The organism is Emticicia aquatilis, from assembly GCF_014644295.1.
GTDB lineage: Bacteria > Bacteroidota > Bacteroidia > Cytophagales > Spirosomataceae > Emticicia > Emticicia aquatilis.
In genome coordinates this window covers 1-57671 of record NZ_BMKK01000014.1, presented here as the reverse complement: position 1 = coordinate 57671, position 57671 = coordinate 1, and the positions used below count along the sequence as shown (strand labels likewise).

The 57671-nt window shown below is 38.9% G+C and carries 55 protein-coding genes (1 of these 55 running past the window's edge); 35 read left to right on the top strand and 20 right to left on the bottom strand.

The window, feature by feature from the left end; all coding sequences use genetic code 11:
* From IEX65_RS24455 to IEX65_RS24435, 5 genes are all read left to right on the top strand, one after another.
* A protein-coding gene (locus tag IEX65_RS24455; RefSeq protein ID WP_188770362.1) for a carbohydrate binding family 9 domain-containing protein crosses the window boundary here: on the top strand, positions 1-486 show its final stretch. Its footprint begins 1710 nt before the window's first position; the window shows 486 of its 2196 coding nt (coding positions 1711-2196); its start codon lies beyond the left edge, outside the window; the stop codon is at positions 484-486.
* Positions 487-546: 60 nt separating this feature from the next.
* Positions 547-1428: a glycerophosphodiester phosphodiesterase gene (locus IEX65_RS24450; protein ID WP_188770360.1), complete on the top strand. Its 882-nt coding sequence runs from the start codon at positions 547-549 to the stop codon at positions 1426-1428.
* A 107-nt stretch (positions 1429-1535) separates the two neighbouring features.
* Complete coding sequence (locus IEX65_RS24445; protein WP_188770358.1) at positions 1536-3062, top strand: GH3 auxin-responsive promoter family protein; 1527 nt, start codon at positions 1536-1538, stop codon at positions 3060-3062.
* A 45-nt stretch (positions 3063-3107) separates the two neighbouring features.
* Positions 3108-3962: a fumarylacetoacetate hydrolase family protein gene (locus IEX65_RS24440; protein WP_188770356.1), complete on the top strand. Its 855-nt coding sequence runs from the start codon at positions 3108-3110 to the stop codon at positions 3960-3962.
* Between the two features lie 129 nt (positions 3963-4091).
* Positions 4092-5552: a S41 family peptidase gene (locus tag IEX65_RS24435; protein ID WP_188770354.1), complete on the top strand. Its 1461-nt coding sequence runs from the start codon at positions 4092-4094 to the stop codon at positions 5550-5552.
* A 146-nt stretch (positions 5553-5698) separates the two neighbouring features.
* Here the strand turns inward: IEX65_RS24435 and porV are convergent, their stop codons facing one another.
* The 7 genes from porV to IEX65_RS24400 all read right to left on the bottom strand — a co-directional run bounded on the left by porV (position 5699) and on the right by IEX65_RS24400 (position 13919).
* Positions 5699-6892: a type IX secretion system outer membrane channel protein PorV gene (porV, locus tag IEX65_RS24430; protein WP_188770352.1), complete on the bottom strand. Its 1194-nt coding sequence runs from the start codon at positions 6890-6892 to the stop codon at positions 5699-5701.
* A 101-nt stretch (positions 6893-6993) separates the two neighbouring features.
* On the bottom strand, positions 6994-10359 hold the full coding sequence (gene porU, locus IEX65_RS24425) for a type IX secretion system sortase PorU (RefSeq protein WP_188770350.1): 3366 nt from the start codon (positions 10357-10359) through the stop codon (positions 6994-6996).
* An 82-nt stretch (positions 10360-10441) separates the two neighbouring features.
* On the bottom strand, positions 10442-11131 hold the full coding sequence (locus IEX65_RS24420) for a SprT-like domain-containing protein (protein ID WP_188770348.1): 690 nt from the start codon (positions 11129-11131) through the stop codon (positions 10442-10444).
* A gap of 91 nt (positions 11132-11222) precedes the next feature.
* Positions 11223-11630 (bottom strand): Holliday junction resolvase RuvX, encoded by a 408-nt coding sequence (gene ruvX, locus IEX65_RS24415; protein ID WP_064197679.1) that lies wholly within the window; start codon positions 11628-11630, stop codon positions 11223-11225.
* Between the two features lie 72 nt (positions 11631-11702).
* Complete coding sequence (mazG, locus tag IEX65_RS24410; RefSeq protein ID WP_188770347.1) at positions 11703-12518, bottom strand: nucleoside triphosphate pyrophosphohydrolase; 816 nt, start codon at positions 12516-12518, stop codon at positions 11703-11705.
* A gap of 193 nt (positions 12519-12711) precedes the next feature.
* Positions 12712-13371 carry a thioredoxin family protein gene (locus IEX65_RS24405; RefSeq protein ID WP_188770345.1) on the bottom strand — a complete coding sequence of 220 codons (660 nt, stop codon included), beginning with the start codon at positions 13369-13371 and terminating at the stop codon, positions 12712-12714.
* Between the two features lie 71 nt (positions 13372-13442).
* Complete coding sequence (locus IEX65_RS24400; RefSeq protein WP_188770343.1) at positions 13443-13919, bottom strand: TlpA disulfide reductase family protein; 477 nt, start codon at positions 13917-13919, stop codon at positions 13443-13445.
* A 171-nt stretch (positions 13920-14090) separates the two neighbouring features.
* Between IEX65_RS24400 and purU the strand changes: the two genes are divergently transcribed.
* Positions 14091-14945, top strand: a complete 855-nt coding sequence (gene purU, locus IEX65_RS24395; RefSeq protein WP_188770341.1) for a formyltetrahydrofolate deformylase — start codon at positions 14091-14093, stop codon at positions 14943-14945.
* Between the two features lie 99 nt (positions 14946-15044).
* Here purU and IEX65_RS24390 read toward each other — a convergent pair whose 3' ends face one another.
* On the bottom strand, positions 15045-16691 hold the full coding sequence (locus IEX65_RS24390) for an OmpA family protein (protein ID WP_188770339.1): 1647 nt from the start codon (positions 16689-16691) through the stop codon (positions 15045-15047).
* 265 nt (positions 16692-16956) lie between these two features.
* On the opposite strand from IEX65_RS24390, the gene IEX65_RS24385 reads away from it, so the two are divergent.
* The 6 genes from IEX65_RS24385 (at position 16957) to nadD (ending at position 22146) form a co-directional block, all read left to right on the top strand.
* Complete coding sequence (locus IEX65_RS24385) at positions 16957-17934, top strand: bifunctional heptose 7-phosphate kinase/heptose 1-phosphate adenyltransferase (RefSeq protein WP_188770337.1); 978 nt, start codon at positions 16957-16959, stop codon at positions 17932-17934.
* Positions 17935-18491: 557 nt separating this feature from the next.
* Positions 18492-19400, top strand: a complete 909-nt coding sequence (gene rsgA, locus IEX65_RS24380) for a ribosome small subunit-dependent GTPase A (RefSeq protein WP_188770502.1) — start codon at positions 18492-18494, stop codon at positions 19398-19400.
* Positions 19401-19717: 317 nt separating this feature from the next.
* Complete coding sequence (locus tag IEX65_RS24375; RefSeq protein ID WP_188770335.1) at positions 19718-20344, top strand: sigma-70 family RNA polymerase sigma factor; 627 nt, start codon at positions 19718-19720, stop codon at positions 20342-20344.
* Positions 20345-20495: 151 nt separating this feature from the next.
* Positions 20496-20795, top strand: coding sequence for a hypothetical protein (locus IEX65_RS24370; protein ID WP_188770333.1), 300 nt, complete (start codon positions 20496-20498; stop codon positions 20793-20795).
* Between the two features lie 179 nt (positions 20796-20974).
* A complete protein-coding gene (gmk, locus tag IEX65_RS24365) occupies positions 20975-21577 on the top strand; it encodes a guanylate kinase (RefSeq protein ID WP_188770500.1) in 603 nt (200 codons plus the stop codon).
* Positions 21574-22146, top strand: coding sequence for a nicotinate (nicotinamide) nucleotide adenylyltransferase (gene nadD / locus IEX65_RS24360; RefSeq protein WP_188770331.1), 573 nt, complete (start codon positions 21574-21576; stop codon positions 22144-22146). The genes gmk and nadD overlap by 4 nt, the downstream gene beginning before the upstream one ends.
* A 69-nt stretch (positions 22147-22215) precedes the next feature.
* Here nadD and IEX65_RS24355 read toward each other — a convergent pair whose 3' ends face one another.
* The 5 genes from IEX65_RS24355 to IEX65_RS24335 all read right to left on the bottom strand — a co-directional run bounded on the left by IEX65_RS24355 (position 22216) and on the right by IEX65_RS24335 (position 26191).
* Positions 22216-22500: a hypothetical protein gene (locus IEX65_RS24355; RefSeq protein WP_188770329.1), complete on the bottom strand. Its 285-nt coding sequence runs from the start codon at positions 22498-22500 to the stop codon at positions 22216-22218.
* Between the two features lie 111 nt (positions 22501-22611).
* Positions 22612-23514 carry an SDR family oxidoreductase gene (locus IEX65_RS24350; RefSeq protein ID WP_188770327.1) on the bottom strand — a complete coding sequence of 301 codons (903 nt, stop codon included), beginning with the start codon at positions 23512-23514 and terminating at the stop codon, positions 22612-22614.
* A 42-nt stretch (positions 23515-23556) separates the two neighbouring features.
* Positions 23557-24255, bottom strand: a complete 699-nt coding sequence (locus tag IEX65_RS24345; RefSeq protein ID WP_188770325.1) for a peptidylprolyl isomerase — start codon at positions 24253-24255, stop codon at positions 23557-23559.
* Positions 24256-24354: 99 nt separating this feature from the next.
* Positions 24355-24888, bottom strand: coding sequence for an isopentenyl-diphosphate Delta-isomerase (idi, locus tag IEX65_RS24340; protein WP_188770323.1), 534 nt, complete (start codon positions 24886-24888; stop codon positions 24355-24357).
* 70 nt (positions 24889-24958) lie between these two features.
* Positions 24959-26191 carry a TlpA disulfide reductase family protein gene (locus tag IEX65_RS24335; protein WP_188770322.1) on the bottom strand — a complete coding sequence of 411 codons (1233 nt, stop codon included), beginning with the start codon at positions 26189-26191 and terminating at the stop codon, positions 24959-24961.
* A gap of 104 nt (positions 26192-26295) precedes the next feature.
* On the opposite strand from IEX65_RS24335, the gene rsmH reads away from it, so the two are divergent.
* The 4 genes from rsmH (at position 26296) to IEX65_RS24315 (ending at position 31352) form a co-directional block, all read left to right on the top strand.
* Positions 26296-27210, top strand: a complete 915-nt coding sequence (gene rsmH / locus IEX65_RS24330) for a 16S rRNA (cytosine(1402)-N(4))-methyltransferase RsmH (protein WP_188770320.1) — start codon at positions 26296-26298, stop codon at positions 27208-27210.
* 110 nt (positions 27211-27320) lie between these two features.
* Entirely contained in the window at positions 27321-27707 is a 387-nt protein-coding gene (locus IEX65_RS24325; protein ID WP_188770318.1) for an FtsL-like putative cell division protein, read from the top strand.
* Between the two features lie 95 nt (positions 27708-27802).
* Complete coding sequence (locus tag IEX65_RS24320; RefSeq protein ID WP_188770316.1) at positions 27803-29905, top strand: penicillin-binding transpeptidase domain-containing protein; 2103 nt, start codon at positions 27803-27805, stop codon at positions 29903-29905.
* A 235-nt stretch (positions 29906-30140) separates the two neighbouring features.
* Positions 30141-31352 carry an MptA/MptB family glycosyltransferase gene (locus tag IEX65_RS24315; RefSeq protein WP_188770314.1) on the top strand — a complete coding sequence of 404 codons (1212 nt, stop codon included), beginning with the start codon at positions 30141-30143 and terminating at the stop codon, positions 31350-31352.
* Between the two features lie 26 nt (positions 31353-31378).
* Here IEX65_RS24315 and IEX65_RS24310 read toward each other — a convergent pair whose 3' ends face one another.
* A complete protein-coding gene (locus tag IEX65_RS24310) occupies positions 31379-32353 on the bottom strand; it encodes a YpdA family putative bacillithiol disulfide reductase (RefSeq protein ID WP_188770312.1) in 975 nt (324 codons plus the stop codon).
* Positions 32354-32524: 171 nt separating this feature from the next.
* Between IEX65_RS24310 and IEX65_RS24305 the strand changes: the two genes are divergently transcribed.
* The 6 genes from IEX65_RS24305 (at position 32525) to IEX65_RS24280 (ending at position 37240) form a co-directional block, all read left to right on the top strand.
* Positions 32525-33568: a hypothetical protein gene (locus tag IEX65_RS24305; RefSeq protein ID WP_188770310.1), complete on the top strand. Its 1044-nt coding sequence runs from the start codon at positions 32525-32527 to the stop codon at positions 33566-33568.
* Positions 33569-33749: 181 nt separating this feature from the next.
* Positions 33750-35084: an RIP metalloprotease RseP gene (rseP, locus tag IEX65_RS24300; RefSeq protein ID WP_188770308.1), complete on the top strand. Its 1335-nt coding sequence runs from the start codon at positions 33750-33752 to the stop codon at positions 35082-35084.
* Between the two features lie 32 nt (positions 35085-35116).
* Positions 35117-35659, top strand: coding sequence for a DUF6702 family protein (locus IEX65_RS24295; protein WP_188770306.1), 543 nt, complete (start codon positions 35117-35119; stop codon positions 35657-35659).
* A 105-nt stretch (positions 35660-35764) separates the two neighbouring features.
* Positions 35765-36235 (top strand): MarR family winged helix-turn-helix transcriptional regulator, encoded by a 471-nt coding sequence (locus tag IEX65_RS24290; protein WP_188770304.1) that lies wholly within the window; start codon positions 35765-35767, stop codon positions 36233-36235.
* Positions 36236-36296: 61 nt separating this feature from the next.
* Entirely contained in the window at positions 36297-36758 is a 462-nt protein-coding gene (locus IEX65_RS24285; protein WP_229250875.1) for a hypothetical protein, read from the top strand.
* Positions 36759-36811: 53 nt separating this feature from the next.
* Positions 36812-37240 (top strand): hypothetical protein, encoded by a 429-nt coding sequence (locus IEX65_RS24280; RefSeq protein ID WP_188770301.1) that lies wholly within the window; start codon positions 36812-36814, stop codon positions 37238-37240.
* 41 nt (positions 37241-37281) lie between these two features.
* Here the strand turns inward: IEX65_RS24280 and IEX65_RS24275 are convergent, their stop codons facing one another.
* Complete coding sequence (locus IEX65_RS24275; RefSeq protein ID WP_188770299.1) at positions 37282-38949, bottom strand: S41 family peptidase; 1668 nt, start codon at positions 38947-38949, stop codon at positions 37282-37284.
* Positions 38950-39062: 113 nt separating this feature from the next.
* Here IEX65_RS24275 and IEX65_RS24270 point away from each other — a divergent pair, with 113 nt between their 5' ends.
* The 7 genes from IEX65_RS24270 to IEX65_RS24240 all read left to right on the top strand — a co-directional run bounded on the left by IEX65_RS24270 (position 39063) and on the right by IEX65_RS24240 (position 47986).
* Positions 39063-40187: a Gfo/Idh/MocA family protein gene (locus IEX65_RS24270; protein ID WP_188770296.1), complete on the top strand. Its 1125-nt coding sequence runs from the start codon at positions 39063-39065 to the stop codon at positions 40185-40187.
* A 153-nt stretch (positions 40188-40340) separates the two neighbouring features.
* Entirely contained in the window at positions 40341-41171 is an 831-nt protein-coding gene (locus tag IEX65_RS24265; RefSeq protein WP_188770294.1) for a DUF2911 domain-containing protein, read from the top strand.
* 154 nt (positions 41172-41325) lie between these two features.
* Positions 41326-41985, top strand: coding sequence for a hypothetical protein (locus tag IEX65_RS24260; protein ID WP_188770292.1), 660 nt, complete (start codon positions 41326-41328; stop codon positions 41983-41985).
* A 146-nt stretch (positions 41986-42131) separates the two neighbouring features.
* The gene (gene ahcY / locus IEX65_RS24255) at positions 42132-43448 is read left to right on the top strand and encodes an adenosylhomocysteinase (protein WP_188770290.1); all 1317 of its coding nucleotides are present in this window, start codon (positions 42132-42134) and stop codon (positions 43446-43448) included.
* Between the two features lie 205 nt (positions 43449-43653).
* On the top strand, positions 43654-45120 hold the full coding sequence (guaB, locus tag IEX65_RS24250; RefSeq protein ID WP_188770288.1) for an IMP dehydrogenase: 1467 nt from the start codon (positions 43654-43656) through the stop codon (positions 45118-45120).
* 158 nt (positions 45121-45278) lie between these two features.
* Positions 45279-46271: an SDR family NAD(P)-dependent oxidoreductase gene (locus IEX65_RS24245; RefSeq protein ID WP_188770286.1), complete on the top strand. Its 993-nt coding sequence runs from the start codon at positions 45279-45281 to the stop codon at positions 46269-46271.
* A 302-nt stretch (positions 46272-46573) separates the two neighbouring features.
* A complete protein-coding gene (locus IEX65_RS24240) occupies positions 46574-47986 on the top strand; it encodes a tetratricopeptide repeat protein (RefSeq protein WP_188770284.1) in 1413 nt (470 codons plus the stop codon).
* 64 nt (positions 47987-48050) lie between these two features.
* Here IEX65_RS24240 and IEX65_RS24235 read toward each other — a convergent pair whose 3' ends face one another.
* The 5 genes from IEX65_RS24235 to IEX65_RS24215 form a co-directional block, all read right to left on the bottom strand.
* The gene (locus tag IEX65_RS24235) at positions 48051-48467 is read right to left on the bottom strand and encodes a hypothetical protein (protein WP_188770282.1); all 417 of its coding nucleotides are present in this window, start codon (positions 48465-48467) and stop codon (positions 48051-48053) included.
* 12 nt (positions 48468-48479) lie between these two features.
* The gene (locus tag IEX65_RS24230; protein ID WP_188770280.1) at positions 48480-48833 is read right to left on the bottom strand and encodes a YciI family protein; all 354 of its coding nucleotides are present in this window, start codon (positions 48831-48833) and stop codon (positions 48480-48482) included.
* A 78-nt stretch (positions 48834-48911) separates the two neighbouring features.
* Positions 48912-49481 (bottom strand): Crp/Fnr family transcriptional regulator, encoded by a 570-nt coding sequence (locus IEX65_RS24225; RefSeq protein ID WP_188770278.1) that lies wholly within the window; start codon positions 49479-49481, stop codon positions 48912-48914.
* 41 nt (positions 49482-49522) lie between these two features.
* Positions 49523-50602, bottom strand: coding sequence for a phosphotransferase family protein (locus IEX65_RS24220; protein WP_188770276.1), 1080 nt, complete (start codon positions 50600-50602; stop codon positions 49523-49525).
* A gap of 96 nt (positions 50603-50698) precedes the next feature.
* Positions 50699-52177: a DUF4301 family protein gene (locus tag IEX65_RS24215; RefSeq protein ID WP_188770274.1), complete on the bottom strand. Its 1479-nt coding sequence runs from the start codon at positions 52175-52177 to the stop codon at positions 50699-50701.
* Between the two features lie 282 nt (positions 52178-52459).
* Between IEX65_RS24215 and IEX65_RS24210 the strand changes: the two genes are divergently transcribed.
* The 6 genes from IEX65_RS24210 to IEX65_RS24185 form a co-directional block, all read left to right on the top strand.
* Entirely contained in the window at positions 52460-53710 is a 1251-nt protein-coding gene (locus IEX65_RS24210; RefSeq protein ID WP_188770273.1) for a glutamate-5-semialdehyde dehydrogenase, read from the top strand.
* A gap of 204 nt (positions 53711-53914) precedes the next feature.
* Positions 53915-55561 carry an alpha-glucan family phosphorylase gene (glgP, locus tag IEX65_RS24205; protein WP_188770270.1) on the top strand — a complete coding sequence of 549 codons (1647 nt, stop codon included), beginning with the start codon at positions 53915-53917 and terminating at the stop codon, positions 55559-55561.
* A 94-nt stretch (positions 55562-55655) separates the two neighbouring features.
* Positions 55656-55967: a type II toxin-antitoxin system HigB family toxin gene (locus IEX65_RS24200; RefSeq protein ID WP_188770269.1), complete on the top strand. Its 312-nt coding sequence runs from the start codon at positions 55656-55658 to the stop codon at positions 55965-55967.
* Positions 55951-56310, top strand: a complete 360-nt coding sequence (locus IEX65_RS24195; protein ID WP_188770267.1) for a helix-turn-helix domain-containing protein — start codon at positions 55951-55953, stop codon at positions 56308-56310. The genes IEX65_RS24200 and IEX65_RS24195 overlap by 17 nt, the downstream gene beginning before the upstream one ends.
* A 54-nt stretch (positions 56311-56364) precedes the next feature.
* Positions 56365-57207, top strand: coding sequence for a helix-turn-helix domain-containing protein (locus IEX65_RS24190; protein ID WP_188770264.1), 843 nt, complete (start codon positions 56365-56367; stop codon positions 57205-57207).
* Positions 57208-57294: 87 nt separating this feature from the next.
* Positions 57295-57671 (top strand): transposase (locus tag IEX65_RS24185; protein ID WP_308424972.1); only part of this gene is annotated, 377 nt, incomplete at its 3' end.

The following is a 57671-nucleotide window of genomic DNA, read 5'->3' as shown; positions in this document are numbered from 1 at the left end:
CCAAAAGGAAGCGAACACAAATGGAATTCATTCGGGTTTGATTATACTTCAAAACCACAGGCTTTATTCACGTATTTGGTATCGAGCCGATATGGTGGGTATTATGCCAATGGCACACGTTTGCGTCTGAATGGTGAAGTTGGGTATCGTTTCCAACCTTATGTGGCCATGACAGTTGCGGCTAATTACAATCGCCTTGAGTTTAAAAATGAAGCTGTTTTGCCAAAAGAATTAACCAATAAACAATATAATTTTTGGTTGATAGGCCCTAAAATTGATGTAACTTTCACGAATAAACTGTTTTTTACCAATTTCTTGCAGTTTAATAACCAAACCAAAAACATGAACCTGAATACTCGCCTGCAATGGCGATACAGCCCAGCATCAGATTTGTTTTTGGTTTATACTGATAATTACATTTCGGATACATTTCAAGTACGAAATCGTGCTTTGGTCTTGAAGTTTACTTATTGGTGGAATGTTTAGAAAACAAAAACGTCGGCATGGCTCGAAGCCATGCCGACGTTAAATTATAATAAGCAAAACATGAAAACTTTACTATTTTTGATTTTTCCAATCTTAACTTTTGCTCAAACTATGGAATTTGAGATACAAGGTCATCGAGGTAGTAGAGGGCTAATGCCCGAAAATACAATTCCTGCTTTCAAGAAAGCCATTGATTTAGGCGTACACACTTTAGAGTTAGATGTTGTAATTTCTAAAGATAAGAAAGTGGTGGTTTCGCACGACCCTTTTTTCAATCCGAATTGCACCACTGACCCGAGTGGAAAATTTATCAAGAAAGAAAATCAAGGTAATTTGTACCAGCTTACATATGAGGAAATCAAAAAATATGATGTTGGGCTGAGAGGAAACAAAGATTATCCTGAACAGCAAAAAATGGCGGTTTACAAGCCATTGCTCGAAGATATGATTCGTGAAAGCGAAAAGTATGCGAAAGCCAAAGGAGTAAAACCTTTGAAATATAATATCGAAATCAAGAGTGAAGAAAAAGAATACGATATTTCTCAGCCAAAAGTTGAAGAGTTTTCGGATTTGGTCTATAAAGTTATCATCAAACAACTTCCGCCCAAAAGAGTAACTTTACAAAGTTTCGATTACAATGTTTTGAAATTTTGGCACAAACAAATCGAGCAGAAAAAATATAAGTCGATAGCCCTATCGGCTTTAATTGAGCCTTTCGATAATAACGAAGTACAATTTAATTTGGATAAATTGGGTTTTAAACCGCAAATTTGGAGTCCATATTTTGCCCAAGCTACCGAAAAACGGGTAAAAGAATTACACGAATTGGGCATAAAAGTGATTCCATGGACGGTAAATAAGCGTGAAGACATGGAAAAAGTAAAAGCTGTTGGCTGTGATGGCCTAATAACTGACTACCCAGATAGAGCGAAAGGTTTGTGAGATTCAGAAAAAAAGCCTAATTTTCCAAAGAATTTTGGAGTCACAAACTACTAAACTACAAACCCTAACTTGTGGTGTTAAAGAGTTTGGTGCTTTCAACCCACCAAATGAGCATGCTTAACGACATACTTAGTTTTTTTCTTAAACGTCGAATCGAACGCATTGAGCAATTTTTGCGTAACCCGATTGACACCCAACATCGTATTTTCCACGACCTTATCGAAAATGCTCGATATACTGAGTGGGGTTTAAAATACGATTACAGCAGCATAGATACTATCAAAGATTTTCAGGAGAGAGTGCCAATCTCGACCTACGAAGAACTATACCCTTATATCGAACGTGTGCTGAAGGGCGAACAAAACGTACTTTGGGCGTCAGAAATAAAGTGGTTTTCAAAATCTTCGGGAACAACTAATTCCCGCAGTAAATTTATTCCTGTTTCAGAAGAATCGCTCGAAGACTGCCATTATCGAGGAGGTAAAGATATGATGACGCTCTACCTCAATAACCGTCCAGAAGCAAAACTTTATGACGGAAAAGGCTTGTCAATTGGTGGCACGCTTCATCCAAATCCTTTCAATGCTACTACACAGGCGGGCGATATTTCGGCAGTAATCACCAAAAACCTTCCTGCTTGGGCTGATTTTATTCGCACGCCTCCGAGCGAAATCGCCTTACTTGATAATTGGGAAGAAAAAATGGAGCAGATGATTCAGATTTGCACCCAAGAAAACGTAACCAGTATTCTGGGCGTACCAACTTGGACGGTCGTTCTGCTCGAAAATATTCTCGAACGAACAGGTAAAAAAAATATACTCGAAGTTTGGCCAAACTTCGAGGTCTTCGTACACGGAGCAGTGGCTTTTCAGCCTTATAGAGACCTTTTCCGAACAAAACTTTTCCCATCTGACCAAGTTACTTATCTTGAAACATACAACGCCTCAGAAGGCTTTTTTGCGATTCAAGACGAACTCAGTAGGGTAGGAGAAATGCTACTCATGCTTGATTATGGTGTTTTCTACGAATTTATTCCGATGGAAGAATGGGACAAAGAACATCCAAAAACACTAACCCTCGAAGAAGTAGAATTGGATAAAAACTACGCCCTCGTAATCTCGACTAACGCAGGGCTTTGGCGATATAAAATTGGCGATACCGTAAAGTTTACGTCAATTGACCCATACCGAATAAAAGTAAGTGGCCGAACGAAGCACTTTATCAATGCTTTTGGCGAAGAAGTGGTTATCGAAAATGCAGATATGGCAATCACCGAAGCTTGTGCGGCTGCCAGTGCAACAATAGCCGACTACACAGCGGGGCCAGTTTACATGGGCGATGGAAGCAAGGGTTGCCACGAATGGATAATAGAGTGTTCTAAAAAACCAGAAAACGAAGCACTTTTTATAGAAACGCTCGATAATTCGCTCCGAAAAGTAAACTCAGATTACGACGCCAAACGCTACAAAGATATGGCTCTTTTGTTGCCAAAAGTACATTTTGTAGAAAACGGCACTTTCTACCAATGGATGTCAAAACGAGGAAAACTGGGCGGACAAAACAAAGTACCAAGACTAAGTAATTCGAGAGAATATCTCGATGATATATTGCTGATGGTCAGAGAATTAGCATGACATAAATATTCACTTATTCAATCAATCACTCATTCAAAATTATACATGAAACTATTCCGCTTTGGCGAACCAACCAACGAAAAAACAGGAGTGATTCTCTCCGATGGTAAAAAAATTGATGTATCAGCTTTTGGCGAAGATTACAACGAAAACTTCTTTACAACTGATGGTATTTCAAGACTCAGTACTTGGCTCGAAGCAAACGCCGATGCTTGTCCAGTTGTAGGCGATGACGTACGATTGGCTTCTTGTATCGCTCGTCCATCAAAAATCATTTGTATTGGCCTCAATTATGCCAAGCACGCTGCGGAGTCTGGCATGGCTGTGCCAACCGAACCAGTAGTGTTTTTTAAAGCTACAACTGCTCTTTGTGGGCCAAACGATGATGTGATTATCCCTAAAAACTCAGTAAAAACCGACTGGGAAGTTGAGTTGGCTTTTGTAATAGGCAAAAAGGCAAGTTATGTAGAAAAAGAGGATGCCATGAGCTATATAGCGGGCTACTGTTTGCACAATGATTACAGTGAGCGTGAGTTTCAGTTGGAGCGTGGCGGACAATGGGTAAAGGGTAAAAGTTGCGATACCTTTGCTCCACTTGGGCCATTTATGGCAACAGCCGACGAGATTCCGAACCCGCACGATTTGCGTTTGTGGCTTTCGCTCAATGGCGAAATGCTCCAAGACTCAAACACTGACGATATGATTTTTGATATTTCAACGATTTTGAGTTACCTAAGCCAATTCATGACGCTGCTTCCAGGCGATGTGATTTCAACTGGAACACCTGCAGGTGTTGGTCTTGGCTTGAAACCTCAGAGATATTTAGTGGCAGGCGATGTGGTTGAGCTGGGCATTGATAAACTCGGTACTCAAAAACAAACGGCTGTAGCCTATCAATAATTTTTTCAAGAAAAGTGCTTAAACGAGCCATATCTGCATCTAAAGATATGGCTCGTTTATTTTTTTACGAAGGAGACGAAGGATTAGGCATGAAATTTGGTTGTTTTTCGGGAAATCGTAAACCCAGAAATGAAAATATATTTTTTAGCTATCAGCTTGATGATTAGTCAGTTAGGCTTTTCTCAGCAAGAGTGTAAATGCTCGCAAAATTTTGATTTTGCCTACCAAAAAATCAAGGACAATTACGCAGGTTGGGACGATAAAATTACCACAAAAAATCAAGCAGAGTTTGATAAACTGACCCAAGAGATTAGAAATAAGGCTCAGGGAATCACTGACGAAAAAGAGTGTTATTTTCATATCAAAAAATGGTTCGATTTCTTTAAAGACGGACATCTTTTTGTAACTCCAATTACGCCGTATAGTATAGACGATGCTCCCGAAGTCGTTGCCGCCCGAGCTGCAAAGGTTACTCAGCTTTCGTTCAACGAAGCCAGTTTTTCAGAATATTTGAAACAAAATGTTGATAAACTGCAGTCGGTTGAAGGTATTTGGGAAAGCGATGATAAAGCTTACAAACTGGGAATTGTAAAAGACAAAAATAATCCGAAATTATTTATAGGTTTCCTTCTAAACGACCGAAATGCAGCTTGGAAAGCAGGGAAGGCAAAGTTTGAAATGCTTCAGGTTGCTCCCGAAAAGTATATTACTAACTATTATTATGCCGACTTTTCGAGCGAAAAGAATTTTACTCGTGAGGTAAAAAACTTTTTGATTATTGAAAATATCTACAAATTCAATAAACTATTCCCGATACCGAAGGAAGAAGTAAATAACGAAGATTTGCTGCATAAAATAGCCGATTACCGCATTGAAAAGTTAGATGCAGAAACAGCTCTCATTGTTTTACCTCCGTTTACCCTTCCGAATGCCACCGAATTTGTACAAGAATTGGTGCAGAAAAACGAAGAAATATTAAAGACTTCAACCAGTCTTATCATCGATATACGTAATAATCCAGGAGGAGATGATGCGGCTTTTACACCACTTTTTCCGTACATTGGCACTACTCCAATCGTTCGTAAAGGGGGAGTATTCAGAGCTACCGACGAAAATATTATCTCAATAAAACATGAGTTAGAGGCTATCGAAGAGTTTCCAATTTATAAAGAACGCCTTGGGACAAAATTACAGACGGTTTTACAGAAAATGGAAGCAAATAAAGGAAAGTTTGTAACAGGCCCCGATAAAGAATTTACGGCTACAAATCCAGCAATATCTACCAAAAAGGTAGCATTATTGGTCAATAGAAATACCGCCAGCACTGCTGAGCAGTTTATTTTTGAAGCAAAGCAAAGCCCTAAAACAATAGTTTTTGGTGAAAATACCAAAGGCTTGGCAGATTACATCGAAGTTCGTGATTGGGGATTGCCTTGTTATGGTTGGCGAGTAGCTTTCTCGTTAGCAAAAAGCCACCGTTTACCACAAAAACCAATTGATAATGTGGGTATCACGCCTGATGTAAAAATCACAGAAGCTGAAACCGATTGGGTAGAGTTTGTAAGAAATCATCTAAAGAAATCGCAATAAAAATAATAAACCTGCAAGTATTCAAACGGTGCGACGATTCGCAATCCTTGCAGGTTTTGACTCCAACAAAAAAGCTCAATGATTGATTTCATTGAGCTTTTTTGTTGGAGAAACCAGTTAACCAATAACTAATTTCAAATATCTAATTACTGATTCTCAGTAGGTACTTCCGTTGGATTACTCACTTTCTTAGCATCTAAATCAAAGATTAAAGTAATTCTCCAAGTATTTGAAAGTGGGCTACCTTGCGAAGTTGGCACTAAATAAGCTAAATCAAGGTTATAGTTATTAATCTTAAAGCCTAAACCAGTTGTTACGTATTTACTTCCACCTTTAGCGTTGCTTTCCATGAAATAACCACCACGAAGTGCAAAGAAATTATTGTACCAATATTCAACACCCGTCGATAAAGTAACTTCTCTTAGTTCTTCTTTAAAACCATCTGGAGCATCTGAAAACGAACCAAAAATACCTGCAATTACACCTGTAGTTTGTGGGTCTCTTCCTTTCACGATAGTTCCGTTATTATCTCTCAATGGTGGAGTTGGAATCAATAATTTATTGGCATCCAACAAAAAGTTAAATTGATTATGGGCATCAATTTTGAAATTAATCGCTCCGCCGATTTTTAAATTAGTTGGAATATAAAAAGCATCTCGACCATAATTGATTTTACCACCGATGTTAGAGATTACTGCACCAGCCGAATATCTCATGCCACGGTCTTTATTTTTTGTACTTGGTTTTTCGTTGGTGTAGAAAAACGATAAATCGCCTGCTACGTTACTGGCAGGTTTACTTGCAATACCGTTAACTACTTGAGCTCCAATCAGATTAGAGTGAATGTATTTGAGGTTGATACCCGTAGAGAAATCTCTGCCAATTTTACGAGTATAACCCGCCGTAATGTTTAAATCTCTTGATTGGAAAGTACCATTTGGCTGACCTGTGGCGGTTGTAAACTGAATCTCGCCTTGATTAAAATAGGTCATTGATGCCGCAAAAGCAGAGTTTTTGTCAATTTTTTTGAATAAACCTGCATTAATTAAGCCCATGTCATCTACTAAATCACGAAGCCAAGGGGTGTAAGAAACCGTAGTACCAAGATTTTTATCAATAAAAGCTAATTTGGCCGTGTTCCAATAGATAGAGTTAGCATCTGGCGAAGAAGCAACCCCAGCATCACCCAATGCTGCTCCTCTCGAATCCGGAGAAATAAGAAGAAATGGTACAGATGGAGAAAGAGTTCTTTGGACAGATTTATTATTTACTTGTGCTTGACTGGTCAAGGCATTCATTAAAGCTACACTTGCCAAAGCGGCTACTAATTTGCGTTTCATGTGAGATTTTTTAATATTCTACCCTCTCGAAGGGTACTTATCGGTTCAGAATATGTTTTAGTCTTTAGTTTTACAAGTTCAAATATAACTTATTTTCTTGATTACTTCCAAAAAACCATTTTGCCAGAAAATGATGAGGTGCTATTTTCGGAGACAGAATCAACAGAAATTCGATAGAAATAGGTGCCGATTGTCCAGTTTTTAGGCTCAATTTTCATGCCAAGGTTCAATGTTTTATCGCAAAGGTAGCAGGTCTCGGTTTTCTCAAAAACTTGCTTACCAGCACTATTAAAAACCGACAAAGTAAAGGTTAAATCTTGGTTTTCGGCATTGTGTTCGATATAAAAATTAGTAGAACTTTCGACAGGATTTGGGTAATTATACGCCCTTAGAATCTTTAATTTTTCTGTTTCTACTATAAACTTTAACGCTTCCTCGGCTGAATTATTATAGGTATCCCAAACTTTTAATTTAACGGTGTACTGCCCTGCTGGCAGCTTGCCAAAACTATATTTCAAGATACCTTTTGTATAGTCGTCGGTACTCGTAAAGTATTGATTTGCAGTGATTTGTAGTGTGTCATTTAACACTAAAATCATTTCATGCCCAACGCCAGCTTGCGAAATATTGATTCCGTTTTCATCCGATATTTGGGCCTCAAATAGATTATCTTTATCAATCGAAAGTTTGATTTCTGGTGCTTTTGAATCTGATAAAATGTTGGTTTCGCTGCCGCCAATCATTAGCTCATTGTAGCTTCCCGAAGCATCAAGCGTACTATCAGTCGAAATAGCATAGAAGTTGACACGCCCAGCACCTACCTGATAATTAATATCTTTCGGAACAACAAAGTTTACCTTAAATACTCCATTTTTTACTTCGGCCAGCCCTTCAAAGACTTGATTTCGGTAAGTTTTGTACTTAAATTTTTCTGTTTTCTGTCCAAGCGTACTTACTTCCGAAGGCTTATCAAAAACAGAGACGAGAATTTTTCCGTTGAAGTTGTTTTTTCTTAATCCATCAGCCGAATTAATGATTTCTCCCTCCAAACTTACTTTCGATAATGCTTTGATGGTTTGCTTTTCGGGTGAAGTACCATTGATTTTGCTCAAAACGATTTTATCGGTTGGGTAAGCAAGTTGCATGGACGGGTCGCCTAAGAGAGAAAAATTTCGATTGAAAACACCACTCAAAGAGTTATTCTTGGTTATTCTGAAAATATCTCCTAGTCGCAGATTCGGATTCGTATTTTTTTGTGCAAATGCCTGATAGAAAGCATTGTTTAACAAAAAGTTGGTGTTTGAATAAACAGGTCGAGTAGTAGTGAGCAGACCAATAGCAGCTCCTCTTGGACTCAACATTGCCATTTCAGCACCCGAAACGTTACCAGGGTCATCGAAACGCCCAAACGAACAAGTAGCTGTTAGAAACAATGGCATATTATTCAAATTTCGCCAAGACTGAATTTGGTCACGTGTCAGTACTTTCTCTTCTGTCCAACCATCAGTGCCACCGTGACCGCTGTAATTAATTATCAACGCACCTTCATTGACACTTTTATTCAAAGCTTTGTTCACTTCGGGCGAAATTGCTCCGTTGGCCGTAGCAATTTGTGGAAAAGCATCCAAATATATTTTATTGATAATCAGGTCTTTGGTTGTCTTTAAGGTTACTTCCGAAATATCATCAGCATCTTGTTGGTGAATATTAAAATCACCATCATCAGCCACGAAGCTAATTTTTCGTCGCCAACTGCCTGCTGTTCGTTGTGTTCGGGCATAATAAATGAGCTTATCAACCACATTTTTTGCTTCTTCTATACTCTTCACGGGCAAACGACCAACGCCGATTTCCATTGAATGATTTCCTGCATTGTTTTCCTGCCACTCGCCTTCGTTATCTTCAAAAAATCCAAAATAATCGTCTGATGCGTAGCTGTTTACAGGGTTCAAAGATTCTCGGCTTTCATAAGTTGGAATCTGTAATTTTGTATCAATTGAAGCGTATTGTATAATATTTTTATAATCAAAACTGGCATCGGCTAATAGTAGAAGGTACTTTAATTTTGTTGGATTTTTTTGCCATAAAAAACGCCCAAAATCTCTAATAGCGGTAGGGTCTGGGCTACCCGATGAAAACTCATTATAAACTTGCTCAATATCAACTACCGCAACTGATAAACCATCGTTTGTTCGGCGGAATGCGGCCAAACGCTCAGCTTGTTCATGCCAGTTTTTGATGGTAAGTATCAGCAAATCAGGTGTTTGGGTTTGCTGGATGTTCTGATTACTTACTTTCTGAATAGAGTTTGGTTCGAGTAGATTTGTGCTTGAAAACAGTACGAAAGTTTTGAGTTTATTCTGTGTTTCTGCCCCGAAACTGGCTTCTGAATTGTTTATTTGAAAAGGAATGTTTTCGGGTAAAAGAGGATTCGTTACATCCCAAATTTTGTGTGTATTGCTGGCTTGACTAATGATGAAGTTAGAAGTTTTATTTCCGAGACTTTCAATCGAACGAACGAGCGTTTGCAGCTCATAAAATTGTAATTTTCGTTTGGTTTGTACCTCAAAATAATTTAAATAAGCTACCGACGAATTTTGGTTGTTTTTATTAAAACTAAAAGTAAGTTTTTGCGTACTTTTTCCGTTGGAAATCGCAGTAAAAGTCTGAATATTTTCGTTGCCCTTAATGTCGTAAGTACCTGTGCCGATGGCTCGGAGGCTTTGCTCTCCGATGAGAGAGTCGGCATTAAGTTTTAGGATAACTTTTGTTGTAGTGAATGATGCTCCCAAAATTGCAGAAGTAAGTTTAATACTCGAATTTGGAATAATTCCTTCGGTTTTTAAATCAAAACTTATATCTGGACTTACGCCAAATGATTCACCGTACCACTCACGTCCCGAACCACCTAAATCTCGCCCACCCAAACTCACCACATTCTTTTGGTCGATTTCGTGGAAAGTAAAGTCATCAAAAGTTAGAATGCTGTTGGCTGAACCCACTAAAGTTTGGTTTTTAATGCGTAAACCTTTAGTATCGGAGATATTTAGAAAAACAAAAGAGGTGTCTGAATATGGATTGTTTTGGTGGGTAAATAGTTGATTATTAGTGCTATATAGTATTCTGTGCGAACTTTCTGAATAAAAGAGTATATAATCAGAGGCATCGAATTTTCCATCATTTTCGCCCACGACTTCAATGAAGTTTTCAGTTAAATCTTTTGCCCGAAGAGCGTTGTTTGCTTGCGGTAAAACTCCGCCACCATTTCCAAAAATTCTGATGTTTTGAGGATTTAGTTTAGCAATGTCAATTCCCGCATCTCTCAGAAATGAAGCATCAATTTTATGCACACCTGTGCGAGTTGTGGCAATTTTATACCATTCGCCAGTGGCTAAAACTGATGATTGGGCATGAGAAAAAAGAGAGAAGAGTAGCGAGTAGGCGAAGCTCAAAAATAACATAATCATTTTTCCCGTTCCCCGAGCAAAGTCGAGGGGTGGGGAAAATGGCTGTGTTTTTATATTTTTTAACATTTTATTCATTGAAAACTCACAATGGATTGACAAGTGCTGATGCCAAAATTGTATATCGGCGTTTCGATTGTTTCTCCAAACACAACACCCTTGTTCTACGTTTCTCGATTTTCTGGAAAACAGTCCCACGAAACTCAAACCATTGATTGTCAGTTAATTCTGATAGAGAAACACCAACTTGTTCACCCGCATCAAAACTTCTCAAAGCTTCGGCCAAAGGTGCATAACTCACCGAAGAAGCCGCTGGGTTTTGCATATAGGCACTCAAAGGTAAAAGCAGTTTTTTAGGCAAATGCTCTTCGCTGAGCAAAGGCTGCATTAAATCTTGAAAACTTTTTTTCCATTCTTTTCCGTGTGGTTCTATTCGTTTTCGACCTTTATTGAGCCAAGCTCGCTGATGGGCAATTTCGTGAATATATGTTACCAGAAAAGCATACTGATTTATGTCGTGATTGATAGTGATTTTGTGCTGACCATCACGAAAAATATAATTTCCAAAACAACTGCTTCGGGTGCGTGAAATCTTAAACGAAAAAGGTTGTTCTTTCCACAATTCAAAGCAATACATAACCGTGGTTGCAGGAAGATGTTTGAGTAAAATTTCCCCCATCTTCTTGGCAGTAATTGCATCAGGCTTGTTTATTGTGGGCAAAGTCGGGTTTTTATCCACAACTTTATTCACTTTTTTAAATAATTGTTGAAACATGTTTTGATAGTCCACGGTCTATGGTCGATAGTCCATAGAAAAATCCATTTTTATAAAAATGTAATTGATTAGTTCTGCCAGTTCGATATTTTTAATTCCCCATAAAACTCTGCAAAATAATTACCGCACTGATTTTGTCGATATTTCCCTTTATTTGTCGGTCTTTTTTCTTCATTCCACCTGCAATCATGGTTTGCATAGCCATTTTTGAAGTAAAACGTTCATCGTGCAAGTGTATGGGTGTTTCGGGGAAAATATTTTTTAATTCTATCACAAATCGCTCTACGTAAGCCGTTCCGTCGGTGGCTGTGCCATCAAGGTTTTTAGGCATTCCTACAACAAAAGCCTCAACGACTTCGGTTTGGGTATATTTCTTTAAATATTCCAACAATTTATCGGTCGGAACGGTTTCGAGTGCCGAAGCGATAATTTTTGATGGGTCAGTTACGGCCAAACCTGTTCGTTTTGCACCGTAGTCAATAGCAAGTATTCTGGGCATAATGGTAAGACAAGTTTGTAACTTGTCAGTTAATGGCTATTTGACAGGTTACAAACCTGTCCTACTTAAATGTTACAACTTCTTCGCTTCTTCCCAAAAAATATCCATTTCGGCAAGGGTCATATCTTTCAGATTTTTGTTGGCTTCTTTGGCTTTTTCTTCCACATACTGAAAACGCTTGATAAACTTCTTATTGGTGCGTTCGAGAGCAGTTTCTGGGTTAATGTCTATGAAACGGGCGTAATTGACTAACGAGAAAAGCAAATCACCAAATTCGCCTTCGGCTTTTTCTTTGTCAATGGCTTGGTCGGTTTCTACATCAAACATTTCCTTAAACTCGCCCATTTCTTCTTCTACTTTTGCCCAAACTTGGCTTTTTTCTTCCCAGTCGAAACCCACACCACGAGCTTTTTCTTGAATTCGCATTGATTTTACCAGAGCTGGCAAGGAACCTGGCACGCCACTCAAAACCGATTTATTTCCTTCTTTTAGCTTCAATTGTTCCCAATTTCGCTTTACATCATCTTCGTTTTCTACTTTCACATCGCCGTAGATATGCGGATGTCGAGAAACCAATTTATCGCAAATTCCATGAAGCACGTCAGCCACATCAAAATCACCTGTTTCAGAAGCAATTTTTGAATAAAATACCAAATGCAGCATTATATCGCCCAATTCTTTCTTGATTTCGGGTAAATCTTTCTCCAAAATCGCATCCGAAAGTTCGTAAGTTTCTTCAATCGTTAAATGGCGAAGGGTATCCATTGTTTGCTTTTTATCCCACGGACATTGTTCACGGAGTTCATCCATGATTGTCAGAAGTCTGTCAAAAGCCATGAGTTTCTCCATTCGTTGCGGAGGAAATATAGGGGGAAGTTTATTACTCATAAGTGGTTACTGGTAATTTGTTACTGGAAAACTGGTAATACTGCTCGGAATCTCGTTTTTCTGATAAATACAAAGTTCGTCAATAAAAAAGAAAAAGCCACCTGTTTTCGCAGATGGCAAATATATTTTTTGGAGTCAATGGTCAATAGCCCATAAGTCCACAGTATTTGCTGTTTAAATTAATGCAATCATTTCAACTTTTCCATTTAATGGCACAACCAACAGCTTTTGTGCTCGTTGTCACTACTGGTTTTCCTACTAAAAGGTTATTTACGGCATCTTCAACGTAGCGTTTTGTTACACCCGAAGGGTCTTGGGCGTTATCGTCGATGGCACCAATATAACTCACGATTATCTTTCCACCTTCTTTCTTTAAAATATACGCTTGCGGTGTACGCATCGCACCAAATGCCTTAGAAACTACCTGCGTGTCATCGGTCAGATACGGAAATGGATAGCCTTTTTCTTTGGCACGTACTTGCATATTAGCAAACGAATCTTCTTCATAAGCGTCGGGGTCGTTAGGATTAATTGTAATCACTGGAAAACCCTGCGAAGCATATTTACGGTCAAGAGCAATCACTCGGTCTTCGTAAGACTTCGAGAATGGACAGTGGTTTGAGGAAAAAACAATGATAAACCCCTTTGCTGATTTGAAATCAGCCAGTGACATCATCTTTCCATCAATATTTTTGAGTTTAAAATCTGATACAGCATCGCCTAAAGCGTAGCCAGTAGGTGCTGGTGCGGTAATTTCTGGCAAATCTGTCAATGGCGTAGCCATAGCCATTTGTGTTGCCCCGAAAATGCTGCTCAAAAACACTGCTCCGAAGATTAAAAACTGCTTTTTCATTTGCTTAAATATTAAAAAAGATGGTTGTGTCAATCTGTATTGTTCACTAACGTTAATAAAACAAAAGTATTTCAAAAAAAGTGCCGAATTTTATCGCTAAGGCTCTGATAGTCAAATGATTGTTCGTAAAACTCCTGCCGAGTGCCGTTGCTTATTAGCGTGGCGGGAATCGCTCCCGACCATTGCGGACTTACTTTATCAATCCAGCTATTATAATCGGGTTCGTCAATCAAATACACTTTCGATTTTATCTGATGTTCGGACACAAATTTTTCTACTGTTGCTAAGTCTCGTTTGAAATCAAGACTAATGAAAATCACAGAAACGTTGTTCAGACGAAAGTTATCGGCTAAAGTCTCAAAAACTGGCATTTCGCTCATACAAGGCTTACACCACGACGCCCAAAAATTTATTACACTAATTTTATTTTCAGTTTTTATGAGTTGCTCTAAGTCCGTAAACTTAATGACTTCAATGTTATTTTGAGCAAAAGAGCCATAAAATGTTGATAAAAGTGTGAATAAAAGGTATATTCTGAATATTTTCACAATTCTTTGCTTGAAGTTGTTCGTAAATTTATTTTAAAATCCGTAATTCGCAATCTTAAACTTTGATTAATGTGATTTTTGTGGTCGAAGTTTGGGATAGACCTGTTTATCAGCGATTATAAGGTGTGGCACAAACTCTCAATCTAAAAATCTTTTAAAGCGTGCTAAATAATGGCAAAACATATTCTTTTGATGGATGGCCCCGATGCCAAAGGTTTGATTTTTCATGTAACAAGCGTACTGTATCGAAATGAGTGTAATATTATTTCGCAAGATGAATACGTAAGTCCTGCCACTGATTTGGTTGAAAGTCAGTTTTTTATGCGAACCGAGTTTGAGTCGCCCGATAAGCTCGACCCACAAAAGGTTTTGAAAGATTTGCAGGAAACGATTGCTACGCCCGAAATTAGTTTACGCATAAGCCCTAAAAAGAAAAAAGACGTAGTGATTCTGGCCACCAAAGAGCATCATTGTCTTTCGGATTTATTGATACGCTACAATTTTGATGAACTCGATGCTAATGTTTTAGCCGTGGTGAGTAATTATAATACGCTTCAACCTTTTGTGAGTAAATTCGGCATACCGTTTCATTACATCACACACGAACACAAAACCCGTGAGGAACACGAAGAAGCAATTTTAAGAACGTTGGAGATTTACAAACCAGAATATTTGGTTTTGGCAAAATACATGAGAATTCTCTCACCTGAATTTGTATCGCACTACCCAAATAAGATTGTCAATATTCATCACTCATTTTTACCAGCTTTCATTGGAGCAAATCCGTATAGACAGGCTTATGAGCGAGGTGTGAAAATTATTGGAGCAACAGCTCACTTTGTGAATAATAATCTCGACGAAGGGCCAATTATCGCTCAAAACGTAAAAGACGTTGACCATAGCTATGCCGCAACCGATATGGCTCGTGAAGGAAAAGAAGTAGAAAAATCGGTGCTTACGCAGGCATTAAAGCTCGTTTTTAATGACCGAGTATTCATTTTCGGAAATCGAACGGTAATATTATAAATAAAAATCGAACGCTGATTTTTATGATTCTTATGGTTAGTGTATGATTTTTTATCATAAATAATTATAAAAATCCGCTAAATCAGCGTTCTAACTTTATTATTTCTTCACAATCACAAACTCTACACGGCGGTTTTTGGCTTTGCCTTCTTCGGTGTCGTTGCTTGCAATTGGGCGAGTTTCGCCAAAACCTACACTCGTAACTCTATTAGCAGGTAGTTTCTTCGATAACAAATAAGTACGAACCGATTCAGCACGGTCTTGTGAGAGTTTTAAGTTACTTTCGTTTGAGCCTACATTATCGGTGTGACCTTGAATCTCAATCGTCAGATTTACATTCGATTTCAAGGTTTCAGCAATACGGTCTAACTCAGGGAATGACTCCGAACGTAGCGTAGCTTTGGCATATTCAAAGAAAATGTTGTTGAGAGGCACTTTTTCACCTTCTTTGATTGCTACCAATTTAAGGTCATCACCATTGATTTCCTTAAATTCTTTTATTTCCGTGAGGTCAATGTTTTTTCCAATCGCAATAAAATCTTTGGCTATGGCGTGGTATGAATATTTCTTTCCGTAAGGCAATACAATTTTATATTCGCCAGTAGTTGGATTGGTGTAAGCTTCGCCGAGCTCTTCGCCATCAGCTAAGTCTTGATAAACAATCTTTGCTTCAATCGGGCGACCAGTTTTTTGGTCAACAACTCGGCCACTAATCATTACAACGGGCGTTGGATTTCTTGAACCTTCATCAACAGCACTTTTACCTTCCTTCTGATTTTTTTGTTCTTCAACTCTGGTGTTTGAAGTTTGTACACCAGCTACTGTTGGTTCAACTTTCTTTTCTTCACGCAGTTTGAAACGTACTAAATCGCCTTTGCCGACTGAGTTTTTCTTAGTACTCATATACGCATATTCGCCTGAAGCTGAAATCGTGTATGAAAGTTCGTTGGCATCGCTGTTTACTTTATCGCCCATATTGATGGGTTTTGACCACTTTCTCCAACTTCTATCTAAGCGTTTCGACACCCAAATATCAGTGCCACCCAAGCCGCCTTTGCGGTCGGTTGCAAAATAAAGCGTATAATTATCCGATGCCAAGAATGGAGTAGTTTCGGTATCGCCAGTGTTAATATTATCGCCAAGACTTTCTGGTTTTGTCCATTTTCCATCTTTCCCCAAAAAACACACGTACAAATCGTCTTCTTTGCTGTTACGTTTTTCGCTAAAAGCCAAAATCAGCGTTTTTCCATCGTTCGACAAACAGGCTGTCAAAAACTGACCTTTACACATATCATCAAACTTCGGAATTATCACTTTCTGTGGCTCACCCCAACCAGTTTTTGTTTTCTTGCAAGTAGAAAGTCCTACCTCGTTTTCACGACGCCCACCATTATAAACACCCGAAATCAAAATCGTATTTCCATCGGGAGTAATACTAAAAAGGTCGTTATATTGGTCTTTATTGATGCTATTGGGCATTCTTCGAGCAATTGTCCAAGAACCATCTCTGTTTTCAGAATACCACACATCTTGACTACCTTTTGCTCCATAATTGTTCGATGGGTGGCTCACTCGCACAAAATAGAGTGTTTTTCCATCGGGCGAAATCACAGGATTTAGTTCATTAAATTCGGTATTAACAGCCGAACCAAGTTGCTCCATTGATTGAGCAAAGAGTCTTCCGTTTTCAGAAGATGGAGAGAAATATAAATAAGAGGATAGTAAGAATAGGATAGCCTTACGCATAAAATCTATTTTTGTTTTTAGGAATAACCTTTAGAGTTGCTTTGCAAATAACGCAATCTCTGAGCCAAAATGTATTAATTCTTTAAAAAAATCATTCTAAAATCCGTAGTTTTGTGGTGGAATCTTTGTGAGAAAGTTTTTTTGAGAATAGATAAATCCGATTTTAATTAGGTTTCAAAGAATCATTCCGTGCGACGATTGCCCTTGTTCCCTTAGTTAGCGGTTCAAATCGCCGACTATTTAAAGTTTATAATTGAAGATTTTAATGCAAGCAAACCAAATTTTTGATGCCTTCGCTCAACTCCGAGTATTAATTGTGGGCGATGTGATGATAGATTCTTATATTTTCGGAAAAGTTGAGCGTATCTCGCCCGAAGCCCCGATTCCTGTTGTGAATGTAAAACGTAAGGAAATTCGTTTGGGCGGAGCAGGAAATGTGGCCATGAATATCAAATCTTTGGGTGGAACAGCTATTTTATGTACTGTTGTGGGTAATGACTCTGATGCAAATGATTTGGTTAAGTTGTTGATAGATAACGATTTACCAACCGAAGGTATCATCAGAAGCAACGACCGAATCACGACCGTGAAGCAACGAGTTTTGGCGGGTTCACAGCACGTTGTAAGGATTGATTCAGAAATGGACGGCCTTATCAATGCCGATGAGCGTTCGCAACTCATCGAAAAAGCTAAACTTTTGGCCGAATCGTGCGATGTGATTATCTTTGAAGACTACGACAAAGGAGCTTTAGATGCCGAAAGTATCCAAGCGATTGTGAGTTTTGCGAAGTCGAAAGGTATTCCGACAATCGTTGACCCTAAAAAACGTAATTTCTTGCATTATCAAGGAACAGATATTTTTAAACCAAACCTCAAGGAACTCAAAGAGGGTTTGAAAATTGATTTTGATGCCAAAAATTTAGACGAAATAAGAGAGGCAGTTGCATCAGCCAAACAAACTTTGGGTGTAAACGGCGTATTTTTGACATTATCCGAAAATGGTGTTTTTATAGATTTTGCGGGAGAAACACACCATATTGCGGCACATTTACGTAGTATTACTGATGTATCGGGAGCGGGAGATACGGTAGTGAGTATTGCGGCAATGTGTTTGGCTCTGAAACTTTCGCCAAAAGCGATTGCTGAAATGTCGAACCTTGGTGGTGGACTTGTGTGTGAGTATGTAGGTGTAGTACCGATTGAAAAAGAGAAGCTAAAAGCAGAATATCAGAAACATTTGTAGCACAAAAAAAGCACCCGACATTTTTTTCTCTTAGAAATAATGCGTGGTGCTAAAAATTCAGAATGTCGGCAAATTGGCGGCTTTGATGGCTACAATTCATTGTGACAGAATTATTTTGTGGTTGGCTTAAATGGTATTGTTAGTTTTCCTTTTTTGTTTAAAGAATAAACTACAACTCCCACAGCAACAGCGGCTAAACCGAATAATACTCCTTTTTTCATTGTCGTATATGTTTAAATTGTTTCTTTGGTGTTTCTATACAACTAAATAACGGAAAAATTCTAATATTTGTTGCAACAAACGCTTAAAAATTACTTAAAAATTTATTTTACGGTAAAAATTCATATTAGAAGCCATACCTAACAACAATATTAGATAAAACACAGAAATATTTATACCAATTTATTTCTCTGAAAAGAAAAAATATAATTATTCAAATAAATCTTATCTAACGGATAATTTTTCAACAGAAAATAACCTTTAAGTCTATTTTAAGATAAGAATAGTTTTTTACATTTTAACTCTATCAAATTTTGAGCCAAAACATTGGATTAGTGATGCGTTCGACGGGTTCTTGGTACGATGTTCGTTCCAACGAAGGAACTATTATGCAGTGTCGGCTAAAAGGGAAGTTCAAAATCAAGGGATTAAAAGTAACCAATCCGATTGCCGTTGGCGATAGGGTTGTCTATGAAATGGAAGATGAAGTTCGCAATGCGGGCATCATCAGCGATATTCTCCCTCGTGAAAATTATATCATCCGTCAGTCGGTACACAAAACTGCTCACGGGCATTTGCTGGCCACCAATCTCGACCAAGCAGTGCTGATTGCCACCCTCAATTTTCCTCGAACCTCACTGGGTTTTATCGACCGATTTTTGGTAGCGGCTGAGTCGTTTCGCATTCCTACTGTCTTGATTTTCAATAAGTTAGATTTACTGAATGAAGAGCAAATCGAATACCAAAAAGAATTAGCCGAACTCTACGAGGGTCTCAATTACAAATGTATTTTCACCTCAGCAACTGATGGTATCGGGGTTGATGAATTCTATGATGTACTAAAAGGAAAAGTTTCGCTTTTATCGGGTCACTCAGGTGTCGGAAAATCGACACTCGTTAATTCGATTGCTCCTGATTTAGATTTACGCACTTCGCAGGTTTCGGTGTTTGCCAACAAGGGAGTTCATACCACTACTTTTGCCGAAATGTTTGAGATTGCTCCCGAAACTTTCATCATTGACTCACCGGGTATCAAGGAACTGGGCTTGGCTGATATGGAGAAAGAAGAAATCAGTCATTATTTCCCAGAAATGCTTGAGTTGCTCAATCAATGTCGTTTCAATAATTGCCAACACCTCGACGAGCCTCATTGTGCCATCAAAGATGCCGTAGCCGAAGGTACAATCGCCCAAAGTCGCTATTTTAGTTATCTGAGCATGATGGATGGGGGAGATAATAGAAAGTAAAATACCTTTGTGCTTCGGGGCGAGTGGTTGTAATTGAGCTAAGATTATTAGTTAAGCTTTGTTGGCTGGTATTTGCAAACTTCCCTTTCATCCTCGAAAACCGCAGTTTTACATAAATATCATTTCAAAGAAAAAGCTATTCTGCTTTTCTTTGTCGTATATACTAAAAAAGAACATTCCTGCATTATAATAGTTTTGTACCGAGGTTAAAAAAGTGTTTTTTCAGAAACTTTAAAAATCAATCTTGGTAATCTTACAAATCGTTTTAATCTTGGTGTAAAAATCGTAATTTTGCCCGACTATAATTATTTAGGTCTATGGAAGAAGAAGACATCGTAGAAGTAGAAGTCCGGTATTCTGAGAAAGAAAAATACGCAGTTTTTGATAAAGAGTTTATGCCACACATAGACTCCATGTATAACTTTGCCTTTCGCCTCACAAACGACGAAGACGACGCCAACGATTTGGTGCAGGATACGTATTTGAAGGCGTTTCGCTTTATCAACTCATTTGAGCGAGGAACTAATGCGAAAGCATGGTTGTTCAGAATTCTGAAAAACAGCTTTATCAACGATTATCGTAAGAAAAGCAAAGAACCATCAAAGGTAGATTATCAAGACGTTGAGACAACCTATAATTCGACAGAAGATGCCGAAATGGATGCCACGACCGACTTGCGTACGGAAACTGTGCAGGATATGATTGGCGACGAGGTTGCCAATGCTTTAAATAGCCTGCCCGTTGATTTCAGAACCGTTATCATTCTGTGTGATATTGAAGGGTTTACGTATGAAGAAATGGCTAAAATCTTGGATATTCCAATCGGAACTGTCCGTTCGAGATTGCACCGTGCCAGAAATCTTTTGAAAGAGAAATTGAAAACTTATGCCAACTCAATGGGTTATAAAATCGATGAAGCGGCTGATGAGGAAGAAGATTTCTAATCAAAAAATGAGTAGAATGAACAAATTTTAAAACTTTACTGTTGTCCCTTTGTTCAAACGCATGATTATAAGGCCGATAAAGTTTGAAAATACTTTGAAGGCTGTCGAGCGTGGACATAAAATCACAGTTCCTATAATTTAAAAAAAATCAATGAAGTATCAGTGTGAAAATCATCAGAAGTGCATGAAGATGATACAGGCCGTTCTTGATGGCTCTGCATCTGCTGAGGAAGTCGAACACTTCAAGCAAAACATGGATGCGTGTATGCCGTGTATCGAGACTTATAAGCTCGAAAAAAGCGTGAAAGAAGCAATGCAGGTGAAAGTTGAGAAAAAATGCTGTCCAGAAAAATTGGTTCTTGATATAAAAGCTAAAATCGGACTGACACTTTTACTTTTAGGGTTTATAGCCATTGAAGTAAAACTCTATCACATATTTTTTAGTTGTTGATTGTAGGAGTCGATGGTCGATAGATGCCCGTCGATAGTTTTTTTAAACAGTAATAAATACTACATTTGTAAAAATATTCGGCCGTCAAATTTTAAAATTTGATGGCTTTTTTAATAAAATCAAACGTGGCACATCTCCGAAGATGTGCCACGTTTTTAAAGCGAAGCGAGAAACTTCCCATGAAAGGTAAAGCAATCATATTTTGTGCCCCATCTGGCTCGGGCAAAACCACCATTGTCAAACATCTACTTGGCAAATATTCTAATCTCGGATTTTCGATTTCGGCTTGCACACGTGACAAACGTGGACGCAATGAAGAAAACGGTAAAGACTATTATTTTCTCGATATTCATGATTTCAAAGAAAGAATCGACCGAGATGAATTCGTCGAATGGCAAGAAGTTTACCCAGGAGCATATTATGGAACGTTAAAAACCGAAATCGAACGACTTTGGGATGAAGGCAAAAATGTGATTTTTGATGTCGATGTAAAAGGTGGAATGAACCTAAAAAAGTATTTTGGAGATAATGCCTTAGCAATTTATGTAAAAGTGCCTTCGATGGAAGAATTGGAGCGACGCTTGCGTTCGAGAGGAACCGATGATGAGGATAGTATCTCTCGCCGAATCTATAAAATGAAGTTTGAAATGGAATTTCAGAATAAATTTGATGTGATTTTGCTGAATGATGATATCGAGCATTCGTGGCAAAAAGCAGAAGATTTGTACGAAAAATTTACGAAAGACGAATTAGTGATTACCCAAAAACCATTGGAAGTGTGAAAATAGGTTTGTTTTTTGGTTCGTTTAACCCCATCCACATTGGTCATTTGATTATTGCTAATACAATGGCCAATTGCACCGATTTGGAGCAGGTTTGGTTTATTGTTTCGCCGCAAAACCCATTCAAGAAAAATAAAAGTTTGCTGCATGAATTCGACCGACTGACTATGGTAGAAAAAGCCATTTCGGACAATTATAAACTAAAAGCCAGCGATGTTGAGTTTTCGATGCCGAAGCCGAGTTATACGATTGATACACTAACGAAATTATCCGAACGCCACCCAAACCATGAGTTTAAGCTCATCATGGGTGAAGATAATTTAGTGCAGTTTGAAAACTGGAAAAACTACGATAAGATTCTCGAATATTATGAGTTGTATGTGTATCCACGCCCCAATACGGCCGAGCATAATTTCAAAACTCATCCCAAAGTAAAGTTTGTAGAAGCACCATTGTTGGATATTTCGGCAACATTTATCCGAAATTCAATCAAGGCAGGAAAACCCATCCGTTACATGGTTTCAGATGTGGTTGATGAATATATTCGTTGGAAGAAATTTTATTTATAACTCTGTGGGGCGAACCGTGCGACGTCCGCATCCTGTTCGCCTTTATGACAGGATATTCGCTCCACAACCTTATAAATTTCTTCTTTTTACTTCTTCTTCAAATTCTTTTCGGTCTTTTTTACTCGTAAAATAGAGAAGTACAAGAAAAAAAAGAGGAAAAAGAAAAGGTGTACCATGGAATTTCCCTTGCCCATCCGTTGCGGCATCAGCTCCGATATAATATCCAAAAGAAAAGCATAGCAATATAAATAAAAGAATGAATAAGGATACAAATAAATTGAAACCCATTTTATTCTTACGTTGCTTTTCAAGAAGCTGTTCATCGGTGAATGATGCGTATTTATTGGTTTCCATAATAAATAGGGGTTGCTGTTGTGAGGTGCACTGTGCGACGTCCGCATCCTGTTCGGCTAGAAAATCAAGTTTATCCTATTTCAAGGCGAACAGGATGTTCGCCCCACAGGGTTATTTACTAATCTGTCCAGCCAATACCTCAATTCCTTCGTTAAAACTAACCGGCTCATAGCCAAGTACCTCACGAGACTTTGAAAGGTCGAAACCCGTTCTTGGTGGGCGTTTGGCTGGTTGAGTAAATGTTGTAGAATCAGCTTGTGAAATCAGCGATTTATCGAGTTTGAAATAATCAGCAGTCATGATTGCCATTTCGTAAGGAGTCAATAAATCCTTACCCGAAATATTGAAAATGCCTTCGGCTTCCTGTTCGGCAATCAAGGCACAACCTTTAGCTAAATCTTCGGCTAAAGTAGGTGTACGCCATTGGTCGGTTACAACTTTAATGTTTTTGCCATCTTCCAATGATTTTTTTACCCACAAAATAATATTTGTGCGGCTCATATCGTGAGCAATACCATATACCAAAACAGTGCGGGCAATTCCCCAACGAATATTACTATTAACTACGAGTTTTTCGGCGGCATATTTACTCCAACCATAAAAACTTATCGGATTTGCTTCGGCATCTTCTTTGTAAGGACCAGATTTTCCATCGAAAATAAAATCGGTAGAAACATGGAGTAAGAAACAGTCAATTTTTGAGCAAGCCTCAATTAAATACTCTACCGAGCTTACATTCTGAGCCCAACAGGCATCTTTTTCGCTCTCACATTGGTCAACATTAGTCATGGCAGCCGTGTGAATAATCACATTTGGCTTTACATTTGCCACAACTTCTTGAACTTGTTCTCGGCTTGTAATATCCATATATTGATATTCATAACCTTCAGAAAATGGCAGACGATTTTCGCCACGAGCAGTAGCGATTATATGAATATCTTTGGTATTTAGCAGTAATTCAACCAATTTTTGACCAAGTAAGCCGTTTGAGCCTGTAATTAAAATCTTTTTCATTTATATCTTAAAACTACCTCGCCACCTGAGCGAAGTCGAAGGTTAATATTTATATCCGAATTTCTTAGTAATCTTCTTTTTACGCATTTTCTTCACCGTCATACTCATCTTTATGTCTTCTTTCGGACGGTCGGCAGTGTCTTTTGGTTGCTTGGCAATGATATCAATCAAATCAAGATTGTCAATTGCTTCACCGAAAACAGTATAGCCGTTATCTAAGTGAGGTGCACCTCCCAAAATCATGTAATCGGCACGTTGCTGAGTTGTGTAGTTCATGCCATTACGTTGAGCGGCAGCGGTTACTTCTTCGTCAGTGCGTTTTTTGCCTTGTACAATATAAAACTGGCAAGCACTCGATTTTTTCTCAGGATTATTATCACGAGCGGCCGCTAAAGCTCCTTTTCGGTGAATATGATTAGGCTTGAATTCAAACGGAATACGCTCCATATTTCCGCCACCACCGCCGAGGCGTTGATTGGGTTTGGTTGTTTTAGACTCTGGGTCGCCGCCTTGAATCATAAACCCATCAATGATGCGGTGGAAAAGTAAACTATCGTAGAATTTTTGCTCGACTAATTTGACAAAATTAGCTTTATGAAGCGGAGCATCATCAAACAATACCAAGTGCATTGTGCCATATTTGGTATTGAGGGTAACTAAATAATCTTTCTTAGATTTCTTCTGAGCGAACGAAATAGTGCTGATTAGCAGTAAAGTATAAACAAAAAAGTGCTTCTTCATGCAGACAAAGGCTATGGATAAAGCACAAAAATACAATAAATATTTGAAGAGACTTCTGCGAAAGAAAATCTTTTGATTGTACGGTAAAAGAAATAGGACTTAAACCAATACTAAATTAGAAGCGACGAATGCCATGAATTCGTCGCTCTTTAATATTTCTTTGAACCAAAATGTATAATTCTGTGGGTTTTTCGATACATCATCGAGCAATTCATCGACCGTAATCCATTTATAATCAGCTACTTCCTCGGGGTTTACAACGAACGAATCATTGTATGTTCCAACAAATACATTATCAATTTCGTGTTCGACCAAGCCATTTTCAAACTCAGCACGGTACTGAAATTTATAGAGAAACTCCAAAGGCGTGTGAAAACCCATTTCTTCACCCAAACGACGGTGTGCTGCCGCACTGATTTCTTCGTTGGCGTTGGGGTGCCCGCAGCATGTATTCGTCCACAAATCACCTGAGTGGTATTTGTGCGAAGTTCGTTGATGAATCAGCAACTCATTATTTTCGTTGAATACCAAAATCGAGAAAGCACGGTGAAGTAAGCCTTGTTGGTGTACCCAAAGTTTTTCGCCAGTTCCGATTTCTTCGTCGTGTTCGTTTACTACAATGATTTTAGTCATAAGCCCCAAACCCCTAAAGGGGAGAAAAAGATTTGTTTACCTTTATAACTGCCTTAAAAATAAAATTGTTTTATTCGGCAGCCAATTTATCGACCAAGCGGTTGAAATCACTTACGAAATCATCATAATATTGGCCTGTTCCCGGACCAGAAAATCCTGTGTGAATTTCACGCACTTGTCCTTTTTTATCAATGAAAATCGTAGTCGGAAAGCCCAAAACATGGTTGAGCATTGGTAGTGTTTTTGAGGCTTCAGCTTTATCGTTTGTTCCAGCTAAAAGCACCTCATAATCAATGCCAAATCGTTCTTTTAAGCGTTTGATTTTTGGGTAAGCAAAAGCGGGGTCAGTGCTTTTTTCGTAGGCTAAACCTATGATTTCAACACCTTTTTGCTTGTTTTTTGCATACCACGGAGCTAAAAACTTGCTTTCATCCATACAATTCGGACACCACGAACCCATAATTTGAACTACCACAACTTTTTCTTTATAACGCTCATCAGTCAACGAAACTTTCTTGCCTTGCTCGTTTGAGAATGCAAACTCAATAGTTTTATAGCCATCTTTCAAGTAAGTTAATGTTTTTTCATCAGGTAGTTTGGCGTTATCATCTTTTACACCCTCCCATGATTCAAAGCTATTCAGACTCGACCAAAAACTTCCACCTGTAAGTTTTCCACCATCAATTTTTGCTTTGAATAAAAAGAGGTGTGTTCCATCAAAGCACGAAAGTTTCAATGAATCGCCGATAATATTGCCCGAAAGATAGCGATAATCGCCAGTTGTGGTTAAGAACGTTCCGCTTACTTCATTTCCTTTTGTTGAAAACAGACCAACCGAAACCGTTGAGTCCTTTTTATCTTCTGAGCGGAAAAGTACACTGTATTTTGGAGCTAAAAGTGTTTCTGGTTTATCGGTTTTGTCAGTAAAACGATAGGTTTTACCAAATTCTGCCGTAAAATCTCCTTGTAAAAAACTAAAATCAGAACGCATTTTTTTCCAGTAACCAGTCATTTTTTCGCCTTCGACTTTTGCTACAATTTCAGCATCGAACAATTCGATTGGAATATGCAGCGAGTCATTTTTGATGAATGATTTATCCATTTTTAGTTTTTCTTCACCGTTTAGAATCGTCACGGCGTAAGCATCGCCCTCTTTCTGAATCTCAAAATTAAAAGGTAATTCACCGCCCTTTGTCGGAATCACCGCTCGCCAAGTACCAATTTTAGGCTCGGAAGAGGTTTTGCAGGCATTCAATATAAAAATTAAGGATACGATGAAGGGTAATTTGGTTAATGTTTTCATAAGGTTTTCTTTGGTTCGATAAACGTTGGCTGCATGAAGAATCCTGCCAGCGTTGATTTTTTTAGTACTTTTGCATTTCAACATTGTAAATATATAAAAAGTTTATGTCAGTTTATCACACGCCCGTAATGCTCAAAGAATGTCTCGAAGGTCTGAATATCAAACCCGACGGCATTTATGTAGATGTCACTTTCGGTGGTGGCGGGCATTCGAGAGCGATTTTGGAGCAACTTACAACGGGTAAACTTTATGCCTTCGACCAAGATGCCGATGCCAAAGAACAAGCCAAACTGATAGACAACAAAAACTTGATTTTTATCGAAGCCAATTTTCGTAATATCAAGCAGTATTTACGTTTGTACGGTGTAAAGAAAGTAGATGGAATTTTGGCCGATTTAGGTATTTCGTCGCACCAAATAGACACGCCCGAGCGTGGCTTTTCGACTCGCTATGATGCCGAACTGGATATGCGAATGAATCAAAATGCACCATTTTCGGCCAAAAATATTGTCAATGAATATTCGATTGATGAATTACACAAGATTTTGGGAATGTATGGCGAAATAAAAAATGCCAAAACCGCCGCCCAAACTATTTATACGGCTCGCCTCAACCGAAAAATCGAAACAATTAATGATTTGAAAGGAATTTTGCAGAAACTCGCTCCTCGTGGCAAAGAAAATAAATATTTTGCTCAAGTTTTTCAGGCCTTGCGTATCGTTGTGAATGAAGAAATGGCAGTTTTGGAAGATTTCTTGAAGCAAACGCCCGAAGTGCTTGCTCCCGAAGGCCGTTTGGTGGTGATGTCGTATCATTCACTCGAAGACCGTTTGGTAAAAAACTTTATTCGTAGCGGAAAGTTTAGCGGAGAAGTAGAAAAAGATATTTTCGGGAATGATAAAAAACCACTCGAATCGGTTACGAGAAAAGCCGTAGAAGCCACACCTGAAGAAGTTGAGCGAAATCCACGTGCCAGAAGTGCCAAGCTCAGAATTGCCGAACCAATGCCCGTAAAATAAATTTCGATAAAATATCGGTTTTATTTCCACCTAATTTATAAATTTGTCTTGCTATTGAGCAAAAGCTCAATCAACGTGCTTTAATAATAAACCTATAACTCATTACTGGAATGGCAACGAATACTTTTCGGGACCGTCCTGAACCTGTTGCTGAGGCCGCACCAAAACGGCCACGCAAAACTGGTATCTTTGACCGCCTCAATACTTGGCTAACCAATCGCTTAGAACTTGGTGACGAACTTCCTACCGAAACCCTCCGACGAATTATCTGGCTGGGAATTTTGGGTATTTTCTACATTTATGTGCAGCATAGCTACGAAAGTTTTATCAAAAAAATTGATAGAGCTCGCAACGATATGGAAGAAAAACGTGCGGCCTATATCTCGCAAAAATCAAAGTATATGTTTGCCAGCAAGCAATCTGAAATAGCCAAAAAGCTGACTGACGATGGGCTGGAAGAAAACATTACTCCTCCTACAAAAATTGTTGTAAAATAATTAAAAGATTGACGAGTTATGATTTAAAAACGTCATTTGATGATGTGTTTTTTATTCAAATTATTCGTCATTCGTCAATCGTAAATCAAAAGCTCATGGCACCAAAACGCTCTATACGTGATGAAATCCAGTGGCGAGCCAAGGTCACTTTTGGAATAGTATTCTTGATTGGCTCACTGGTTGCTGCTCAAATATTTGTGATTCAGGTTTTTCAGAAGAAAAAATGGATGGCTAAAGTTGAGAAAGTACAACGCAAACCAATGAAAATCAGGGCTCAGCGAGGCAATATATTTGCTGCTGATGGTCGTAGTTTGCTGGCTACTTCGGTGCCTCGCTATCGTGTGGGTATTGATGTAACTCGTGCAAAACCCGCTTATTTCAAGGCAAAAATAGACTCTCTTAGTAACCTGATGTCGAGTTTTTTCCAAGACCGTTCGGCAGAAGAATATAAAGAACTCATCACGAGTGCTCGCAGAGAGAAGAAACTAATCTTTGTGGCTCTGGGTAATCGTTTGGTTGATTATCAAGAACGCCAGAAGATTAAGAGATTTCCGTTTTTTAGAGAAGGAGCAATGAAAGGCGGTGGTAAATTTGAGCAGTTGGAGCGTAGGGTTATGCCGTTTGATGATATGGCTTTGCGTTCGATTGGTAAACTTGACCGTGATACCCAAACCAAGGGAGATTTCGGTATTGAGTTTAGTTTCAATAATTATTTGGCTGGACGAGACGGTGTTGGATTTTTTCAACGCTTGGCTGGTGGTGTTTGGAAGCCCGTGAATGACTCTCCAGAGGTTCGTCCTGAGGCGGGTTTAGATGTGGTTACGACTATCGACGTCAACTTTCAAGATATTGTTGAAAGTGCTTTACGCAATCAAGTTATCAATACCAATGCCAAGTATGGTTCGGCTATCGTGATGGAAATTGCTACGGGCGAAATCAAGGCAATTACTAATCTTTCTCGTAGGGGTGGAGCCGATTCTACAAAAAAGTTTTACTTAGAAGATTTTAACTATGCTGTTCGTGGTGGAACTGACCCTGGCTCGACTTTCAAGTTGGCAACAATGGTGGCTTTGCTCGAAAAAGCCAAGATTGATTTAGATGACAATGCGGGTTTCTGTGGTGGTAGCATCATGCACAATAAAACCGAAATGACTTGCTCGGAAGAACATGGTAATCAGACGGTTAGACAAGTTTTTGAGCATTCGTGTAATATTGGTATCTATAATTTGGTCAAGAACCATTTCGGTTTTAATAATGCCGATAATTTTGTTTCGTACCTCACTCGTTTCAAACTCGACCAACCTGTTGGTTTTCAGTTAAAAGGAGAAACAGAACCAATTATAAAAAATCGTAAAAGTTCGACTTTCAGTAACACAACAATTCCGTGGATGTCAATTGGCTACGAAACTCGCCTTACGCCATTACAAATGCTTACTTTTTATAATGCCATTGCCAATAATGGACATTGGGTTCAGCCTTTAATTGTGAAAGAAGTACGTGAAGCCGACCGCATCATCGAAAAATTTGAAGCGAACCAAGACCCAACACCAATCTGCTCAGAACGCACAGCCAAGCTGGCTCAAGAAATGATGAAAGGGGTAGTGGCAAACGGTACGGCTCAGAATATCAACACGGGTTTTTGTAAAGTAGCAGGAAAAACGGGTACTTCACGCAAGCGTGAAAATGGCTACGTGAAAAATCAATATTATACAGCATTTATAGGGTTTTTTCCTGCCGATAATCCAAAATACAGTTGTGCAGTAATCATTGATGAACCACAAGGGGTGAACCTTTACGCACGTGATGTGGCTGCTCCTGTTTTCAGAACCATTGCAGATAAGATTTTTGCGTATGATGTAGCATTGCACCCTGCCAAAAACAAGCCTTCGAATATTCAGAAAATCGAAACGCAAGAACAAGCTGGTTATGCGGAAGATTTTCGTACAGTTGGCGAAGAACTGGGCTTGCAAAATACACCAAGTACAGCTGGCTGGGTTAAAGCTTCGAGAAATGGTAATGCTGTATCATGGAAACGAGTTGAAGACACGAAGGATTTACCAAACGTAGGTGGAATGACCCTGCGAGATGCCATGCACATTCTTGAAAATAAAGGGTTCAGAGTCCGTTATTCGGGACTTGGAAAAGTAGCCGAATTTGCGATTGTACAGCCAAAAGTAGTAGCTTTGGTTTTGAAATAAAATTTCTGCGAAAACAGGGAAGTCTTCGGACTGGGCGTCCCCTTGCGAAGACTTCCCTAAAAATAAGGTAATGAATTATTCTACCAATATTAAATCCCTACGGGATAGTTTCAAAAAACTAATTTTAATATTTGCCTTTTCATGCCTTTTAATTTGGCTGGGATATTTCACGCCACGCCAATCGTTTGGGCAACTAATTAGCCTATATTCAGCACTTTTTGTTGTATATTTTTTCTTGATAAAAACATTTAAAAACGCTCGTGAAGTAATCTTCTTGGGCGTTTTTTTTCGTTTGCTTTTGTTGTTTGCAGTTCCTGCTTTATCCGATGATTTTTACCGCTTCGTGTGGGATGGCCGTTTGCTATTTAATGGCATAAATCCTTACACGATTTTACCTACTGATTTTGTTCAAACATTTGATTTTCAAAGAATTATTGGAGACAAAACGATTTTTGAAAAGCTCAATTCTCCTAATTATTATACAGTTTATCCGCCGCTCAACCAGCTCATTTTTGCCGTTTCGGCCGCTTTATCGCAAGGGAGCTTATTTGGAAATATTGTTGCTTTGAGAATATTTATTCTTTTGGCTGAGGTGGGGATGTTTCTTAAAATTATCTCATCCCCAACCCCTCTCCTCGCAGGAGAGGGGAGTTTAGAAAGTAATATTAACTTAAATCAAAGAAGTATTTTTTCAAGCTTTCGTTTATATGCTTTCAACCCTCTAATCATCATCGAACTAACAGGTAATTTGCACTTTGAAGGAGTAGTAATGTGCTTTTTAATTTTGGCTTTTTATGTGGGGGTAAAGAATCGAAAATCGTTAGTGTTCAGTAGCTTTTTGTTTGCCTGTGCGGTCTGTGTGAAGATGCTGCCACTGATTTTTATTCCTTTGATTATCAAGCAAATCGGCTGGAAAAAAGGAGGCATTTACGCTTCAATGGTTGGGTTATTTACCGCATTGTTTTTTCTGCCATTTCTCGACCGAATGCTTATCGAAAAACTCTTTTCGAGTGTAAATCTTTACTTTCAGAAGTTTGAGTTTAATGCAAGCTTCTATTATTTGGTTCGAGCCGTTGGCTTCAAGATTTTTGGCTACAACATCATCGGAACGGCGGGAAAAATCATGGCATTTTTGACTTTTTCGGGAGTGCTGCTCATTTCGTGGAGAAGCAAAAACCTATTTGTAGGAGCGTTGGCTATTCTGACGCTTTATTTTGCTATGGCAACCACCGTTCATCCATGGTATGTAACCAATCTTTTGGTGATTGCCATTTTTACTAACTTTCGCTACACAATACTTTGGTCATACACTGCTTTTTTTAGCTATGCCACTTATCAGACCAATCTCTATCAAGAAAACCTTTATTTAGTTGCTCTCGAATATCTATTGGTTCTCGGAATGATAATTTATGAGTTAAGAGATAACTTCAGCATAAATCAAAAATGATATTTTTTATTCAATCAGTCTATCATTCAATCAAAATTAGATTTTATCTTCTCAATAATTCTTTCGGCATGTACTCTTGAGTTTTCGATGAATAAACTGTGCGTGTTCATTCCTCCGCAAATCACGCCTGCCAAGTAGATATTAGGCAGGTTGGTTTCCATGCTATTTTCGTCGTATTGGGGTTTCATGATTTCATCGGCTGAAAGATTGATGCCTACTTTCTTCAAAAACGCAAGATTTGGCTGATAACCAGTCATCGAAATCACCCAGTCATTTTCAATTTTCACTATGCCTTCGGGAGTTTTTATACTTACAAAACCTTCCGTGATTTCTTCAACTTCCGAATTAAAATATGCTTTTATCGAACCTTCCTTAATTCGATTTTCAATATCGGGTTTTGCCCAATATTTCACTCGTTCGCCCACACCTTCACCCCGAATAACCATCGTTACGTCGGCACCTTTTCGCCAAGTTTCGAGAGCTGCATCAACGGCCGAATTATTAGCCCCAACAACCAAAACCTTCTGAAAAGCATAAAAATGTGGGTCTTTATAGTAGTGTGTTACTTTTGGTAAATCTTCTCCTTTTACGCCCAGTTTTTGCGGAATATCATAAAAACCAGAAGCAATCACCACGTGCGTAGCCTCATAGTTTTTTTTGCGAGTTTTCACTAAATAGTTTTCATCCGATTTTGTCACTTCCGATACTTCTTCAAATAACCGAACATTGAGTTTTCGGTGGATGGCCACTCGGCGGTAATATTCAAGTGCTTCATTGCGAGTAGGTTTTGCATTGTTTGAAACGAATGGCACATCACCGATTTCAAGCCGCTCTGATGTACTAAAAAACGTCATGTTTGCAGGATAATTATAAAGAGAATTAACCAAACAGCCCTTTTCTAAGATTGCATAACTCAAACCTGCTTTTTGTGCCTCGATACCACACGCAAGGCCAATTGGCCCGCCACCAATAATAACTATGTCGTATTTTTCAGTATTCATCAGTAAAAATTAATATCAATTATCTCATGACAAACGTCTTTTGTCTATTAAGAAACAACAAAGTTTTCATTAAAATTCGTTCTTTTTGCTAAAACTATGCTAATTTTGAAGATAGTTTCGTTAATGAAAAATATTTATCAAATCAAGGTTTTGAATTTGTCACGATTGCTTATGAGATTATTTTTTGTCTTGGTAGTGGGCTTTGCGAGTCTGTTGGCATCAGCACAAGAAATAAATTATGTGAAGGTGTATTATCCGCATATCAATAAGGCCGAATTGGCCGTTGTTGATGGTAAATACAAAGATGCTTTTGAAAATTATGAGAAAGCTTTTGCGGCCGTACCACGTGCATTCATGAAAGATTATTTCAATGCGGCGGTTTGTGCTACGTATTTGGGAGATGCTACGAATACCTACAAATATTTGCTCGAAGTGGCAGGAAAAGGCATAAGTCTTGATTTCATTAAAGATGAAACCGCTTTTATGGGTATTCAGCAAGACCCAAGTTGGCGTAATTTTGAGAAAGAATATTTGGCAAAAAAGCGTGAATTCGACCAAAAGATAAACAAAGGTTTAAAAGATAAACTCACAAAAATAGTTGAGCGTGACCAGTGGTTTAGAGTGCGAGGAGCAGAGGCTTTTGCTGATACTATTGTGAAAGTTGACCGCCAAAACGCCACCGAATTAGATTATATTTTTGATAGATACGGCTTCCCGGGAGAAGACCAAATTGGCTGTGGAGATGGAGGAATGCCAATTATTCAATATCCATTCTACACAGTTATTCGTCGCCAAACTCCCGAAAATCAAACTGTTAACTTTTCAAATTACTTGATGACAGCCGTTCGCAACGGGCGTATGACACCACATTCGGCTACGCACATCATGGCTACCATCAATGGCAACGATGTGTTTTTTGCTCGACATGTGTTTAAGATTATGACCGATGAATCGCTTTCAATGCAGGGCAAACCCTTTGCTGCGAAGCTCAATAAGTGGGTTTTTCGACAAATAGATGGTGCAGATGAACAAAGAATCAACGAAATGCGTTTGCAGAATGGGATGGAGACGCTGGCCGAGTATCGAAAAAAAATCATTTTTGCTTTAAACGATAACCGCTTTTTGTTTCCGTATCGTTCGTATGTTGGTATATGGTCGGTCAATAACCCCGATATCGCTTCCGATTATTTGGAAGGAACAGTAGTTTTAGAATAGAATTTAGTCGACTGTTCACAGCGGAACGCCGCTTAAACGATAGTCGATAATTTTTTTAATAATTTAATAACTAAAAACAGATTTTAGAAGAAATCGTAACTCACAGGATTGTTTAGAAAACCATCGACTGTGGACTGTTGACCATCGACTCTTGTAAAATCAAACAAATCAACGTCAACTAATGGCAATTTTAACAATGATTGGTCAGCTTTTGCTGGCATTAACTATTTTAGTCGGATTACACGAATTTGGACACTTTATCTTTGCTCGTATCTTCGGTATTAGAGTCAATAAATTTTATATATTCTTCGATTTCCTTTTTCCATTGCCTAATGTGTTGAATTTTGCTTTATGGAAAAAGAAAAGTGGCGATACCGAATATGGTTTAGGTTGGTTTCCGCTCGGGGGTTACGTGGATATTGCAGGTATGGTCGATGAAACCAAAGATGCTTCGCAGCTTGCGGCGGTGCCTGAACCTTACGAGTTTCGCTCAAAACCAGCTTGGCAACGTCTTTTTGTAATGTTGGGTGGTATTATCGTGAATATTATTCTCGGAATCTTGATTTTCTGGGGCGTGAAATTCTATTGGGGTGAAGAATATTACTCAAAAGCAGAAGTAAATAAATTGGGCTATTATGCACACCCGCTCGCACAAGAAATTGGCTTAAAAACTGGTGATAAAATCATCAAAGTAAACGGTGAAGACTATGAATCTTCGGGTGATGTGCGTGCTGCTTTGATGCAAGAAAATACTAATTTCACAATTGAGCGTAACGGTGAAGTAAAAGAAATTCCTGTACCAAACGATTTGATTGATAAAGTAGCAAGCAAAGTTCCTTTCATGGAGCCAATTTTGCCATTTAAAGTGGGAGAAATTGCCAAAGGAATGCCAGCCGAAGCCGCAGGTTTGAAAGCAGGTGATAAAATCGTGAAGATTGATAGCACACCGATTGTGTGTTTCCAAGATTTTCAAGCTGCCATCAAGAAGCAAGCAGGAAAAAAAGTTGAGTTGACTGTTGAACGTGGTAACCAAACTGTTAAGATAAATCCAACCGTAACTGAAGAAGGAACAATCGGTTTTACTTCAGAAATGACCCTTACTTCAAGCAAACGCACACTTTCGTTTGGTGAGTCATTCATCACAGGAGCGAAAGACGCACTTTCGGTGATTCCAAATCAGATTCAAGGTTTTGGACGAATCTTCAAAGGACATATTTCGGCAGGAAATGCCGTAAGTGGTCCAGTTGGTTTGGCTCAAATGTACGGCAAATCGTGGGATTGGGAAAGATTCTGGGGTTTAACAGGTTTATTATCAATGGGTTTAGCTTTTATGAATGCCTTGCCAATTCCTGCCCTCGATGGTGGACACGTTTTAGTATTACTTTACGAAATGATTACACGCCGCAAGCCATCTGAGAAATTCATGGAGCGTACTCAGCAAGTTGGTACATTCATCTTATTGACATTGATGGTACTTGTGTTGTTTAATGATACTTTTAAGGCTTTGTTTAAGTAGCCCCTAACCCCTAAAGGGGAAATTTTGAGAAAATGAAGACTATAATAGCCCTTTTTGCATTAATAGTATTTGGCCCAACCCATACCTCAACTAATTGGGAGAAGCTTTTTCATAGCACCCCTTTAGGGGCGGGGGGGCTTCACGCCTATCATACTTCGTTGACTGAGGTGCAGTATAATGCTCAAGAGAAATCATTGGAGATAAGCATCCGAATGTTTACTGATGATTTGGAAACTGCTTTAACAAAAGCCAATAACGGTCAGAAAGTGATGGTAGGGGGCAAAAATGATAACAGCGAAGCCATCTTGAATAAATACGTACAGCAGCACTTTGCGGTTTTGGTATCCCAAAAGCAAAAGAGAGCAATGAATGTACTTGGAAAAGAAACCGAAGGTGATGCTACTTGGGTGTACGTCGAAATACCTAATGCACAGGATTTTAAAGGAAATATCCTCTACAATAACATCATGCAGGAGCTTTTCGATGACCAAACCAACCTTGTAAATTTCATTCAACCAGGTGGAAAGAAAACCTATGTTTTTAATGCAAAAACCAAAATTGCCGAGATTGAATAGCAATGATGTAAAAATATAAAGTTTTAGTAGAAAAAATCACAGAACAGTATGCCTGCATACTGTTTTTTTTGTTACTTTTGTGTAGATTCGAAGCAAGAAACACCAATGAAAAAGGAAAAAACAATAGATTTTTACATAAAATGGGCATGGCATTCTATTTCGAGAATGTATAATGCTTACGCAAATCCCAACGATATGACGATGGCGATTGGCTATGTACTGCTCAATATTGACTCAGAAAAAGGTACACCCGCTACCAAAATTGGGCCTTCGATTGGAATGGAACCTCGAAGCCTAACCAGAATGCTAAAGACCCTCGAAGAAAAAGGCTGGATTTATCGTGAAATTGACCCCGATGATAAGCGTTTCGTAAGAGTGTTTTTGACCGAAGAAGGACGCAAAAAAAGAAGTTTTTCTCGTGAAGGAGTAATCATTTTCAATAAGATGATTCAAGAGCAAATTCCTGCTGAGAAATTGGCGGTATTTTTTGAAGTAATCAAAGAAATCAATCGATTGGTTGATGAACAAAATAGCAAAGCGAAAGAAACGCTTCTTTTAGAAAACGAAATAATTTAATCAAATTGCTGAGACTAAAAACCGATTTCTTGTAGTTTTGTAGCAAAAACCTGACCCAAATATGCACAAAAAACTACTTTTGATTATTGCTTTTGTATCAATTGCTCAACTTTCACAAGCTCAAGCATTTACATATTATCCATTCAACTCTATATTTTCGGTAGCCTCAAATCCCAACAAAGTTGTTTGGGCTGATTTTAGGTTTCAGATGAATTCTTACTTTTCATCACTAAGTACCGAGATTTCTCCGATGTTTAATCTCAATAAATCAGAGCGAGCAAAATTCTACGTAGGGGCAGGCGTAAAAGCTAATTTCTTGAATTATCTAAACCCCGATGCTTCCAAACAATCTCCGTTGGAAGGTTACAGTTTGAACTTTGGTGTGCGTGCATCGCCAGTTCAGAAACTTCCAAGATTACAGGTCGTTTTCGAACTTTCGCCTTACGCAAATAAGAATTTCGACTTAGGGGTTTTCAGAGCTAATATGGGTTTGGGATATATTTTAAGCAAAAGGAAGCAATAAGTGTTTTGGTAAGGGCGTTAGTAAATTTAATATAGAACTACGTCCATATTACAATGAAGACTTTTGCTACCTTAACATTTACCTTCCTGAGTTTTTGTGCTTTTTCTCAACAAAAAACACCATTTATTCCTCGCCCAGCAGTTTCATTTTTTCTGAATGAAAAAAATGCCGATAACCGAAAAAACATTGCCAAGTCAGATACTTTACTTGAGGTAAAAGCGGTTTTGCAAGGTGAGCAAAAACAAAAAATGCCCGACGTGACTTTTATGATTAGCGAGATTGAAGTGGCGTTAATCAGAAACGGAAAGAAGATTGCGGGCTTAGTTTTGAATGACGGAAAAGGAAGTCTTACTCCGCTCAGAATGTTGATTAGTTCGGGCGATAAATGCCAAATGACTGTCCGAGGAATTAAGTTTCTACACGATGGCGTTTATACTGATATTGGCACTGGCAATGTAATTAAAGACTATATTGTTGAATAATAAAATGTGGGCGTGATTCTGAATCACGCCCACATTTGTTTTTATAGTTTCTTTTCTTTCTCCAATTTTTCGGCTTTACCAAATTGTTTGGTGGCGGTAGTCACGATTGGGTCTTGGCTGTAAATGATTTGATAAAACTCATTATTTAGGCCATTTTTCATGTTTCGCTGCCAAATGTGTCGAGCAATATTTGCCTTGATTTGTAGCTTGATAAACTCTTTCGAGCGGCCAAATTCAGCTGCATTGAATTTGATTTCTGAGTTATTAGCCAATTTTTTCACTTCTTCGAGCATCGCATCGTTTATCACGAAATTATTTAAAAAAGTGCTAAAAGGTTGTTTTTCGAGCGTTTTACGATTGGCGTTTGCGTAATTGAGAGCATATTCACGCAAGATGTTTTTGCCGTAAAGTTCGAGCAAATATCTTGTGATGTGACTTGTATCTCTCGGCACAAAAATATCGGGCGTAACGCCACCACCGCCATAAACCGTACGGCCACCTTTGGTTTTGAATCGCATTTTGGGATTATTCTTGATGCTATCGGCAATGAAAAATTCACCCGATTTTCCACGTTCGTCGAGTTCGTGTTCGTAGTTTTCTAAATGACCTTTTTCGTAAGGCTTCTGAATACTACGCCCACTCGGAATATAGTAGCGTGATATAGTTAGACGTAACTCTGAGCCATCTGAAAGCTGAATCGGCTGCTGAACCAAACCTTTCCCGAATGTACGACGACCCACAATCAAAGCACGGTCGTAGTCTTGTAATGCTCCCGAAAGAATTTCTGAGGCCGAAGCACTTCCTTCATCAACCATCACAACTACGGCTCCTTTTTCAAACATTCCGTCGTTTCCTGCGTAAGTTTTTCTATTGTTTCGTGTATCTTTTCCATCAGTATATACAATCACATCTTTTCCACCTACGAGTTCATCAACAATATCAGTTGCTCTGTCCATATAGCCACCAGGGTTTCCTCTCAAATCAAGCAATAATTGTTTCATGCCTTGTTTTTTGAGGTCGGCCATGTGTTGCTTAAACTCATCGTAGGTAGTCTCTGTAAAACGATTGATTTTGATGTATCCCGTCTTTTTATCTTCCATCAGATAGGCGGCATCAATCGAATATTGAGGAATTTTATCTCTCACAACCGTAAACTTTAACAAATCTTTAAAGCCTCTACGCTTGATTTCGAGTTTTACTTCGGTGCCACGTTTTCCACGTAGATTCGCAAAAATATTGGTGCTATTGGCATCTTTTCCTGTCAGTTTGTTATTATTTGCCTTAATGATGGCATCTCCACTCTGAATACCGACAGTTTCTGATGGCCCGCCTGCGAGAGGCGTGACGACATAGAGTGTATCATTGAATACATTAAACTCAATTCCGATACCATCAAATCCGCTTTCAAGTTGTGAACGAGCCACATCGGCTTCTTGAGGTGGGAAATAATAAGTATGCGGGTCGAGTTTTTCGAGCATTTTTGTAATCGAATAATCGACCAACGAATCGGTATTAACGCTATCAACGTAGCTACGATTGATGTAAGTCAGAATCTCTTTAAATTTAGTCGAACTTCGAGAAATATCACCGCCAACTCGTCGTCCGCCAAAAAAAGTTGCTCCAATCAATATCCCCACCACGAGTGTCGTTGCGATAACGATAGGTGTACGAATTGTTGTTTGGTTATTTTGAATTTTATTTTCTTCCACTTTTCTACTTTTGATTTAATAAATTAGTTCGTACTTTTAGAAACAGATTCTTACGATAATAAATTACATTAAATAGCACAAATTTCTATTCTCAACCCCAATTTACTAAAGAAATGTCTGAAAATCAATCTCGACGCTCGTTTCTCCAAAACCTCGGTGTTGGACTTGGCACAACTGCGGCTGCTTTTGCCGTTCCATCAGTAATGGCTGTGCCAGAAGCCCCTGCTCCAAAAGATGATAAAAAACTCGGTGTTGCACTCGTTGGTTTGGGTAGTTACGCCAAAAATCAGCTTGCAGTTGCCTTAGAAAACGCCAAAAATTGCTATTTGGCAGCCATTGTCACTGGTTCACCGACCAAAGCCGACGAATGGGCAAAGAAATACAATTTACCCAAAGAAAGCATTTACAATTATCAGAACTTCGACGAAATAGCTAAAAACAAATCGGTTGATATTGTTTATGTAGTTTTACCGAATTCGATGCACCCCGAATATGTGATTCGTGCAGCAAAAGCTGGTAAGCACGTCATGTGCGAAAAACCAATGGCCAATTCGGTAGCCGAATGTGACGCCATGATAAAAGCCTGTAAAGATGCGGGCGTGCAGTTGGGTGTTGGTTATCGTATGCACTTTGAGCCATTTACGCAAGAAGTGATGCGAATCGGGCAGAAAAAAGAGAAAGGTAATGTAAGATTCATGCAAACAAATTTTGGCTTTACTATTGGCGACCCAACTCAGTGGCGTTTGAAAAAAGCCATGGCAGGTGGCGGGCCTTTGATGGATGTGGGCATTTACTGCGTACAGGCATCTCGCTACGTAACGGGCGAAGAACCACTTTGGGTGACTGCTCAGTTTGGGCCAATCACCGACAAAGAACGTTTTAAAGATGTAGAAGAAAGTGTTTCGTGGCAAATGGAGTTTCCAGGCGGAGCGATGGTGAATGGTTTCACTTCGTATAAGTCAAACATTGAGCAGCTTTATGTGTCGGCCGATAAAGGTTGGCTTCAGCTAAGTCCTGCATATAGTTATGGCCCAATTAAAGGTAGAAGCAACGACGGAGAAATGAAATTGCCAGTGGTGCATCATCAGACAGTAATGATGGAAGCCATCTGCAAAGAAATGATTGAAACAGGAAAATTCCCGAAACACATCGACGGTGATGAAGGCAAACGAGATATGAAAATCTTGATGGCAATCTACGAAGCCGCTCAAACTGGAAAACGAATTAGTTTGGTGTAGGTTTTTAGACAAGAGATAATAGACAGGAGACAAAAGATTTTGATACACCGTTTTAACTCTCTTGTCTTTTGTCTAATATCTCTTGTCTTCTCAACCAAACCATTTTCCAAGTTTCAGCGTTATAGGTATTCAAACAAAATCTATCAAACACAAATGAAAAAAATCGTTTTACTATTCTCTCTTTTTGTATCAATGGGAGCAATGGCACAAGGTATCAAAACGCCAGCTCCGAGTCCAACCCAAACTATCAAGCAAGATTTTGCACTTTCATCAATCGAAGTAAATTATTCTCGTCCATTGGCTAAAGGTCGTAAGATTTTTGGTGATTTAGTGCCTTTTGGTGCTATGTGGAGAACGGGTGCTAATGGTGCAACCAAAGTAACTTTCGGCGAAGACGTGAAAGTTGGTGGTGTGGCCGTAAAAGCAGGTTCGTATGCACTTTACTCAATTCCGAATGTTGGAGAGTGGGAAATCATCTTGAACAAAGGCGTAAATAACGGTGGACTAAATGGCTACAAAAAAGAAGAGGACGTAGCTCGTTTCAAAGTAAAATCAATGACTCTACCAATGAATATCGAATCGTTTACGATTATCATTGGTGATGTGATGGCGGCATCGGCAAATATCCAAATTTTGTGGGAAAACACAGCCGTGAGCATTCCAGTAGAAGCTGATATTGATAGCAAAATTATGGCATCAATTGATGGAGCGATGAATGTAGATAATCGCCCGTACTTTGCCGCAGCAAGTTATTACTTTGATAATGGCAAAGATTTAAATAAAGCTTTAGAATGGGTAAATAAAGCCATTGATGCTCAACCAAGTGCTTATTGGATGGTACATTTAAAAGCAAAAATCCAAGCTAAACTTGGTGATAAGGCTGGTGCAAAAGCAACTGCTACGAAAGGAATCGAATTAGCAAAAGCAGGTGGAAACCCTGATTATGTAGCTTTAAACGAAAAATTGATTGCTACTTTGAAGTAAGCATCTGATAATAGTTTTACAACAGAAGCTCTCTTTCTTCAGAAAGGGAGCTTTTTTGTTTTTACACCAAAACAATGCTGATAATCATAGACTTATTCGCTGAACTTCTCTAACTTTATCAAAAAGAACCAGTCACCCATAAATCAAGTCGAACATGAAAACAGCAGTCATTTTCTTTTTATCGTTTATTTTTTCGATAGGAGTTTTCGCTCAGATTACCAACGAAAACTCAATGAGTGTTATGCTTGATGGCAAAGAGTTTAAGACTCAGCCTCGCCAAATTAAAATTGGGAATTATGCTTATTTTACGGGTAATGCCACTAAACCAGATAAAATGCTAAGAATTTGGCTTGGTGATTACTACGGTCGCTCGGCGGTTGAGTCGGGTAACTACCTGATTGTAAATGCCGATAACCCCGATACCAAAGAAAATATCAAGAAAGCACAAGATTTGGGCAAATACAAAGGTATTGCTGCCATTAAGTATGTGGAAGAAATCAAAGAGCCTCGTATGGATTATCACGTAGGAGAATCGCAGAATAATGATGAAACATTAGAGGTAAAAGCAGGTGCAGATGGTTTTATAGAAATAACTTTCAACGCCACGCTGATAGGGTCATATTGGAAAGAAAAAGCCTCGGCCACAGTACTCGGCGGCTTGGGCCGAATCAAAGATAAAATCGAAAGTAAAGTCATTACATCGGCTACGGGTTTCGACTCAGATATTGACCCCGAAGGAAACGGCTACAAGAAACAAGACAAAAAAGATACGATTGTGCTGAAAGATGGAAAAATGAAATTGAAGAAAAACTAAAAATATCGGCGATATTGCTTTATCCGCTAAATAAAAATTATCCAAAAAAAGTTGATGTAGCAAATAATTTATCCTAATTTTGTTGAAAATTTAGAAAAACCAACTAAATTAATAATTTTAAAAGGATAATTTAACTTATATCAATAATGTCAACAGCAACAAAAACTTATCTCCCGTACAAGGTAAAAGACATCACTCTTGCCGATTGGGGTCGTAAAGAAATTAAATTAGCAGAAGCCGAAATGCCAGGTTTGATGGCAATCCGTGCTGAATATGGCCCGTCGAAACCATTGGCAGGTGCAAGAGTAGCAGGATGTTTACACATGACAATCCAAACTGCGGTTTTGATTGAAACCCTTGTAGAGTTAGGTGCTGAAGTAACTTGGTCTTCTTGTAATATTTTCTCAACTCAAGACCACGCTGCTGCTGCTATTGCTGCTGCTGGTATTCAAGTTTATGCTTGGAAAGGTCAAACAGCCGAAGAATTCGACTGGTGTATTGAGCAAACTTTGTTTTTCGGTGAAGAACAAAAACCATTAAACATGATTTTGGATGATGGTGGCGACCTTACAAATATGGTATTCGATGTATATCCTGACCTTATCTCAGGTATCAAAGGTTTATCAGAAGAAACTACAACGGGTGTTCACCGTTTGTACGAGCGTATGAAAAATGGCACATTATTCTTGCCAGCTATCAACGTAAACGACTCAGTAACAAAATCGAAATTCGATAATAAATACGGTTGTAAAGAATCATTAGTTGATGCGATTCGTCGTGCAACTGACGTAATGATGGCAGGTAAAGTTGCTGCTGTTGCAGGTTATGGTGATGTAGGTAAAGGTTCGGCAGAATCACTTCGTGGTGCTGGTTGCCGTGTATTGGTTACTGAAATCGACCCAATCTGTGCTTTACAAGCGGCAATGGACGGCTACGAAGTAGTACCAATGGATGAAGCAGTAACTCGTGCAAATATCTTCGTAACGGCTACTGGTAACGTAAATATCATCCGTGACCGTCACTTCAAAGCAATGCGTGACAAGGCTATCGTTTGTAACATCGGTCACTTCGATAACGAAATCGACATGGCTTGGTTAAACCAAAACTATGGCCACACAAAATCTACTATCAAACCACAAGTTGATATGTATGAAATTGATGGCAAAGAAATCATTATCTTGGCCGAAGGTCGTTTAGTAAACTTAGGTTGTGCAATGGGTCACCCATCATTCGTGATGTCATGCTCATTCTCAAACCAAACATTAGCACAAATCGAACTTTGGAACAACCCAGAGAAATACGAGAAAAAAGTTTACGTTCTTCCTAAGCAATTAGATGAGAAAGTAGCTGCTTTCCACTTGGCTCACGTTGGTGCTAAATTAGATACCTTAGATGCAGAACAAGCGGCTTACATCGGTGTAACACCAGAAGGTCCATTCAAATCTGAAATGTATCGTTATTAATACACTACCGTCCACGGACGAAAGTCGATAGTATTTTATATCAAAATGCCCATTTATTGAAAAATAAATGGGCATTTTGGGTTTTATTCGCCGAAACTTTACTTTCTTAAACATTACCCAAAAATTAAATTTTTCGTATAAAATTGTCGTTTTCAAATATTTGCCGTAATTTTGCTTGGCAAATAAGAAAACGAAATTATTTGCTATGTTAGATTCTTCAAAGTTGCTTTACGAAGCACTCACCTACGACGACGTTCTGCTCGTCCCAGCCTATTCAGAGGTACTTCCACGAGATACGCAAACTAAAACATTTTTAACCAAAAATATTCAATTAAACATTCCTCTTATTTCGGCGGCAATGGATACCGTTACCGAATACGAAATGGCCGTAGCGATGGCACAAGAAGGTGGAATCGGCTTTATTCACAAAAATATGTCTATCCAACAGCAAGCCGAGCAAGTTCGCAAGGTGAAGCGTTCGGAGAGTGGCATGATTATCGACCCAATTACACTGCACGAAACAGCAACTGTTGGCGATGCTCTTCGCATCATGAAAGAATTCCGCATCGGTGGTATTCCAATCGTTGACGAAAACCAAAAGCTTAAAGGAATTATTACTAACCGTGATTTACGTTTTCAGCAAGACGCTTCAAAATCAATCACCGATATCATGACCAAAGAAAACCTAATCGTTGGGCATGAAGGAGCAGGATTGGCTGAAGCTGAAGACATCTTACGTAATTATAAAATCGAGAAACTCCCGATTGTTGATAAAGAATACCGAATCATCGGTTTGATTACTTACCGAGATATTTTAAAGAAAAAAGACCGCCCAAATGCCGCAAAAGATAGCTTAGGTCGTTTACTTGCAGGTGCGGCCGTAGGCGTAACTCCTGATATTGAGGCACGTGTAGAAGCCCTAATCAAAGCAGGTGTTGACGTGGTAAGTATCGACACTGCTCACGGACACTCGAAAGGTGTAATTGACACCCTCAAACGTATCAAAACGGCCTTCCCGAAAATTGATGTTATTGTTGGAAATATTGCAACTGAAGAAGCAGCCGAAGCCCTTTCAAAAGCAGGTGCCGATGCAATTAAAGTAGGTGTAGGCCCAGGAAGTATCTGTACGACTCGTATCATTGCAGGTATCGGAATGCCACAACTTTCGGCTGTTGCCGATTCAGCCAAAGCTGCCGCAAAATACGGCGTTCCAGTCATTGCCGACGGTGGAATTCGATTTTCGGGCGATATTGTAAAAGCCATCGCTGGTGGTGCAAGTACCGTAATGATGGGTTCACTTTTGGCAGGAACTGAAGAAGCCCCTGGAGAAATGGTGATTTATGAAGGACGTAAATTTAAAACATACCGTGGAATGGGTTCGGTAGAAGCAATGGAAGATGGCTCGAAAGACCGTTATTTCCAAGATGCCGAAGATGATATTAAGAAACTCGTTCCCGAAGGAATCGTGGGTCGTGTGCCATTTAAAGGTCGTGCTGCTGAAATCATCTATCAAATGGTAGGAGGCTTGAAAGCAGGTATGGGCTACTGTGGTGCTGGCGATATTGCAACTTTACAAAAAGCTAAATTTGTAAAAATCACAGCGGCGGGTATCAAAGAAAGTCACCCACACGATATTCAGATTACAAGAGAAGCTCCGAACTATTCGAGATAATAGTTTTTCTTTTACACCAAAAGAAAACTGAACGCAGATTTTTATGGTTCTTATGATAGATATATGATTTGCTTTCGTCAAATCATAATCAATCCGAACAATCATAAATATCTGCGTTCTATTTTGTTAATTTACCGCATCATTCACTCATTGAAAGCATGAATCGAGTTCTAATTACAGGTGCAAATGGCTTAGTTGGCAGTGCTACCGCTCGTAAATTTACAGAAGCGGGCTATGAAGTTTCGGCATTGTGCCGTGCTGGCAGCGATTTGTCTTTATTGAAGGATATTATCTCTAAAATCAAAATCATCGAAGGTGATATTTTGGATATACATTCACTTGAAAATGCACTCGAAAATCAAGATTTTGTAGTTCATACGGCCGCATTGGTGTCGTTTGCCCCCAAAGACCGCAACCAAATGTTTAAGGTAAACGTTGAAGGAACGGCCAATTTAGTGAATATTTGTTTGGAGAAAAAAATCAAAAAGCTCTGTCATGTAAGTTCGATTGCGGCATTGGGTCGCCCAACGTCGGCATCAGAAAATGTACATGGTGGAATCATTGACGAAAATCAAAAATGGGAAGACTCTCCGCTCAACTCAAATTACGCAAAATCGAAGTATGAAGCTGAGCTTGAAGTTTGGCGTGGCGAAGCCGAAGGGCTTAATGTGGTAGTGGTGAACCCATCAATTATTTTGGGCGAAGGAGATTGGCACAAAAGTAGTACGCAGCTCTTTAAGTACGTTTATGACCAGCACAAATATTATACCAACGGCAATCTCAATTATGTAGATGTAAACGACCTCGTGACGGCTATTTTCAAACTTACAACCTCCAAAATTAAAGGTGAACGCTTTATTCTGAATGGAGGAACTACGACATACAAGGTGTTTTTCGAGAAAATAGCGGCCGTTTTCGGTAAAAAAGCCCCTTTTAAGACTTTATCACCTTTCGCCATCGAAATCCTGTGGCGACTCGAAGCCCTGCGAGCATTCTTTACAAAAAAAGCTCCATTAATTACAAAAGAAACCGCCCATAACTCTCGCACGAAATTTGCTTATAAAAACCAAAAGATTCAGAAAGCAATTAATTTTCAATTTACCGACTTAGACGAGACGATTCGTAGAGTTGGGAATTTTCTTTTGAAATAGTTACTGGGAAACTGGTTACTTGTTATTAGTTGATTAGAAAATAAACCAATAACAAGTAACAAATAACAAATCACCACCATAGGAACTTTTATTTCTGGAAAACTATTGACATTTAATAAATAATTTTTACATTTATTGATAGTTTTATTGGGGTAAATAATCTTGTATAATATTTTATTGATTATCAGTAGATAAGACTAAAACAAAGAAGATTACAATACCCTTTTTATACCCCAAAAATCAATTTTAAGCACGATGTGCAGCCCTTGGTTGGGCTGTTTAACCTTTGAGTGGAATTCTACATGCAACACGAATTTAGTGACAGATTCGATGGTTTCGATGACGCTGATGTGAAAGCATCGGCCGAACGCTTTGAGGAAATGCTCAAAAGTAAAGAAACGATTTTCTTCGACGAAGAAACATACGAACAATTATCCGAATACTATTTGCTCAAAAGCAAGTGGGATATGGCAATGAAAGCCTGCCGAATTGGCCTTCAGCAATACCCCTATTCGCTCGAATTACTACTCGATAAAGTGCAGCTACACGCCAACTACGAGCAGTTCGACGAAGCAATGGAGGTCTTGGATACTGCTGCCACTTATAATCCAGCCGATAACGAAATCACCTACATGAGAGGCGTAATTTGCAACCTCATGGGTAATTACGAGGAAGCAGTTGAGCATCTGCGTGAGGCATTATTATTATCCGACGAGAAAGAAACAGTATATTTTCAGCTCGCTCAAACCTACCAAAACTGGCAGAAATTTGAAGAAGCAGCTCATTTCTACAAAAAAGCTATTCGCAATAAATTTCAAGAAGAAATTGCTTTTTATGAGTTAGTTTTTTGTTTAGAGCAAGCCGATAAATTAGAAGAAAACCTCAGCTATTTTCAAGAATTAGTTGATAATGACCCCTACTCGCACTTTGCGTGGTTTGCTTTGGGCATGACTCACAGCCGTCTTGGCAAGCATAAAGATGCGGCTTTTGCGTATGATTATGCCGTTACGGTCAAAGAAACTTTTGCTTCGGGGTGGTTCAATTTGGCTCACGCCTACATGAACCTTAGTAATTTTCTTGATGCCAAAGAATGCTACGCCAATGTGCTGAAACACGAAGCCCCAACGGCCGAAGTTTATACGCATTTGGGGGCTGCCTGCGAGAAACTGGAACAATACGACGAAGCCTACAAAAACTACCGAGAAGCCACCGTTTTAGATGAAATGTGGGACGATGCTTGGTTTGGAATGGGTTCGGCTTTATATGAGCAAGAACGTTGGTTTGAGAGTATTCATTTCACGCAAAAAGCCATCAAACTCAACGAAGCAAACGCTGATTATTGGTTGCTTTTGGGCGATACGGAATCTAAATTAGGTAATTTTTTATCGAGCAATGAGGCGTACACACAAGCTGTGGCACTCGACCCAAATAACCCTGATATTTGGTTGAATTGGTCGTTGCTTTTCTTTGAGCAAAGCCAATATGGCAAAGCCTTCGAGATTGTGTATGACGGAATCAGCGAAATGCCCGACGATGCCGATTTATTTTATCGAGCAGCGGCCTATTTGATTTTTGATGGAAGCTACAACGAAGCCTACAAATACCTCGAAACTGGCTTGATTCTAAACTATGATGCTCACGCCCAAATCTATGATTTCTTCCCGAATTTGGATACGCAGAAGGCTCTTTTTAGAATTATTGAGCAGTATAAATAGAGAATTTATATATAACAAACGAGGCTTGGAAGTTATTCCAAGCCTCGTTTGTTATAGAATGTAACTACCCAATAATACGTTTATCTTTGGCTACAAATTTAGCAAATGCCAATAATGCCCCAGTTACCATTATATTTCTAAAAAAGTTTACCATTTCAAGTTCTTTCTCTCTTGCTATATCGGCAGTCATGTTTTTAACGCCTAATTCTTGCCCCATAGTTCTTGGTAAATGTACTAAAACGGCCATTAAGACTACATAAACTGCCATCAATGAGTAGGCTAATTTATCGTACTTCCCAATTACGGCACTTACGATAAATAATAAGATGCAAACTAAGGTAAAGTAATTCCAAAAGTACGGAAACGGAATATAATTAGGCACAAACGAAGCCCCAACTTCGGGCTTGCCTAAGTGCAAACCAACATAAAGCAAAAACGAAAGAGGGAATATATATCTACCCGAATTTAAGATTTTATCCATTGTATTGCTTGTTTAGTTATTTGGAAAAGGAATAAGTGGGCGAATTTCAACCGAGCTTTTGGGGTATTTTAGTACTGGGCAGGTTTTGCTCCATTCTTGTACTTCTTCCAAACTATCAGATTTGCAAATTAAGAATCCCACTACTAAAACACTGTCAATTTCTTTATGTGGGCCGTAGAAAATACCACTATTGCTTACAATAGACGCTTCATAACGCATTGGGGCGGTGTGTACTAATTTTCCTTGCATGGCAATATTCCCAATCCAAGATTGCCATTTAGGCATGTCTTCTGCCATATCTTGTGAAGTGGCCAAATATCCGTTTTCGGCACTGGCGTTGCGAAATAACAATAGATACTCTGTCATAATTTTTAACTTTAATTGTGAATGATGGGACAAATTTCAGCAATTATAATTTCGTGAATGATGACAAAAGTCTATGTTTTAGAGTTTGGCTTTGAGGCGGCTAAAAACATCTTTATTGATGCCCAAGTAGGAAGCGATGAGTTTACTCGAAAGGCGTGTCATGAGCATTGGGCGGTATTCCATCAACCATTTAATTCTATCCAATGCTGTCAATGATACGAATGTATTGATACGATAGACGGAGTTGGCATAAGATGCCTCAAGGATTTGTTTATAAACTTTGTCAAACTGAGGAACTGTTTCCATCAGTTTTTGAAAAGTCGGTCTATCTATGGCGAAAAGTTCGCAGGGTTCAACGGTTCTTATATTTTCTAAGGCTGGTTTGCCACTGCCAAAACTTAAAAGCTCTGAACACCAATTATCTTCAATGATGATATCACGGGTTGTTTCATTAAAATCTTTGTCATAAACATAGACCTGCAAACAACCTTTGGCAACGAAATATACATATTTACAAACATCGCTTTGTTGTAAAAGATGCTGATTTCGCTTGGTTTTGATATGTTTAAAAGAGGAAAGCACCATATCCAAATTATCAAGGTCATTGCCGAGCCTATTGGTGATATGTTGTTTTAAAACCTCTATCATTTTTGTAGAAAGCTGATAATCAAAACTTTAAAGTTATTTTTTTACATCATCCTCCCACTCTCAATCGACTTTATGCCTTTTTTAGAAAGAGCTTTTACACCAAAAATCAAATCGGCAAAGCGTGGGTCGGTGGTTAGTCCTTTCTTGTATCGGCTGTAAATTTGCTGAATAACTACTGAGTTTTTGAATAAGCCAAAAACATAGAAATACAGAATATTTGACACATCTCGACCGCTCTTTTCGGCGTATCGCTCGGCAAACTCTTGGCGAGTCAAATTTCCTTCAACCCACGAAAGATTAAATGTTTTTTCAAAAGCTCCATCATTGGCTTCTGCCCAATACGAAAGGCTTGTGCCTACATCCATGAGTGGGTCTCCAACGGTAGTCATTTCCCAATCTAAAACCGCAATGATTTCTGATAAATTATTGGCGTTCAGCACCACATTATCATACTTATAATCATTATGAATGAGCGTGGGTTTGCTTTCGGCAGGAAGATTCTCTTTTAGCCAAGCGGCCAAAGTATCCATCGCCGCAATCTCATCGGTTTGTGAGGCTAAATAACGCTTGTGCCAACCTTCCACTTGTCGCTGAATGTAGCCTTCGGGTTTACCAATATTTATCAATCCAGTCGATTCAATATCAATGGCGTGTAAAACCGCCAGATTATCGCACAATGCTTCTGAGAGTTTTCGCATTTCGGCAAGAGCAACCGTTTCCATGAGTTTCGGAGCATCTTTTGCTCGTAAAATAATGCCTTGCACCCGCTCCATGATATAAAACGGACAACCCATTACTGCCTCATCATCAGTAAAAATAATCGGATTTGGTATTTTTTCATACCCAATCGACTTGATAGCCGTCAGAATTTTATACTCACGAGCCATATCATGCCCACCTTTGATGTCTTTCGCACCCACAGGCGGGCGACGTAAAACATATTCTCGATTAGCAGTTTTTAAGAAATACGTCAGATTCGAGTATCCTCCAGGGAACTGCGAAACTTCGGTAATTTCCTCAAAATCAGGCAATTGAGATTTGATAAAGTCATTCAACTTTATCAAATCCAATTCTTCACCCTGCCTAACTGCCGTAGGCGTATCTATTTTTAATGATGTCATTTTTTAGTCAATTGCGTGCGACGTTCCGCACCACGGTCGGTAGAATTTTGTTGTTCAATCTCATTCTTAATTCTACATTCTCAATTCTTCATTGAATTACTGGTGTTCTGGTCTTAGTAAATCATTCACCGTTTTTACGGGGTTGAATGTAATCAACGGTACTTCTACGAACAAGGTGTTCCAGTCGGCCATTGCACCATTCCACAAACCTGGTAATTCTTGTGCTTTTAGGTCACGACCACTTTGTGATTTTTGCGTGTTGAAGCCAGTTTTTGGGTCACGGAACTCCAAAAGGTTAAATTTATTTCCTTGATAATCTTTCAGTGTACAAATCAAATCAACAGGGTTGAAGTGCGTTGCACCATCGAAAATTTCTTTTTGTTCGGGGTCTTTCAAATCAATTTGAGCAGATTCTACTACTTGAAGTGAGGTTGAACCGTCGGCATTTTCTGCCCAGAAAGGCCCGCCACCTGGCTCGCCAACGTTTTTCACCATGCCACAAATACGCAACGGACGATTCAGTTTTGTGCGGCAATAAGTTTTACGTTCTTCAAAAGACAAATCATCGTAACCTTCGGGAAATTCTACACAAAGGTCAAATTCGATAAAGTCTTCAATTTCTTCTACGTCCTCTTCTTTCAAATCTGTACCATCCATCATTTTCAAATACGCAAAAACCGCTTGTTGATAGCTCAAAACCAAACTTGCTAAAGCTTTTTTGTAGATGATTGTTTGTTCTTTTAGGCTGTCTGGCACAACGTTGTCGATGTTTTTGATAAACACCACATCAGCATCTTGGTCGTTAAGGTTTTCGAGCAAAGCACCGTGTCCCGCTGGACGGAAAAGTAAATCTCCGCTGGCCGTGCGGAAAGGAGTATTGTCAAGATTTACAGCAATCGTATCGGTCGATGGCTTTTGTTCAGAGAAGCTGATGTCATATTTTACGCCATATTTTGCTTCGTAATCAGCCAAAACTGCATCAATCAAGGCCGTAAATTTGCTTCTATGCTCGGGCGAAACCGTAAAATGAAGGTTCACTTTGCCGCCCGAACTGGCGTATTTTGCCCCTTCAACCAAATGCTCTTCGGCTGGTGTGCGAGTTGAATCACCATATTTATGGAACTCCAACAAGCCTTTTGGCAAAGCACCGTAATCAAGGCCTTCGGCCGTAAGGAGGTGTTTGAGGATAGTTTTGTGGTCGGCCGACTCGCTTCCAACTGATTTTATCAAACTTTTATAGAATGCAAAATCTTGTAAATGTTCTAAAACTTCATTAACCGATTTGTCGAATTTATTTTCTTCCAAAGCCGCAAAAAGCGATTTGAACATACGCGAAGCCGCACCCGAAGCAGGTACAAATTTTAGTAGCTTTTTACCGAAAATTTGGTCGTCGAAATCTTTCGATAGTTCTTTGGCTTTTTCGTCGCCAAGCTGAATCATTCCATCGTCGATGGTGGCTGCTCGTACGACATTTAGGTATGGAAATCCTACTTTAAAATTCTCGATTTGCTCAAGAATCGTCTCCACATTTGCCCCACGGGCTTCGATTAGGCTAAGGTCTTTTTCGCTAAACATATTAATAAGGTTGAGTTAATTCGTCCACGGTCAATAGTTTGTTTCTGAGGAAGTTTAAACTATTGATAAGGAGGCTTTTGGTAAAAATTGTCGTTGTTTGGTTTTAATCAGCTACTTTATGGTATGAAAGTTTTGTTAAAAATGTAATTTTACGAAAAAATAGAATCAAGGCAATGTTTTTGCTCGGGATTAATTAAAGTTATTCGAGTCAACGGTCAATAGACGGCAGTCGATAGTATTTTGTGGGCTGTTGTCCGTGGACTGTGGACTTTCAAAAAAATCATGAATTCAATACTTCCTCTTTTACAGCAAACCCAACAAGCTTCGGCGTCAGTTCGCCGTTTGACCGATGCCCAACGCAGCGATTTATTAAATGAATTGGCCGAAATCGTTGAGCAATCGAAGGCACTGATAATGTCAGAAAATCAGAAAGATTTAGACTTGATGGATAAAGCTGACCCAAAATACGACCGCTTGTTATTGACCGAAAGCCGTATTCAAGGTTTGGCCGATTCGCTGAGAGAAGTAGCTCTTTTGCCCGACCCAACAGGTGAAGTATTGACCGAAAGAAACCTCGAAAACGGACTGAATATCAAGAAAATAGCCGTTCCGATGGGGGTTGTGGGTGTAATTTACGAATCTCGCCCCAACGTAACGATTGATGTGGCTTCGTTGTGCCTACGCTCGGGGAATGCCTGCGTGCTAAAAGGTGGAAAAGAAGCTATTTTCTCGAATACTTGTTTAGTTGGATTGATTCATCAAGCCTTAGCCAAATTTAGCGTTGCTGCCGATGCCGTTTTGCTTTTACCAACCGACCGAAAATTTACGGAAGAATTACTAAAAGCGACTCGCTTTGTAGATATTATTATTCCACGTGGGTCTGATTCGCTTATTCAATATGTACGTCAGAACTCACTCATTCCGACCATCGAAACTGGTGCGGGTGTGGTGCATACTTACGTTGAAACAAGTGCCGATTTAGCCAAAGCCAAAGATATTATTGTCAATGCACGAGTTTCTCGACCATCGGTTTGTAACTCGCTCGATTGTGCTATTGTTGATGAAGCCATTATTGATGAATTTTTGCCAATGTTGGTAGAAGATTTCAAAAAATGGAATGTTGGTGTTTATGCCGATGAAAAATCGTATGTTGTTTTTGAAAAAATGGGCTACGAAAATCTTCATTGTGCTCAACCCGAAGATTTTGGTCGTGAATGGCTTGATTATAAAATTACAGTCAAAACTGTGAGTGGCTTTGATGAAGCATTGGCTCATGTACAAGCATTTTCGTCTCGACACTCAGAAGCTATTTTGACAAATAATCAGGCACTTGCTGAAAGATTTTTAGCCGAAGTAGATGCCGCAGCGGTTTATCATAATGCCTCCACTCGTTTTACAGATGGCGGACAGTTTGGACTTGGTGCTGAAATTGGCATTTCGACCCAAAAACTCCACGCTCGTGGGCCTTTTGCTCTCGAAAAACTTGTTATTGAAAAATGGGTAATCCTTGGTGATGGACAGGTGAGATGGTAGGCGAAATTAAGAATTAAGAATGAGTAATTAAGAATTACATGTAAGTTATTGCTATAATTATAAAGAAAGCCCTTTTTAATTTTATGTAATCCTATCGCAGAATTAACAAACAGTCTGACAATCTCATTCTTAATTCTCAATTCATAATTCTTCATTCGTAAATAAAAATCTCTACATTTGTCATAGAAAATAACCTATGATAAAATGAAAAATCTTCCTGAGCAGTTTGCTCATCCGTATTCTTTTGCCCCAAAGTTTAAGAAATCTGCCGTTTATTTTTCGATGGAATTTGCCATCGACCAAGCTTTGAAAACCTATTCGGGTGGACTTGGATTTTTGGCTGGCTCGCACATGCGAAGTGCCTATCAAACCAAACAAAATCTTGTTGGAATCGGTATGCTTTGGAAATTTGGTTATTATGACCAAGTTCGCAATACCGACAACAGTATGGCCGTGCAGTTTCGTGAGAAAATGTATAGTTTTTTGCAAGATACTGGTGTTCGTTTCCAAATGAATATCCAAAATCGAGCGGTTTGGGTAGCTGCTTATTTCTTGCCTCCGACAACTTTTGGCACCGTTCCGATGTTTTTTCTAACCACCGACACCGATGGAAATGATAATTGGGCAAGGTCGATTTCGTACCACCTTTATGATGCTGATGCTTCTATAAAAGTAGCTCAATGTATGGTTTTGGGTATTGGCGGAACTACTTTTCTGGACAAAATCAATTACGAACCTGAAGTGTATCATTTCAATGAAGCCCACGCACTTTCGGGGGCTTTTCATCTATACAAGAAGTTTGGAAAAGTCGCTGATTTGAAAAAACGTTTGGTTTTCACGACACACACACCCGAAGAGGCGGGCAACGAAAAACACGACATCAATATGCTCGAAAACATGAATTTCTTTGCGGGTGTACCGATGAATGAAGTTCGTAAGATTAGTGGTATAAGTGATAATGTTTTCAATCATTCGTTAGTTGCTTTACGTTTGAGTCGAAAAGCCAATGCCGTATCAAAACTTCATGGCGATGTTTCTCGCAAAATGTGGGGCGATTATAAAGGTATTTGTGAAATTACACACGTTACCAACGCACAAAATAATCTTTATTGGGCTGATGATATTTTAGAAAAAGCCCGCAAGAAAGGCGATGTAAAAACTATCTCTTCTCGCAAAAAAGAACTGAAAGAAGTATTGTTCAAAACCGTAGCCGACCAAGCGGGCAAACTCTTTAAACCAGATGTGTTTACAATTATTTGGGCAAGACGTTTTGCTGCTTACAAACGCCCTGATTTGCTCACTCGTGACCGTGAACGCTTCGATAAATTGATGAAAAACACCAAATATCCGATTCAGTTTATTTGGGCAGGAAAACCTTATCCGTTTGATGGTGGAGCAATCAATAATTTCAATCAGTTGTATTATTTGAGTCATCTTTACCCAAATATGGCAGTGCTGACTGGGCATGAATTGAATTTATCGAAACTTATCAAAGATGGCTCTGATGTGTGGCTCAATACGCCAATTGTTACCCGTGAAGCATCAGGAACGAGTGGAATGACCGCAGCCATGAATGCTTCACTCAACTTCTCGACTTTTGATGGTTGGGTTTGTGAATTTGCAACCGAACAAAACTCATTCGTTGTGCCAGTTGCACCTCATTCACCTGATTGGGAACGAGACCGAGTTGATATTCATAATATGCTTGATATGCTCGAAAATAAAATACTGCCAACATACTATGACCGCCCCGACGAATGGCAAAAAATGGTTTTACAGAGCATGAATGATGTAAATGCGTTCTTCGACTCTGATCGCATGGCGGCTGAGTATTATGAGAAGGTTTATTGATTGCTTTATATTCTTGGCATAGTTTAAAGCTATGCCAAGAAATTATTTTGATAAATTTGTAACCATTTTGGATACATTTTAATATATTTGTAAGGTGAGAATTATTTCTGTAAAAACATTAAAGATATTTTGGGATAGAGAGCATCAAGCCGAACAAGCTTTACGAAGCTGGTATGATGAAGCGGAAAAAGCTACTTGGAAAACACCCCAAGAATTGAAGCAACAATATATAAATGCTTCTATTTTAAGCGAAAAAAGGGTTATTTTCAACATTCATGGTAATAAATATCGACTCATTGTAGATATTGAGTATCGCCTACAAATACTTTTTGTTGTTTGGATTGGTACACATGTAGAATATGATAAGATTGACGCAAAAAAGATTAGCTATGCAAAAAATAATTAAAACAGAAGCTGAGTATGAAGCTGGGTTGGAACGTATATACGAATTGATGCAATTAGATATACAACCTAATTCTGAGGAAGAAGCAGAGCTTGAAATAAGCTCATTATTAGTAAAAGAGTACGAAAAAACACATTATCCCATTGCACCACCACATCCATTAGAGGCTATTAAGTTTCGTTTAGAACAAATGGGCCTAAAAGAAAGCGAACTCAGTAAAATACTTGGAAATCGTAGTCGTAAGTCTGATATAATGAATGGTCATCGAAAATTGAGCCTTTCAATGATTCGTACACTGCATAAAAAATTAAATATTCCTGCCGAAACATTGATTTTAGAATACTAAATCTATGGCTATTAAAAGTCAGTTTTATAGATAAACCTTTCAAAAGTCAAAGATATGCTTCGTGTTCCTTCTTCGATAAGTTCAAAAGAATTTGAGTCTTTGCAGATTCAAGACATGACTTTTGTGGCTTATCGAAATAATATTTATCCTTCAAAAAACGAGATTTTCTTTGAGGAACACGCCATTATTTATGTACTCGAAGGCGAAAAAAAGTTTATTTCTCCTACGCAAGACATTCACGTTCAGAAAGGCCAAATTCTCTTTTTTCAGCGTGGCTGCTACTCAATGAATGAGTCGATAGATGTCAATTACAGAAGCCTTGTTTTTTTCTTTCCCGAAAATTTATTGAAAGAATTTGTGGCTCAAAACCTCACACTTTTTGAGGATTTGACCGAAAACGCCATCGAACAAATCTTGAGCCTCGAAAGCAGCGAAAATTTCGATAAGTTTGTTGACTCGCTGATTCCGTTTTTTAGCACTCGCACTAAGCTAATGAATCAGTTTTTAAGACTGAAATTTAATGAGTTAATGCTACATCTCATCGAACTCGACCGCAGCGACCAATTTCGTCAGACACTTTTTAATATTTATCAAGGTCAGAAAGCAGATTTGGCCTATTTTCTTGAAAATTACTACCTAAAACCTCTTTCAATTGCCGAATTAGCCCAAATTTCGGGGCGAAGCCTTTCGGCCTTCAAACGTGATTTTGAACTCCAATTTCATACTTCGCCCGCCGCTTGGATTAGAAACAAGCGTTTGGAGTATGCCTATTTTCTTCTACAAAACTCAAAGAAAAACGTTTCGGAGATAAGTCTCGAAATCGGTTATGAGAGTGTGTCGCATTTCATCAAGGCTTTCAAAGAAAAATACGGTTTTACGCCCAATAAAATCACTTAAACCAAAAACGTTATTTTTTGGTCGTATTTCGTTAATCATTATTAGGTTATTATACTCAATTTTGTGTCGCCTATTTCATACAATCCTATGGCGGACAAATTCCAAAGTAAATATCGCATTCCTTCGGCAAGACATCCCAACTGGGATTACAGCACAAATGGAGCATATTTCATAACGATTTGCACGAAAAACCGACAATATTTTTTTGGAGAATGCGAAAAAGGCAAAATGAAATTATCGACTTTAGGAGCAATTGCACAAGGTTTTTGGTACGAAATTCCAAAACATTTTCCATTTGTTGAATTGGGTGAATTTGTGGTGATGCCCAATCATATTCATGGTGTTTTGATTTTGAATAAAAATGGTTTTGACGAAAATATCGACATAATCGACCCCGTAGAGACGTTGCATATGCCGAGCGAAGTAGGGTTGAACCCTATTAAGGCGAAATGGAGTTGTCCTTT

Coding starts and splice junctions, on each gene's coding strand:
- IEX65_RS24450 (WP_188770360.1), top strand. CDS start 547: ATGAAAACTTTACTATTTTTGATTTTTCCAATCTTAACTTTTGCTCAA.
- IEX65_RS24445 (WP_188770358.1), top strand. CDS start 1,536: ATGAGCATGCTTAACGACATACTTAGTTTTTTTCTTAAACGTCGAATC.
- IEX65_RS24440 (WP_188770356.1), top strand. CDS start 3,108: ATGAAACTATTCCGCTTTGGCGAACCAACCAACGAAAAAACAGGAGTG.
- IEX65_RS24435 (WP_188770354.1), top strand. CDS start 4,092: ATGAAAATATATTTTTTAGCTATCAGCTTGATGATTAGTCAGTTAGGC.
- porV (WP_188770352.1), bottom strand. CDS start 6,892: ATGAAACGCAAATTAGTAGCCGCTTTGGCAAGTGTAGCTTTAATGAAT.
- porU (WP_188770350.1), bottom strand. CDS start 10,359: ATGATTATGTTATTTTTGAGCTTCGCCTACTCGCTACTCTTCTCTCTT.
- IEX65_RS24420 (WP_188770348.1), bottom strand. CDS start 11,131: ATGTTTCAACAATTATTTAAAAAAGTGAATAAAGTTGTGGATAAAAAC.
- ruvX (WP_064197679.1), bottom strand. CDS start 11,630: ATGCCCAGAATACTTGCTATTGACTACGGTGCAAAACGAACAGGTTTG.
- mazG (WP_188770347.1), bottom strand. CDS start 12,518: ATGAGTAATAAACTTCCCCCTATATTTCCTCCGCAACGAATGGAGAAA.
- IEX65_RS24405 (WP_188770345.1), bottom strand. CDS start 13,371: ATGAAAAAGCAGTTTTTAATCTTCGGAGCAGTGTTTTTGAGCAGCATT.
- purU (WP_188770341.1), top strand. CDS start 14,091: ATGGCAAAACATATTCTTTTGATGGATGGCCCCGATGCCAAAGGTTTG.
- IEX65_RS24390 (WP_188770339.1), bottom strand. CDS start 16,691: ATGCGTAAGGCTATCCTATTCTTACTATCCTCTTATTTATATTTCTCT.
- IEX65_RS24385 (WP_188770337.1), top strand. CDS start 16,957: ATGCAAGCAAACCAAATTTTTGATGCCTTCGCTCAACTCCGAGTATTA.
- rsgA (WP_188770502.1), top strand. CDS start 18,492: ATGCGTTCGACGGGTTCTTGGTACGATGTTCGTTCCAACGAAGGAACT.
- IEX65_RS24375 (WP_188770335.1), top strand. CDS start 19,718: ATGGAAGAAGAAGACATCGTAGAAGTAGAAGTCCGGTATTCTGAGAAA.
- IEX65_RS24370 (WP_188770333.1), top strand. CDS start 20,496: ATGAAGTATCAGTGTGAAAATCATCAGAAGTGCATGAAGATGATACAG.
- gmk (WP_188770500.1), top strand. CDS start 20,975: ATGAAAGGTAAAGCAATCATATTTTGTGCCCCATCTGGCTCGGGCAAA.
- IEX65_RS24355 (WP_188770329.1), bottom strand. CDS start 22,500: ATGGAAACCAATAAATACGCATCATTCACCGATGAACAGCTTCTTGAA.
- IEX65_RS24350 (WP_188770327.1), bottom strand. CDS start 23,514: ATGAAAAAGATTTTAATTACAGGCTCAAACGGCTTACTTGGTCAAAAA.
- IEX65_RS24345 (WP_188770325.1), bottom strand. CDS start 24,255: ATGAAGAAGCACTTTTTTGTTTATACTTTACTGCTAATCAGCACTATT.
- idi (WP_188770323.1), bottom strand. CDS start 24,888: ATGACTAAAATCATTGTAGTAAACGAACACGACGAAGAAATCGGAACT.
- IEX65_RS24335 (WP_188770322.1), bottom strand. CDS start 26,191: ATGAAAACATTAACCAAATTACCCTTCATCGTATCCTTAATTTTTATA.
- rsmH (WP_188770320.1), top strand. CDS start 26,296: ATGTCAGTTTATCACACGCCCGTAATGCTCAAAGAATGTCTCGAAGGT.
- IEX65_RS24325 (WP_188770318.1), top strand. CDS start 27,321: ATGGCAACGAATACTTTTCGGGACCGTCCTGAACCTGTTGCTGAGGCC.
- IEX65_RS24320 (WP_188770316.1), top strand. CDS start 27,803: ATGGCACCAAAACGCTCTATACGTGATGAAATCCAGTGGCGAGCCAAG.
- IEX65_RS24310 (WP_188770312.1), bottom strand. CDS start 32,353: ATGAATACTGAAAAATACGACATAGTTATTATTGGTGGCGGGCCAATT.
- IEX65_RS24305 (WP_188770310.1), top strand. CDS start 32,525: ATGAGATTATTTTTTGTCTTGGTAGTGGGCTTTGCGAGTCTGTTGGCA.
- rseP (WP_188770308.1), top strand. CDS start 33,750: ATGGCAATTTTAACAATGATTGGTCAGCTTTTGCTGGCATTAACTATT.
- IEX65_RS24295 (WP_188770306.1), top strand. CDS start 35,117: ATGAAGACTATAATAGCCCTTTTTGCATTAATAGTATTTGGCCCAACC.
- IEX65_RS24290 (WP_188770304.1), top strand. CDS start 35,765: ATGAAAAAGGAAAAAACAATAGATTTTTACATAAAATGGGCATGGCAT.
- IEX65_RS24285 (WP_229250875.1), top strand. CDS start 36,297: ATGCACAAAAAACTACTTTTGATTATTGCTTTTGTATCAATTGCTCAA.
- IEX65_RS24280 (WP_188770301.1), top strand. CDS start 36,812: ATGAAGACTTTTGCTACCTTAACATTTACCTTCCTGAGTTTTTGTGCT.
- IEX65_RS24270 (WP_188770296.1), top strand. CDS start 39,063: ATGTCTGAAAATCAATCTCGACGCTCGTTTCTCCAAAACCTCGGTGTT.
- IEX65_RS24265 (WP_188770294.1), top strand. CDS start 40,341: ATGAAAAAAATCGTTTTACTATTCTCTCTTTTTGTATCAATGGGAGCA.
- IEX65_RS24260 (WP_188770292.1), top strand. CDS start 41,326: ATGAAAACAGCAGTCATTTTCTTTTTATCGTTTATTTTTTCGATAGGA.
- ahcY (WP_188770290.1), top strand. CDS start 42,132: ATGTCAACAGCAACAAAAACTTATCTCCCGTACAAGGTAAAAGACATC.
- guaB (WP_188770288.1), top strand. CDS start 43,654: ATGTTAGATTCTTCAAAGTTGCTTTACGAAGCACTCACCTACGACGAC.
- IEX65_RS24245 (WP_188770286.1), top strand. CDS start 45,279: ATGAATCGAGTTCTAATTACAGGTGCAAATGGCTTAGTTGGCAGTGCT.
- IEX65_RS24240 (WP_188770284.1), top strand. CDS start 46,574: ATGCAACACGAATTTAGTGACAGATTCGATGGTTTCGATGACGCTGAT.
- IEX65_RS24235 (WP_188770282.1), bottom strand. CDS start 48,467: ATGGATAAAATCTTAAATTCGGGTAGATATATATTCCCTCTTTCGTTT.
- IEX65_RS24230 (WP_188770280.1), bottom strand. CDS start 48,833: ATGACAGAGTATCTATTGTTATTTCGCAACGCCAGTGCCGAAAACGGA.
- IEX65_RS24225 (WP_188770278.1), bottom strand. CDS start 49,481: ATGATAGAGGTTTTAAAACAACATATCACCAATAGGCTCGGCAATGAC.
- IEX65_RS24220 (WP_188770276.1), bottom strand. CDS start 50,602: ATGACATCATTAAAAATAGATACGCCTACGGCAGTTAGGCAGGGTGAA.
- IEX65_RS24215 (WP_188770274.1), bottom strand. CDS start 52,177: ATGTTTAGCGAAAAAGACCTTAGCCTAATCGAAGCCCGTGGGGCAAAT.
- IEX65_RS24210 (WP_188770273.1), top strand. CDS start 52,460: ATGAATTCAATACTTCCTCTTTTACAGCAAACCCAACAAGCTTCGGCG.
- glgP (WP_188770270.1), top strand. CDS start 53,915: ATGAAAAATCTTCCTGAGCAGTTTGCTCATCCGTATTCTTTTGCCCCA.
- IEX65_RS24195 (WP_188770267.1), top strand. CDS start 55,951: ATGCAAAAAATAATTAAAACAGAAGCTGAGTATGAAGCTGGGTTGGAA.
- IEX65_RS24190 (WP_188770264.1), top strand. CDS start 56,365: ATGCTTCGTGTTCCTTCTTCGATAAGTTCAAAAGAATTTGAGTCTTTG.